This is a genomic window from Alteribacillus sp. YIM 98480 (genome assembly GCF_009765375.1).
Lineage (GTDB): Bacteria > Bacillota > Bacilli > Bacillales > Marinococcaceae > Alteribacillus.
Genome location: NZ_VTOK01000013.1, coordinates 57672 through 113815, shown reverse-complemented (window position 1 = coordinate 113815; position 56144 = coordinate 57672). Strand labels below are relative to the sequence as shown.

The 56144-nt window shown below is 39.9% G+C and carries 67 protein-coding genes (2 of these 67 cut by a window edge); all 67 read right to left on the bottom strand.

Annotated elements, in window-relative coordinates; genetic code table 11:
- Nucleotides 1–234, bottom strand: partial view of a proline--tRNA ligase gene (locus FZF09_RS16665; RefSeq protein ID WP_158737725.1) — the beginning only. The gene continues 1479 nt to the left of window position 1, outside the view; only the first 234 of its 1713 coding nucleotides appear in the window; the start codon lies at nt 232–234; the stop codon falls past the left edge of the window.
- 53 nt (nt 235–287) lie between these two features.
- Nucleotides 288–1550 (bottom strand): RIP metalloprotease RseP, encoded by a 1263-nt coding sequence (gene rseP / locus FZF09_RS16660; RefSeq protein WP_158737724.1) that lies wholly within the window; start codon nt 1548–1550, stop codon nt 288–290.
- A gap of 13 nt (nt 1551–1563) precedes the next feature.
- On the bottom strand, nt 1564–2712 hold the full coding sequence (locus FZF09_RS16655; protein WP_158737723.1) for a 1-deoxy-D-xylulose-5-phosphate reductoisomerase: 1149 nt from the start codon (nt 2710–2712) through the stop codon (nt 1564–1566).
- A 39-nt stretch (nt 2713–2751) separates the two neighbouring features.
- Complete coding sequence (locus tag FZF09_RS16650) at nt 2752–3552, bottom strand: phosphatidate cytidylyltransferase (protein WP_158737722.1); 801 nt, start codon at nt 3550–3552, stop codon at nt 2752–2754.
- Between the two features lie 14 nt (nt 3553–3566).
- The gene (locus FZF09_RS16645; protein ID WP_158737756.1) at nt 3567–4331 is read right to left on the bottom strand and encodes an undecaprenyl pyrophosphate synthase; all 765 of its coding nucleotides are present in this window, start codon (nt 4329–4331) and stop codon (nt 3567–3569) included.
- 152 nt (nt 4332–4483) lie between these two features.
- On the bottom strand, nt 4484–5041 hold the full coding sequence (gene frr / locus FZF09_RS16640) for a ribosome recycling factor (RefSeq protein WP_158737721.1): 558 nt from the start codon (nt 5039–5041) through the stop codon (nt 4484–4486).
- Entirely contained in the window at nt 5041–5760 is a 720-nt protein-coding gene (pyrH, locus tag FZF09_RS16635; RefSeq protein WP_158737720.1) for a UMP kinase, read from the bottom strand. The genes frr and pyrH overlap by 1 nt, the downstream gene beginning before the upstream one ends.
- A gap of 258 nt (nt 5761–6018) precedes the next feature.
- A complete protein-coding gene (tsf, locus tag FZF09_RS16630) occupies nt 6019–6900 on the bottom strand; it encodes a translation elongation factor Ts (protein WP_158737719.1) in 882 nt (293 codons plus the stop codon).
- A gap of 163 nt (nt 6901–7063) precedes the next feature.
- On the bottom strand, nt 7064–7819 hold the full coding sequence (gene rpsB, locus FZF09_RS16625; RefSeq protein ID WP_158737718.1) for a 30S ribosomal protein S2: 756 nt from the start codon (nt 7817–7819) through the stop codon (nt 7064–7066).
- A 149-nt stretch (nt 7820–7968) separates the two neighbouring features.
- A complete protein-coding gene (locus FZF09_RS16620) occupies nt 7969–8487 on the bottom strand; it encodes a DUF6115 domain-containing protein (RefSeq protein WP_158737717.1) in 519 nt (172 codons plus the stop codon).
- A 9-nt stretch (nt 8488–8496) separates the two neighbouring features.
- Nucleotides 8497–8811, bottom strand: a complete 315-nt coding sequence (locus FZF09_RS16615; RefSeq protein WP_158737716.1) for a hypothetical protein — start codon at nt 8809–8811, stop codon at nt 8497–8499.
- A 43-nt stretch (nt 8812–8854) separates the two neighbouring features.
- Nucleotides 8855–10234: a flagellar assembly protein A gene (locus FZF09_RS16610; RefSeq protein ID WP_158737715.1), complete on the bottom strand. Its 1380-nt coding sequence runs from the start codon at nt 10232–10234 to the stop codon at nt 8855–8857.
- A 61-nt stretch (nt 10235–10295) separates the two neighbouring features.
- Nucleotides 10296–11066 carry a FliA/WhiG family RNA polymerase sigma factor gene (locus FZF09_RS16605; RefSeq protein ID WP_158737714.1) on the bottom strand — a complete coding sequence of 257 codons (771 nt, stop codon included), beginning with the start codon at nt 11064–11066 and terminating at the stop codon, nt 10296–10298.
- A gap of 13 nt (nt 11067–11079) precedes the next feature.
- Entirely contained in the window at nt 11080–11409 is a 330-nt protein-coding gene (locus tag FZF09_RS16600) for a hypothetical protein (RefSeq protein ID WP_158737713.1), read from the bottom strand.
- Nucleotides 11409–11909 carry a chemotaxis protein CheD gene (locus FZF09_RS16595; RefSeq protein WP_158737712.1) on the bottom strand — a complete coding sequence of 167 codons (501 nt, stop codon included), beginning with the start codon at nt 11907–11909 and terminating at the stop codon, nt 11409–11411. Before FZF09_RS16595 ends, FZF09_RS16600 begins: the two co-directional genes overlap by 1 nt.
- Complete coding sequence (locus FZF09_RS16590) at nt 11906–12541, bottom strand: chemotaxis protein CheC (protein WP_158737711.1); 636 nt, start codon at nt 12539–12541, stop codon at nt 11906–11908. The genes FZF09_RS16595 and FZF09_RS16590 overlap by 4 nt, the downstream gene beginning before the upstream one ends.
- A gap of 27 nt (nt 12542–12568) precedes the next feature.
- The gene (locus tag FZF09_RS16585; protein WP_158737710.1) at nt 12569–13618 is read right to left on the bottom strand and encodes a protein-glutamate methylesterase/protein-glutamine glutaminase; all 1050 of its coding nucleotides are present in this window, start codon (nt 13616–13618) and stop codon (nt 12569–12571) included.
- Nucleotides 13611–14495, bottom strand: a complete 885-nt coding sequence (locus FZF09_RS16580) for a MinD/ParA family protein (protein WP_158737709.1) — start codon at nt 14493–14495, stop codon at nt 13611–13613. Before FZF09_RS16580 ends, FZF09_RS16585 begins: the two co-directional genes overlap by 8 nt.
- Entirely contained in the window at nt 14488–15624 is a 1137-nt protein-coding gene (flhF, locus tag FZF09_RS16575) for a flagellar biosynthesis GTPase FlhF (protein WP_158737708.1), read from the bottom strand. Before flhF ends, FZF09_RS16580 begins: the two co-directional genes overlap by 8 nt.
- Nucleotides 15621–17657 (bottom strand): flagellar biosynthesis protein FlhA, encoded by a 2037-nt coding sequence (gene flhA / locus FZF09_RS16570; protein ID WP_158737707.1) that lies wholly within the window; start codon nt 17655–17657, stop codon nt 15621–15623. Before flhA ends, flhF begins: the two co-directional genes overlap by 4 nt.
- A gap of 30 nt (nt 17658–17687) precedes the next feature.
- Complete coding sequence (gene flhB, locus FZF09_RS16565; RefSeq protein ID WP_158737706.1) at nt 17688–18770, bottom strand: flagellar biosynthesis protein FlhB; 1083 nt, start codon at nt 18768–18770, stop codon at nt 17688–17690.
- Nucleotide 18771: 1 nt separating this feature from the next.
- Complete coding sequence (gene fliR / locus FZF09_RS16560; RefSeq protein WP_370514480.1) at nt 18772–19554, bottom strand: flagellar biosynthetic protein FliR; 783 nt, start codon at nt 19552–19554, stop codon at nt 18772–18774.
- A gap of 3 nt (nt 19555–19557) precedes the next feature.
- On the bottom strand, nt 19558–19827 hold the full coding sequence (gene fliQ, locus FZF09_RS16555) for a flagellar biosynthesis protein FliQ (protein WP_158737705.1): 270 nt from the start codon (nt 19825–19827) through the stop codon (nt 19558–19560).
- A 26-nt stretch (nt 19828–19853) separates the two neighbouring features.
- Nucleotides 19854–20534 carry a flagellar type III secretion system pore protein FliP gene (gene fliP, locus FZF09_RS16550; protein ID WP_158737704.1) on the bottom strand — a complete coding sequence of 227 codons (681 nt, stop codon included), beginning with the start codon at nt 20532–20534 and terminating at the stop codon, nt 19854–19856.
- On the bottom strand, nt 20531–21208 hold the full coding sequence (fliO, locus tag FZF09_RS16545; protein ID WP_158737703.1) for a flagellar biosynthetic protein FliO: 678 nt from the start codon (nt 21206–21208) through the stop codon (nt 20531–20533). Before fliO ends, fliP begins: the two co-directional genes overlap by 4 nt.
- An 18-nt stretch (nt 21209–21226) precedes the next feature.
- Nucleotides 21227–21589 carry a response regulator gene (locus tag FZF09_RS16540; protein WP_158737702.1) on the bottom strand — a complete coding sequence of 121 codons (363 nt, stop codon included), beginning with the start codon at nt 21587–21589 and terminating at the stop codon, nt 21227–21229.
- 27 nt (nt 21590–21616) lie between these two features.
- Entirely contained in the window at nt 21617–22873 is a 1257-nt protein-coding gene (gene fliY / locus FZF09_RS16535) for a flagellar motor switch phosphatase FliY (protein ID WP_158737701.1), read from the bottom strand.
- Between the two features lies 1 nt (nt 22874).
- The gene (gene fliM / locus FZF09_RS16530; RefSeq protein WP_158737700.1) at nt 22875–23858 is read right to left on the bottom strand and encodes a flagellar motor switch protein FliM; all 984 of its coding nucleotides are present in this window, start codon (nt 23856–23858) and stop codon (nt 22875–22877) included.
- 31 nt (nt 23859–23889) lie between these two features.
- Nucleotides 23890–24318, bottom strand: a complete 429-nt coding sequence (gene fliL / locus FZF09_RS16525; RefSeq protein ID WP_158737699.1) for a flagellar basal body-associated protein FliL — start codon at nt 24316–24318, stop codon at nt 23890–23892.
- A 2-nt stretch (nt 24319–24320) separates the two neighbouring features.
- Nucleotides 24321–24569 (bottom strand): flagellar FlbD family protein, encoded by a 249-nt coding sequence (locus tag FZF09_RS16520; RefSeq protein ID WP_370514479.1) that lies wholly within the window; start codon nt 24567–24569, stop codon nt 24321–24323.
- 27 nt (nt 24570–24596) lie between these two features.
- Nucleotides 24597–25382, bottom strand: a complete 786-nt coding sequence (gene flgG, locus FZF09_RS16515; protein ID WP_158737698.1) for a flagellar basal body rod protein FlgG — start codon at nt 25380–25382, stop codon at nt 24597–24599.
- A gap of 90 nt (nt 25383–25472) precedes the next feature.
- A complete protein-coding gene (locus FZF09_RS16510; protein ID WP_158737697.1) occupies nt 25473–25862 on the bottom strand; it encodes a TIGR02530 family flagellar biosynthesis protein in 390 nt (129 codons plus the stop codon).
- A gap of 36 nt (nt 25863–25898) precedes the next feature.
- The gene (gene flgD / locus FZF09_RS16505) at nt 25899–26498 is read right to left on the bottom strand and encodes a flagellar hook assembly protein FlgD (protein WP_158737696.1); all 600 of its coding nucleotides are present in this window, start codon (nt 26496–26498) and stop codon (nt 25899–25901) included.
- Between the two features lie 9 nt (nt 26499–26507).
- Nucleotides 26508–28007: a flagellar hook-length control protein FliK gene (locus FZF09_RS16500; RefSeq protein WP_158737695.1), complete on the bottom strand. Its 1500-nt coding sequence runs from the start codon at nt 28005–28007 to the stop codon at nt 26508–26510.
- 33 nt (nt 28008–28040) lie between these two features.
- Entirely contained in the window at nt 28041–28610 is a 570-nt protein-coding gene (locus FZF09_RS16495) for a magnesium transporter MgtE N-terminal domain-containing protein (protein ID WP_158737694.1), read from the bottom strand.
- Nucleotides 28611–28647: 37 nt separating this feature from the next.
- The gene (gene fliJ, locus FZF09_RS16490) at nt 28648–29085 is read right to left on the bottom strand and encodes a flagellar export protein FliJ (RefSeq protein WP_158737693.1); all 438 of its coding nucleotides are present in this window, start codon (nt 29083–29085) and stop codon (nt 28648–28650) included.
- A gap of 2 nt (nt 29086–29087) precedes the next feature.
- The gene (fliI, locus tag FZF09_RS16485; RefSeq protein WP_158737692.1) at nt 29088–30401 is read right to left on the bottom strand and encodes a flagellar protein export ATPase FliI; all 1314 of its coding nucleotides are present in this window, start codon (nt 30399–30401) and stop codon (nt 29088–29090) included.
- Entirely contained in the window at nt 30388–31197 is an 810-nt protein-coding gene (gene fliH / locus FZF09_RS16480) for a flagellar assembly protein FliH (protein WP_158737691.1), read from the bottom strand. The genes fliI and fliH overlap by 14 nt, the downstream gene beginning before the upstream one ends.
- On the bottom strand, nt 31190–32203 hold the full coding sequence (gene fliG, locus FZF09_RS16475; protein WP_158737690.1) for a flagellar motor switch protein FliG: 1014 nt from the start codon (nt 32201–32203) through the stop codon (nt 31190–31192). Before fliG ends, fliH begins: the two co-directional genes overlap by 8 nt.
- An 11-nt stretch (nt 32204–32214) precedes the next feature.
- Nucleotides 32215–33807: a flagellar basal-body MS-ring/collar protein FliF gene (gene fliF, locus FZF09_RS16470; protein ID WP_158737689.1), complete on the bottom strand. Its 1593-nt coding sequence runs from the start codon at nt 33805–33807 to the stop codon at nt 32215–32217.
- Between the two features lie 42 nt (nt 33808–33849).
- Nucleotides 33850–34164, bottom strand: a complete 315-nt coding sequence (gene fliE, locus FZF09_RS16465) for a flagellar hook-basal body complex protein FliE (RefSeq protein ID WP_158737688.1) — start codon at nt 34162–34164, stop codon at nt 33850–33852.
- A 16-nt stretch (nt 34165–34180) separates the two neighbouring features.
- Entirely contained in the window at nt 34181–34645 is a 465-nt protein-coding gene (gene flgC, locus FZF09_RS16460) for a flagellar basal body rod protein FlgC (protein WP_158737687.1), read from the bottom strand.
- Nucleotides 34646–34651: 6 nt separating this feature from the next.
- Nucleotides 34652–35044 (bottom strand): flagellar basal body rod protein FlgB, encoded by a 393-nt coding sequence (flgB, locus tag FZF09_RS16455; protein ID WP_158737686.1) that lies wholly within the window; start codon nt 35042–35044, stop codon nt 34652–34654.
- A 537-nt stretch (nt 35045–35581) separates the two neighbouring features.
- Complete coding sequence (locus FZF09_RS16450) at nt 35582–35737, bottom strand: hypothetical protein (protein ID WP_158737685.1); 156 nt, start codon at nt 35735–35737, stop codon at nt 35582–35584.
- A gap of 88 nt (nt 35738–35825) precedes the next feature.
- Nucleotides 35826–36602, bottom strand: a complete 777-nt coding sequence (codY, locus tag FZF09_RS16445) for a GTP-sensing pleiotropic transcriptional regulator CodY (RefSeq protein ID WP_158737684.1) — start codon at nt 36600–36602, stop codon at nt 35826–35828.
- A 23-nt stretch (nt 36603–36625) separates the two neighbouring features.
- Nucleotides 36626–38017 (bottom strand): ATP-dependent protease ATPase subunit HslU, encoded by a 1392-nt coding sequence (gene hslU / locus FZF09_RS16440; protein WP_158737683.1) that lies wholly within the window; start codon nt 38015–38017, stop codon nt 36626–36628.
- A 40-nt stretch (nt 38018–38057) separates the two neighbouring features.
- Complete coding sequence (gene hslV, locus FZF09_RS16435; protein WP_158737753.1) at nt 38058–38600, bottom strand: ATP-dependent protease subunit HslV; 543 nt, start codon at nt 38598–38600, stop codon at nt 38058–38060.
- A gap of 12 nt (nt 38601–38612) precedes the next feature.
- Nucleotides 38613–39536, bottom strand: a complete 924-nt coding sequence (xerC, locus tag FZF09_RS16430) for a tyrosine recombinase XerC (protein WP_233269529.1) — start codon at nt 39534–39536, stop codon at nt 38613–38615.
- A 67-nt stretch (nt 39537–39603) separates the two neighbouring features.
- The gene (trmFO, locus tag FZF09_RS16425) at nt 39604–40914 is read right to left on the bottom strand and encodes an FADH(2)-oxidizing methylenetetrahydrofolate--tRNA-(uracil(54)-C(5))-methyltransferase TrmFO (protein ID WP_370514477.1); all 1311 of its coding nucleotides are present in this window, start codon (nt 40912–40914) and stop codon (nt 39604–39606) included.
- A 164-nt stretch (nt 40915–41078) separates the two neighbouring features.
- Nucleotides 41079–43151, bottom strand: a complete 2073-nt coding sequence (topA, locus tag FZF09_RS16420; protein WP_158737682.1) for a type I DNA topoisomerase — start codon at nt 43149–43151, stop codon at nt 41079–41081.
- 271 nt (nt 43152–43422) lie between these two features.
- Nucleotides 43423–44085 (bottom strand): DNA-processing protein DprA, encoded by a 663-nt coding sequence (gene dprA / locus FZF09_RS16415; protein ID WP_158737681.1) that lies wholly within the window; start codon nt 44083–44085, stop codon nt 43423–43425.
- Between the two features lie 293 nt (nt 44086–44378).
- Entirely contained in the window at nt 44379–45290 is a 912-nt protein-coding gene (sucD, locus tag FZF09_RS16410; protein ID WP_158737680.1) for a succinate--CoA ligase subunit alpha, read from the bottom strand.
- A 19-nt stretch (nt 45291–45309) separates the two neighbouring features.
- Nucleotides 45310–46470: an ADP-forming succinate--CoA ligase subunit beta gene (gene sucC / locus FZF09_RS16405; protein WP_158737679.1), complete on the bottom strand. Its 1161-nt coding sequence runs from the start codon at nt 46468–46470 to the stop codon at nt 45310–45312.
- Between the two features lie 248 nt (nt 46471–46718).
- Nucleotides 46719–46892 (bottom strand): hypothetical protein, encoded by a 174-nt coding sequence (locus FZF09_RS16400; protein WP_158737678.1) that lies wholly within the window; start codon nt 46890–46892, stop codon nt 46719–46721.
- Nucleotides 46893–46993: 101 nt separating this feature from the next.
- The gene (locus tag FZF09_RS16395) at nt 46994–47278 is read right to left on the bottom strand and encodes an EscU/YscU/HrcU family type III secretion system export apparatus switch protein (RefSeq protein WP_158737677.1); all 285 of its coding nucleotides are present in this window, start codon (nt 47276–47278) and stop codon (nt 46994–46996) included.
- Entirely contained in the window at nt 47275–49092 is a 1818-nt protein-coding gene (locus FZF09_RS16390) for a hypothetical protein (protein WP_158737676.1), read from the bottom strand. The genes FZF09_RS16395 and FZF09_RS16390 overlap by 4 nt, the downstream gene beginning before the upstream one ends.
- Nucleotides 49093–49199: 107 nt before the next feature.
- Nucleotides 49200–49973, bottom strand: coding sequence for a ribonuclease HII (locus FZF09_RS16385; RefSeq protein WP_158737675.1), 774 nt, complete (start codon nt 49971–49973; stop codon nt 49200–49202).
- A 57-nt stretch (nt 49974–50030) separates the two neighbouring features.
- On the bottom strand, nt 50031–50903 hold the full coding sequence (gene ylqF, locus FZF09_RS16380) for a ribosome biogenesis GTPase YlqF (RefSeq protein WP_158737674.1): 873 nt from the start codon (nt 50901–50903) through the stop codon (nt 50031–50033).
- Nucleotides 50904–50918: 15 nt separating this feature from the next.
- Nucleotides 50919–51470 carry a signal peptidase I gene (gene lepB / locus FZF09_RS16375; RefSeq protein WP_158737673.1) on the bottom strand — a complete coding sequence of 184 codons (552 nt, stop codon included), beginning with the start codon at nt 51468–51470 and terminating at the stop codon, nt 50919–50921.
- A gap of 230 nt (nt 51471–51700) precedes the next feature.
- Nucleotides 51701–52045, bottom strand: a complete 345-nt coding sequence (rplS, locus tag FZF09_RS16370) for a 50S ribosomal protein L19 (protein ID WP_091583015.1) — start codon at nt 52043–52045, stop codon at nt 51701–51703.
- 119 nt (nt 52046–52164) lie between these two features.
- Nucleotides 52165–52899, bottom strand: coding sequence for a tRNA (guanosine(37)-N1)-methyltransferase TrmD (gene trmD, locus FZF09_RS16365; protein WP_158737750.1), 735 nt, complete (start codon nt 52897–52899; stop codon nt 52165–52167).
- Nucleotides 52899–53420 carry a ribosome maturation factor RimM gene (gene rimM, locus FZF09_RS16360; protein WP_158737749.1) on the bottom strand — a complete coding sequence of 174 codons (522 nt, stop codon included), beginning with the start codon at nt 53418–53420 and terminating at the stop codon, nt 52899–52901. The genes trmD and rimM overlap by 1 nt, the downstream gene beginning before the upstream one ends.
- Nucleotides 53404–53823, bottom strand: coding sequence for a YlqD family protein (locus FZF09_RS16355; protein ID WP_158737672.1), 420 nt, complete (start codon nt 53821–53823; stop codon nt 53404–53406). The genes rimM and FZF09_RS16355 overlap by 17 nt, the downstream gene beginning before the upstream one ends.
- A 171-nt stretch (nt 53824–53994) precedes the next feature.
- A complete protein-coding gene (locus FZF09_RS16350; protein WP_158737671.1) occupies nt 53995–54225 on the bottom strand; it encodes a KH domain-containing protein in 231 nt (76 codons plus the stop codon).
- 63 nt (nt 54226–54288) lie between these two features.
- Nucleotides 54289–54561: a 30S ribosomal protein S16 gene (rpsP, locus tag FZF09_RS16345; protein WP_091583008.1), complete on the bottom strand. Its 273-nt coding sequence runs from the start codon at nt 54559–54561 to the stop codon at nt 54289–54291.
- 96 nt (nt 54562–54657) lie between these two features.
- On the bottom strand, nt 54658–56004 hold the full coding sequence (gene ffh / locus FZF09_RS16340; RefSeq protein ID WP_158737670.1) for a signal recognition particle protein: 1347 nt from the start codon (nt 56002–56004) through the stop codon (nt 54658–54660).
- Nucleotides 56004–56144: the final stretch of a putative DNA-binding protein gene (locus FZF09_RS16335; RefSeq protein WP_158737669.1), read on the bottom strand. The gene runs 204 nt beyond the window's last position; 141 of the gene's 345 nt are visible here — the last part of the coding sequence; its start codon lies off the right edge, out of view — the gene reads right to left on this strand; its stop codon occupies nt 56004–56006. The genes ffh and FZF09_RS16335 overlap by 1 nt, the downstream gene beginning before the upstream one ends.

Sequence of the window (56144 nt, the reverse complement as noted above, 5' to 3'; positions counted from 1 at the left end):
CTCAGCAGGTTGAATAGCAGGCATTAATAACTCCTGACCGCCGGCAGCGTCCATTTCCTCCCGAATAATCTGTTCGACCTTGCGAAGGACTTTGCGTCCGAGCGGCAAATAAGAATAAATCCCAGAGGCTGTCTGGCGAATAAGACCAGCTCTAAGCATTAGCTGATGACTCGGTATATCTGCTCCCTGGGGAACCTCTCTCATCGTAGGACTGAAAAATAATTGCTGTCTCATAAACGAAGAACCCTCTTTCTTATGTTATTACGTCCACTAATTGTTAGCATTGTCTACATAAAAAATTTATTAATATCATTCCAGGTGACTACTAGCATCAACAAAAAGAGCAAGGCAAATCCAATAAAATGAATCATCCCTTCTTTTTGAGGATCTATTGGCTTTCCGCGCACGGCTTCTGCAAAGATAAACAGCAGTCTTCCTCCATCCAAAGCCGGAAGTGGAAGTAAATTAACGATCCCAAGGTTGACACTTAACATAGCGGCCCATTGAATAAGCACAGCCATTCCTAATGAAGCAGCTTCTCCCGTATAATTATAGATACCTACTGGCCCAGATAAATAATCAAGTGAAAATTGACCAGTAACAATCATTCCTAATACATCAAAAATAAGCATGCTCACTTGATAGACTTGACTCGCCCCATATTGGACAGCTTCGAGAGGAGAGTGTGCCATTACACTTGCTACCCCAATTATACCAACTTCTTCCTCTGCCATTTCATCATACCTCGAATTTGTCTCCACAGGGATAGTAAGGTTTTCCCCGTTTCTAACTACTTCGAAAGTAATTTCTTCATTTGGATGCTCGCGAATAGCCGTAGTCATTTCATCCCAGCTGCTTACTTCTTGGCCTTCAATCGCTAAAACCTCGTCACCTTCTGCAAGTCCTGCTTCCCTAGCTGGACTCTCCTCTGTGAATTCTCCTAACTTGGCATCGTCCTGAGGCACTCCGCTAATCAATCCAAAAGTCACAAGAATGACGAATGCCAGTGCAAAATTCATAAATGGGCCGGCAAAAATAGCAACTGCTTTCTGCCATGGCTTTTTTGAACCATATTGACGATCGAGCGGGGCGATCTGTTCAGCTTTTTCATCTACAATGACATCACATTTATCATCTACCTTAAATGTTTGCAGCCCTGCTTCCTCGTCTGTATATGCTTCAATTTGCAAACGTCTTTCAAGATCTATCCGCTCTACAGAAACAACTTTTGCTTCAGGATGCTTTGATTTGTTGTTTACAATAATTTGGCGAACTTTATTTTCATGATTGAATACAAGACCAACTTCGTACCCAGGTCTGATTTGTACAGCTTCCGGATCTTCTCCTGCCATGCGGACAAACCCGCCTAACGGTAATAAACGAATAGTATAGACGGTTTCATTTTTCTTAGTCGAGAAAATTTTCGGCCCAAAACCGATAGCAAATTCACGGCAAAGGATGCCAGCTTTTTTTGCAAAATAAAGATGCCCCCACTCATGAACAGCTACCAGTACACCAAATATAATAATTATCGCTATTAAAGTATCCACGTTTCTCCCACCTTCATCCTATTCGAGAGCTAACATATGTCCTTGTTTCCTTATCTACTTCCAAAATAGTATCAAGGGACGGACCAGCAATGACCTGATGACGCTCTAGAGCTTTTTCTATGTGTTCTTCAATCGAAAGAAATGTTATTTTTCCTTGCAGAAATTGTTTCACTGCTTCCTCGTTAGCTGCATTTAACACCGCAGGTAAAGTTCCGCCCGTTCTTCCTGCTTCATAAGCATAGCGTAAACAACGGTATCGGTCAAAATCAGGCTTATCAAAATGCAGTTTTCCTATTTCCCATAAGTTTAACCTGTTCGTATCTCTTAATTCAAGCCTTTCTGGATAAGACATTGCATATTGAATAGGAACTCTCATATCAGGGGTACCAAGCTGAGCAAGAACGCTTTTATCACGATATTCAACGAGTGAATGAATAATGCTTTCTTTATGAAGAAGGACTTCAATGTCATCATAAGGGATATTAAAAAGCCAGTGCGCTTCTATTACTTCGAATCCTTTATTCATCATTGTTGCTGAATCAATTGTTATTTTAGCACCCATGTTCCAATTAGGGTGATTTAGAGCATCTTCTACCGAAACCTCTTCCAATTGATCACGTGTATACTCTCTAAAACTCCCCCCAGAAGCTGTCAGGATAAGCCTTTCCACTTCATCGATGCGGTTTCCCTCGAGGCTTTGAAAGATTGCCGAATGTTCGCTGTCTACCGGCAAAAGGTTTACATTATGCGCTTTTGCTTTTTCTGTAACTAAGTGCCCGGCTGTTACTAACGTTTCTTTATTGGCAATTCCGATGTCCACTCCAGCTTCCATTGCCTGCAAAGTCGGTTCAAGACCAAGACTTCCAACTAAAGCATTCATTAAAAAATCAGCATCATGTAACACAGATGCTTCAATAAGTCCCTCTTTTCCATAGAATACTTTCACAACATCTCCGAATTGCTGTTGGATTTTTTCTGCATCTTGTTTTTGTTCTACAGCCACGACACGCGGCTTAAACTCCTGGACCTGTTCAATAACACGTTCTACATTTCTGCCGGCTGCAAGGGATATAAGATTAAAACGGTCAGGGTGCTTTCGAATAACATCAAGTGTTTGGGTGCCAATGGAGCCAGTGGAACCTATTAAAGCTATGTTTTTCATTGATATGCTCCTTTATGATATGTGAAATGTATATAGTCTTTATCCAAAAAAGTGTAAAAAGTGCAATATCGGCATCACAAAAATTAAACTGTCAAACCGGTCAAGAACGCCTCCGTGCCCAGGTAATACGCTGCCAGAGTCTTTCACGGCATAATGGCGCTTTAATGCCGATTCAACAAGGTCGCCAAGTTGACCAAAAACGGAAGTCACAATGATAAAAGCGGCTAAAGTAAAGGTTGAAGAAAACACAGGGAAAAACGAATGAAACAATACACCGATCACTGCAGCAACAACAATTCCCCCGATAAATCCTTCAACCGTTTTTTTAGGGCTTATATGTGGAGATAATTTATGTTTCCCCCATTTTTTCCCTACAAAATAGGCACCAGAATCTGTAGCCCAAATAATGAACAAGATTAAAAAAACCATCACAAGACCAATATCTTCAAGATTTCTAGCTAAAATAAGGTGATGAAACCCATATCCAATATAAACAGAGGATAATATAACAAAACCCGCTTCATCAAATGTAAACGTATTTTTCGTGACCACCGTTAAAGCCAAAAGCAATAAAATCATCATTAAAAATAATTCTACTTTCGACACGTGCAAAAGAAGCGGAATATCAAGCCATGCCGCAGGAACTAATAAAATCCACATAATAATTAAACTAATAATTCCCATTAACGATAAAGGTTTGATTTGTTTCATCTTTAACAGCTCATACATTGCAATGGAAGCGACGACGGCAATTGCAAGAGTGAATACATTATCTCCTATTATTACGACGCTTAGTAATGCGATTGCACCAATAATTCCGGTAATAAGTCGCTGTTTCATGTTTCGTCCTCCATTTATACACCGCCGTACCGCCTTTTGCGCTGTTGATACGTCTGAATGGCTTGCATTAGATCATTTTCCTTGAAATCAGGCCAAAGCACTTCTGTAAACCAAAATTCGCTGTATGCAAGCTGCCAAAGCATAAAGTTACTAAGGCGCTTTTCACCGCTTGTCCGTATGAGCAAATCAGGATCAGGAAGCCCGCTGCTTAAAAGACGATCGGAAATCATTTTTTCATCAATATCCTGAGGAGATAATTCTCCTTTTGAAATGCTTTCTCCCATCTTTTTCATCATATGCACTAATTCGTGTCTGCTTCCATAATTCAAAGCAAAATTTAATAACATACCCGTGTTTTCAGATGTTTCTTCAACGGCTTTTCTTACAGCTTGAATTGTATGAGGCGGAAGAAGTGTTTCATCCCCCATAATCCTTACTTTTACATTGTTTTTTTGAAGTTTCGGTAATTCCTTTGATAAAAATCTTTCTGGCAACTTCATCAAAAAATCCACTTCTGACTTGGGCCTTTTCCAATTCTCTGTAGAAAAAGCGTACAATGTCAAATATTTCACGCCGAGTTCATCTGCTTTTTCAACAACTTTATTAATTACTTTCATGCCTTCTCTATGTCCGGCTATCCTCGGCAGCCCTTTTTGTTTAGCCCAACGTCCATTACCGTCCATAATAATTGCTATATGTGTGGGAATATTGTTTGGGTCTAAGGGTGTGTTACTTTGTTCACTATTCATTTCTGCGGGATGAAAAAATCGATTAATCATATAGAGGGCACCAGCCTTTGTTAAGGTATAACGAATATGTAAGTTAAGCATACATCATCTATACTCATTTTTCATTCTTTAACGGTGCAAAAAAACCCTCCTAACTAAGAAGAGGGTTTTATTAGCACGTTCTCATTGTAACGTGATTTGCCTTAAACTTCCATAATTTCTTGCTCTTTATTTTCAGCAGCTTTGTCGATTGTATTAATATGTTTATCCGTTACCTTTTGTACTTCATCTTGGTGTCTGCGCAGCTCATCTTCCGTAATTTCGCCCTCTTTTTGCTGCTTTTTCAATTCATCATTTGCATCGCGGCGTATATTTCGCACAGCAACCCTGGCATCTTCCGCGTATTTTTTTACTAATTTACTTAATTCTTTTCTTCGTTCCTCTGTTAACGAAGGGATGTTAATGCGGATAACTTCCCCATCATTATTTGGCGACAGGCCAAGATCAGCTTTTTGTATTCCTTTTTCAACATCTCCAATAGAAGATTTATCGAACGGAGTAACAATAAGAAGTCTTGCTTCCGGTACAGAAATCGTGGCAAGTTGATTCAAAGGTGTTTCTGCTCCATAGTAATTAACCATTACTTTATCAAGCATTGACGGATTTGCCCGTCCAGCTCGCAGCGTCGCCAATTCTCGGTTAAGAGACTCGACGGATTTACCCATTTTTTCAGTTGCTTCTTGAATTTTTTCTTTCGCCATTATTCGTTCCCCCTGACCACGGTTCCTATATCTTCACCAAGAACCGCTTTTTTAATATTTCCTTCTTCCATAATAGAGAAAACAAGCAGCGGGATATTGTTATCCATGCATAGAGTAGAGGCGGTTGAATCCATAACCCCTAACCCGCCGTTTAAGAGATCTAAATATGTTAATTCCCTGTATTTTTTTGCATTTTCATTTACAAATGGATCTGCGTCATATACTCCGTCTACTTTGTTTTTAGCCATTAATATAACTTCTGCTTCAATTTCCGCTGCTCTAAGCGCTGCAGTCGTATCGGTCGAAAAGTACGGATTTCCTGTACCAGCAGCAAAAATAACGACGCGTTTTTTTTCGAGATGACGTATAGCTTTACGGCGTATGTATGGTTCTGCTACCTGTCTCATTTCAATAGACGTCTGCACTCTTGTTTCCACCTCATTATCCTCTAAACTGTCTTGCAGAGCTAATGAATTCATCACCGTTGCCAGCATGCCCATGTAATCAGCGGTAGCCCGGTCCATCCCTTTTGAACTGCCTGCCATACCGCGCCAAATATTGCCGCCGCCGACAACTACAGCTACTTCTACATCTAATTTTACAATTTCTTTTATCTGCGAAGCAATGGATTGAATAACATCCGGATCAATTCCATATCCTTGCTGCCCTGCCAAGGCTTCTCCGCTCAATTTCAATACTACCCTATTGTATTTTCCCATGTTTAACCCCCGTTTTCCTTAAATGCAGTGTGAGCGTGGTTAAAGCGTTAAAACTGTTGGACCGTTCTAAATATTTGAGTTATCACTTATGAAAAAGAGGGGCTGCCCTTATCTACGAAGCAGTCCCTGTTTCTCAAACAAAAAGAAGGGGCCGGGGTAGACCTTCTCAATAGAAGAGGGTACCTGGTGTAATCCACCAGATTGCCGCTGTAAATCATTTGAGACAGCTACGCCTTTCAGCCCCTGCCAAGTGTTTTATTATTTTTTCACTTGTGACATTACTTCTTCAGCGAAGTTATCCTCACGTTTTTCCATGCCTTCTCCCACTTCATAACGAACAAACGTTTTGACAGAAGCACCCTTACTTTTCACATATTTACCAACTTTTTGATCGGAATCTTTAACAAATTCTTGATCAAGCAGACAAATTTGTTCAAAATATTTATTGATACGGCCTTCTACCATTTTTTCTACAATATTTTCTGGTTTGCCTTCATTTAAAGCTTGCTGTTTTAACACTTCACGTTCTTTTTCCGTTTCTTCTGCAGGTACTTCATCGCGGGAAACATAGCTTGGGTTGATAGCAGCGACATGCATTGCAATATCTTTTGCCAAATCTTCGTCTGTTGTACCTTCTAAGAGAGTCAGCACGCCAATACGGCCGCCCATGTGCAAGTAAGCACCAAATGCTGCATTATCGTCTTTTTGAACAACTTCAAAACGGCGGAGAGAAATTTTTTCACCAATTTTTGCAATTTGATCATTAATGTACGCTTCTAGTGTAGCACCGTTTTCCATTTCTCCGGAAAGAGCAGCTTCTACATCAGCTGGCTCCTTTTCAAGCAAGTAGCCTGCGATGTTTTGAACGAGATTTTGAAAGTTTTCATTTTTTGCAACGAAGTCCGTTTCTGCGTTCACTTCTACAATAACTGCTTTGTTCCCTTCATTTGTTACGTACGTAAGACCTTCTGCCGCTACACGGTCTGCTTTTTTAGCTGCTTTAGAAATTCCTTTTTCGCGAAGGTAATTTACTGCTTCTTCCATATTACCGTCCGTTTCTGACAATGCTTTTTTGCAGTCCATCATACCTGCACCTGTTTTTTCACGAAGTTCTTTTACCATGCTAGCCGAAATTGCCATGGATTATTCCTCCTCCAAGTAGTATAAAAGTGTGTTAAGTACATTTTCACTGATTGAAAAGCAAATTATGCAAGGAAAAAGGGTGACAAAGGGCATGCCCCTTTTATCACCCTTTATAGTTAAGCATATATCTACCTGCTAAAGAGCAGGGATGTTGTGAAGATTAGGAAAGGGTTTCTTCTTCTTCCTTCTCTTCTGCTTCGTTTTCTTTTGGCTGTTCAACTACAGCTTCTTCTGCTCCTTGAGTAGCTTCGATAACAGCGTCTGCCATTTTAGAAGTTAAAAGACGTACAGCACGAATCGCGTCATCATTACCAGGAATCACTTTATTAATTTCATCAGGGTCACAGTTCGTGTCCACGATAGAAATAATCGGAATGTTTAATTTATGAGCTTCCGCAACAGCGATACGCTCTTTGCGCGGGTCAATGATGAAAATAGCGTCTGGAAGTTCGTTCATTTCTTTAATACCGCCAAGAAATTTCTCAAGACGATCCATTTCTTTTTTCAAAAGCATAACTTCTTTTTTTGGAAGAACATCAAATGTTCCATCTTCCTGCATTTTTTCAATGTCTTTCAGGCGTGCGATACGCTTACGGATTGTTGCAAAGTTTGTAAGCGTTCCGCCGAGCCAGCGCTGGTTGATGTAATACATCCCAGAGCGCTGCGCTTCTTCACGGACAGAATCTTGTGCTTGCTTTTTCGTTCCAACAAACAAGATTTTACCACCGTCTGCTGCAAGATCACGCACATACTTGTACGCTTCTTCTACTTTCTTCACCGTTTTTTGTAAATCAATGATGTAGATGCCGTTTCGCTCTGTAAAGATATAACGGCTCATTTTCGGGTTCCAGCGGCGTGTTTGATGCCCGAAGTGAACCCCTGCTTCTAACAGTTGTTTCATGGATATAACAGCCATGTTTATTCCTCCTTAGGTTTTTTCCTCCGTCTGCTTCATATTTAAGCAAGACCCTGTCAAGGGCACCGTTGCTTAAATCAGTCAGACGTGTGTAATAACACCGTGGATTAATATACCATACGTTTTGTAGCAACGCAAGATTGTCAGCGCTATTTATGATAAAATTTTAAAAGTAAACCGACTTCTCCTTTTCCCATATTAAGTTTTTTTGCAATCTCATCTTGCTTATATCCTTGTGAAGCAAGAGACAGAACTTGCGCTTGGGAAGATTGTTCTACCGTATCCTCTGCTTTTTGATCTGTTAGAGGAGAATAATTTTCAAATGAAGGTTCAGCAGGTTGGGGAGCTGGTTCATGGAAAGATTGATGTTTATTTTTATATTTTTGAACCTCGAGCCCATTCTTCTTTTCCTCCGTATTTATCGGAAAATAATCCTGATCTTGTTTAAGATTGGACGTGCTCTTTTCATGGAGTAAATGTTTTAATTCTTCGTTTTCTTTTTTTATATCTGCTGTATAGCTTTCCAATACTTCTTCCATATCTTCACGCATACCATATAGCTCGCGCCGTTCTTCTTTTAACTTTTGCTGTTGTTGATAAAAAAGAATGAAAATAAAAAATGTAAGCAAATGGAAAGCCATGCTGATAACAAGTAAAACAATGGTCATTTTTTATTCCTACCCTGTATAATCAATCTTTTTTCCTTTATAAGGATGATCTATCGTCTCGTTTTCTTCTTTTTTTGCTTTTCTGTTTTCACCAGTAAAGCAGCTCTCTCGGCTCGTCTCGCCGTCTTTTTGTTTTTCAAAATGATTTTTATTCGTTTCTTGTTTATTAGTAACTTGTGTCCGTTCTTTTTTATGTTCTTTTTCTTGTACAGCTGCCATCCTGTCCTGAGCCGCTTGAGATCGCTGCTGAAGCTGCTCTTGAATTTTACCTGCATCCTGTGTTCTTGGAATAGCTACTTGTAACTCAACCGCTTTCCAACTCATTATTCCGCCTCCTAATCAGGACTATTACGAACGTATAATGAACTTATACTATTTTCAGTGCAATTTCTCCTTCTTCATATAGCATTTTTACCTTTTTGTAAGTCGAATTTATCTTACGGCGGTATTTTCCAAAATGAAAATCAACATTCGGATGCAGTGTTCCTTCAATAATTACTATACCATTTTCTTCATTATTAAACATACCGTGCATTTCTTCTAGTTCTTCAGCTGCATCTTTTGCCCGCTCTTTCCAAGACTTAAGGGTATTGCGAGCTCTTAGTTTCATCACTCTTTCTTTAGAGGACAGAGGTATCCCTTCTTTCTCCTTTGCCTCCAATGCTTTTAACAGCTGCATGATTTTTTGGCTTTCTTCTTTCGCTTCTATTAGTGTATGTTCGTGTTGACGCTGCACGTTTAAAAAATAATGTGGAACACCAATGAAAAAAGAAGTGGCCGTATTCATAGGATTGCCAGCTTCTTTTACGTGAATGGAACGAACAGCAGATAAATTCCCCCCTACCACGAGCCCTCTGTTTTGCAGACAATTAATGCTTTCTCCTGCCTCACAATTACTATGCATGATGGCTTGTTTGACAGTGATTGTGCCTCCTGCTTGTACTTTCGCTTCATTTAAATAAGTTGTTTCAATGTCCTTTCCTGCTTGAATGAAACCTTTATTTTGAGCAGTAACACCTGAAGAAATATAAATCGAGCCTTCCGCTTCTAGATAGGCACCTTCTACTGTTCCTTGTACTCTTATATCTCCCTTGGCTTTTACTTCAAAACCTGCTGGAATATTACCACGGATTTGAACGTTCCCAGTAAAATCAATATTTCCGGTCTTTAAATCTAGATCGCCATTAATTTCATACAATGGATAAACATGGATGGTCTTTTTTTGGATACTGACTTGTCCAGATGTTACCGCGTAAAGACAGCTGCCTTCCACTTTCGTGTTTTTTCCAGGACGAAGCACAAAATCACGCCCATCTTTTGCTTCTAACACTTCATTATCTACTGCTCTTCCATCCCTGCCTTTTTCAGCTGCTACTTTTTCACCGACAAGCTCACCTTGCTCTACCATTGGAATGTCCACGACATTTTTTAAATTGACTGCCCCTTTTGTTTCTTCCATTTCTTGCTGTTTCTCGTCTTGTAATGCTGGCTTTATATATGCATGTCCTCCATCTTTAGGAGCGATTCCTACCGCCACTTCTATTGGAAAAGCAACAGAAGACGGATCATTTACTAAAGCATCAATGTTTTCATCAAGGACCCCAAAAACGACACTCTCTTCCTTTAAAAAAACATCCCACTCTTCTTTCGTCCAAACAGAAGTGGACTCTAAAGAAGCAGCAGCCAAAACATGGGCTGAAAGCTTATCTTCCGAAATCCTCACTTCGAAAAAATCTTGTAAACTCATAGTATCAAGCCTTCTTTTTTACGAAATGAAATACAACATAGAACGAAAACCGATTTTTGACTTAGCTCTCCAAGCGTTTCATCAAAGCCTGTTTTAATCGAAAAAGGGCTTTAGAATGGATTTGAGATATACGGGAAGTGGAGAGATTCATAATTACTCCTATTTCTGTTAATGTCATTTCTTCTTGATAAAATAACCCAATTACTGTCTTTTCTTTTTCCGGTAAATTCTGAATGACCTCAGCTAGTTCCTGTAATGCTGCCGTCTTTATTAATGTTTCTTCTGGTGACAATACGTCCCTATCTTCTATGGAAGCACTAAACGTTTCTTCTCGTTCTCCTTCTGGTGTTTCTTCATCAATCGATAAGGTATTAGCAAAAAAACTTTCTGCTGCAATTTTTCTTACCTCTTCTCCACTCATACTCAGGGCTTTTCCTACTTCTTCTTCCGAAACATAACGACCATATTTTTGTTCGAGATTTTCCATGGTTTCTTCTATTTTTTTGGCTTTTTCCCTTAAAGATCTTGGCATCCAATCTTCTTGACGCAGTCCGTCAATAATGGCGCCTCGAATGCGAAAAGAAGCATACGTATCAAATTTTAACTCCCTTGAGAAATCAAATTTTTTCATAGCGTCATATAATCCTGTTAATCCATGGCTGATTAATTCTTCTTTTGCTACATTTTTGGGAAGGTTTGATCCAATTCGCTGAACATGGTAATGAACGAGCGGCATATATGCTTCTACCAATTGATCGGCAGCATTCTCGTCGCCGTTTCTTATCCATTTATCCCATATCTCTTGATGAGCATGCGTAGTAGAACGTGCCATAAAGAGCCTCCTTTCACTCGTTCAGCTTTTCTTTAATAAATCGAGACGCCGATTCTATTTCTTCTTCTGACAAAGAATCCTCATTTTCTTCTTTTTCTTCAGACTCTCTGTCCTTTTGTTCAACAGACTCCTCTTGTGTTTTGTCATCATCTTCTTCTGGGGCCGCCTGTATTTTTCGAAGCATCCAGCGGAACAAAAAAGCAGTGACGAAGACAATGAGACTAAAAAGTCCTGCTCTGATCAACGAAGTCGTTAATAGATTTACTCTCCATGACAAGAAAAAGAAAACAATAAACCCTATAAGTGCAGCAAAAACATTTGTTTTCCACGAATCAAATTTCATTAAATCACGGCCTCTCCTTGATTGACCGTACGAATGTGAAGCGTGCTAAGCTCTGGGTCAAATTCAATGGTTCTTCCTTTGTTCCCGCCAATATCTTCTGCTGCTACAGGTATACGATATTTTCGTAATATTTTTTTTACAGCCTCTGCGTTTCTTGGACCGATTCTCATGATGTCATTTGTTGAAGAAATAGAGAACATTTGGGCACCTCCTGCTATTTTTGCTTTCATATTTTGGATGGAACACCCCTTTGTTTGCAGCACGGCTACGACATCCTCTATAGCTGTATCTGCAAATTTAGCTCGGTTTATTTGTTTATATTTTGCCATGGTAGAATCTGGGAGCATGATATGCGCTAAAGCAGCTTTCTTTTTCCATTGATCATACACAACTACACCTACACAAGAGCCAAGTCCGGAAGTGCGTATTGTGTTTGGGAATTCTATTTGCTTCCATTCAGCCATTCCTACTTTTATTACCTTTTTATGGTCAAGTTTCATGGCAGCTCTACCCCTAAGGCTTCAAAAATTTTTATAAACGCATCAGGATCAGGAAACAGAAAAAATTGACCAGTGGCTGCAGAAGGCGTGTTCCCTTCGGTTTCTTTCATCTCCGTATCGATAACAATTGCATAATCACCTGCTTGAGAGATTTCTATCAACCCTGAACTCATCACAGCTCCCGCCATGTCTACAGCCAATGAGGGGACGGAAGGCTGCATATTGATCGATGTAAAATCAGATAATGCAGACAAGTACGAACCAGCTAATATGTTTCCTAATTCTTGCAGGGCAGAGCCCGCCAACTCATCGAATGTTCCTTCTGCTATATCTACTTTCTTACCCGTTAAATAATAGGATAACTCTTCTGCCTCTTTTTTTTGCAGAATAAGAAACATGCTGCCAGGCGCTTCTCCTGTAATACGAAGAAAAGTGGCTGCAACAATCGTTTCTTCCCCGCCTGCTAACGCTTGCAGTTCCTGAAAACCAGCAATTCGAACAGAAGGCACTTTCATATCTATTTTTTTATTTAATAGTTGTGATAAAGACGTTGCTGCATTACCAGCTCCAATGTTTCCTGCCTCTTTTAGTACATCTAAATGAAAAGGTTTAATTTGTTGAATAACTTCCATTTTCTTATTCCCGCCTTTACACAAAATTCAAGTTCTGCAAAATTGTTGATTTAGAAAAGGGGCTATTTCGTCAAGATCTAAATTGTAGTCAGTCTTAGCTGTATTGGCAGCTGCTTTAGGCATTCCGTAGACAATGGCAGTTTTTTTCGATTCCGCCACTGCAATACAGCTTTTGTTCTTTTTCATTTCCAGTAAGCCTTTTGCACCATCACTTCCCATACCTGTCATAATTAACGCAGCTGCATGATAATCTTTTAATTCAGCCAATGAAGAAAAGAGAACATCTACCGAAGGACGATGACCATTTAACGGAGGAGCGTTTGTCACTTCATTAATAAGAGACATCCCCATTTTTCTCACTTTTAAATGGTTTCCTCCTGGGGCTATGTATGCTGTTCCTTTTTTAGCTACTTCTCCATCTACTGCTTCTTTAATAGTAATACTGCTTAACTGATCCAGGCGTTTAGCTAAAGAATTCGTAAATGCTGGCGGCATATGCTGTACGATAAATATCGGTGCTGGGAAATTTCTTTCTAAACGCGGCAATACGTTCTGAAGAGCTTTTGGCCCCCCGGTTGATGTACCAATAGCCAAAATTTTTTTCCCCTCTATCGTGTGAGAAAATGTCTTTTTTGCTGGCAGCCTCCCTGGAATGGTCTTCTTATTTAAATGAGCGCTCATATTCACCTTCGCAGCAGCTTCAATCTTAAAAATTAAATCTTCTTTGATGAGGTGTAAATCTAAAGAAATAGCTCCAGAAGGTTTCCCAACAAAATCGACAGCTCCTGCTTCCATTGCCTGCATGGTCTGTTCGGCCCCCTCTTGGGTTAATGAACTGACCATAACTACCGGACAAGGGTGTTCGCTCATTATATGGGTTAATGCTTCTAAGCCTCCCATTTCAGGCATCTCTATATCCAAGGTTACAACGCTGTACTTGTGTTTTTTTATTTTTTTAAGGGCATCTTTCCCGTTTCTTGCTGTGTCGTTTACTTTCATGCCAGGATGTTCATTAATAAAATCAGATATGAGTTTCCGCATAAAAGCTGAATCATCTACCACTAATACATTAATCATTTTTAGGCCCCCTTTTGAGAAAACCTTTCATCTGCGTCAAAAATTGACGAAAAGCGGGCTTTTTTTCTGGAAGATTTTCTTTTCCAATAAAAGAATTCGCGCAAGCCTTTATTGCTTTTGCAGCAGGGGATGCAGGATATTTCAAACGAAACGGCGATTGCTGTTTCACTGCTTTTAACACATGTTTATCATAAGGTACACTTCCTAGAATAGATAATTCTTTTTCTAAAAATCGCCTAGCCACCCTTTGCAGATTCTCTGCCGTCTGCTTGCCCTCTATGTTTGATTCCGTCCGGTTTACAAGTATTGAACTCGTCAAAAACGGGTCTTTGGAGTGAATATATTTCAACATGGCATAGGCATCTGTAATGGATGTTGGTTCTGGGGTGGTAATAATAATAGTTTCATTGGATGCTAGAATAAAATTCAAACCATCCTCACTTGCCCCGGCCCCCATATCAAAAACGATAAAATCAAAGCATCCATCCAGTAATGCCATCTGCTGAGAAAAACGGTCTTGTTTCGCTGCTGTCATTTCAAATACCTTCGTTAACCCAGAACCTCCGGCTATTAATTGTATACCACACGGACCCTCTTCCATAATGTCCCAAATGGACCGATCATGTTCAATTACATCGACTACATGAGAAGACGGCATCAAGCCCATTAAAATATCGAGATTTGCCATTCCAATATCAAGATCAAATAACAGGACTTTTTTTCCTTGTTCTGCTAATGACAGAGAAAAATTTAATGATATATTTGATTTACCTACACCGCCTTTGCCGCTGATCACTGAAATAACCTTTGTATGCCGCTTTATATCTTCTTTATTATGTTCCATTACTTTTCGTAAATTTTGAGCTTGATCACGCATGGCCATCCTCCTCAAATATCCATTCTGTTACTTTCTTTGGATCGGCCGCTTCTATATCATCCGGCACGCTTTGGCCATTTGTAACATAGGCTGTGCCCGTATTTGTTTCCGCTATCATATTGATCATAGGCCCAACATAAGAAGTTTCATCCTTTTTTGTAAATATAAATTTATCGATTGGAATAAGCGAAAATTGTTCGTGTATTTTTTTCATATCTTTGTATTTAGAAGTAAGAGCCAATACAAGATAGGTGGACATATCTTCTTTAAAATCAATCAATTTTTGAAGCTCTTCCACATATATAGGATTTCTGAAATTTCGTCCTGCCGAATCAACAAGAATGATATCTTTATCTTGAAACATTTCTTTTGCTTTTTGAAAATCGTCTATAGAATAGGCGACTTCAATGGGAAGGTCTAATATTTTGGCATATGTTTTCAACTGTTCTACTGCTCCTATACGGTAGGTATCAGTTGTAATAAAAGCTACAGATTGTTTTTGTTCTAAATGATAATATGCCGCCATTTTTGCTATCGTTGTGGTTTTCCCGACACCGGTAGGTCCTATTAAATTAATGATTTTTTTCGATGGAAGAGCCGGCCCAAATTCCATCTGCTGTAACATTTTCATAAGATATGTTTTCGTCCATTTGAGGACTAATTCATCATCTGGGTTTTCGGTACGATACCATTCTGAAAGCAATTCTTTAATCAATTGGTATCTGATATGTTCGTTAATTTCCTGTTCTTTGAGCTTAGCATCGATACGTTGAATTGGAACAGGATAGCCATTCACTGATACTTTTTCTTGCCGGTGCAATGAAGAAATCATTTTCTTCAGTTCCTGTACCTCTTTTTGCAAATCTTCCGTTGGTTTTACCGGCGCAGAACGCGGCAGTTCTTCTATATTCGTTTTCACCGGTTGAGCAGGCTGAGGTTTTGGCGGTGTCGAAGCTTTAGTATCATCGAGTGCAGCAATTACCTCAATGCTTTTCTTTTTGAAAAAGCCAAGAATACCGCCTGCATACACAGGCTTTGAGTTTAAAATAACTGCTTCTTCACCAAGTTCCGTTCTAATTTTTTTCATTGCTTCTGGCATATCTTTCGCTGTAAATTTTTTTACTTTCATTCGGCGCTCACCACTCCCACGCTTTGGACTTCGACATTAGGCTCAAGTTCGTTATAAGACAAAACAGGGACTTGTGGAAAAAATCGTTCTATCATTTGATATATATACATTCTCACTGCTGGTGAACAAAGCAGTATAGGTGTTTGCCCCATTTCTGATAGTCTTTCTGCTTCTTTACCGATTTTTTCTATAAGAGATTGAGAATCTTCAGGATTCATGGCCAAGTAATTTCCATGTTCCGTTTGCTGTACGGAATCAGCTATTTTCTTCTCCGCATTGCCGCTCATCGTTACAACATATAAAGGTTCTCCAGATACAGAATATTGTTTTGTAATTTGCCTTGAGAGAGATTGTCTCACATACTCTGTAATAAGCGTCATATCTTTTGATAATGGACCATATTCAGCGAGAGTTTCGAAAATCGTCGGCAAGTTTCGAATCGATACTTTTTCTTTTAATAAATTTGACAAAACTTTTTGTATCTCTCCCAATCCAAGCGGGTTCGGTGTCACTTCTTCTACAAGCGTTGGATAGCTTTCTTTTAAATGATCAACAAGCTGTTTAGTTTCTTCACGTCCGAGCAGTTCGTGTGCATGTGCTTTTATCACTTCCGTTAAGTGAGTGGAAACTACGGATGGCGGGTCAACGACTGTGTAACCGGCTAATTCAGCTTGTTCTTTCATTTCTTCCCCAATCCACAACGCCGGCAATCCAAAAGCTGGTTCAGTGGTTTCAATCCCAGAAATATTTTCATCTTCCACGCCTGGACTCATAGCCATATAATGATCGAGCAGCAATTCACCGTTTGCCACTTCATTGCCTCTCATTTTGATGACATACTCATTTGGCTGAAGCTGGATATTATCCCGTATACGGATGACCGGGACGACCATTCCCATCTCAAGAGCAAGCTGACGTCTGATCATCACAACACGGTCAAGCAAATCACCGCCTTGGTTTGCATCAGCTAAAGGAATCAGGCCGTAGCCAAACTCAAACTCGATTGGATCTATCGTTAACAAGCTCACAACATTTTCAGGTGATTTCATCTCATCTTCTTCTTGCTCATCTTCAGGTTCTTCTTCATCGCGGGTGATTTTTTGTTCGGTCTGCTTTAAGAAATAACCTAATGATGCGAGAATTCCAGCAATGACGGTCGTTAATAAAATTTGAATAGGAGTAAAGATTCCCAGCAGAAAAATGGCTCCTGCTGCAACAAATAGCATTGTCGGATAGGCAAAAAGCTGTTTGGTTACATCATGTCCAAGATTACCTTCAGATGCCGCCCGGGTGACTACTATTCCTGTCGCTGTTGATACGAGTAAAGCCGGTATTTGACTGACAAGACCATCCCCGACCGTAAGAAGCGTGTATGTATTGGCTGCCTCACCAACTCCCATGCCGTGTTCTACCATGCCAATAACAAGCCCAAAAATCATATTAATAATAACAATAACAATCCCTGCTATGGCATCTCCTTTTACAAACTTACTAGCGCCGTCCATAGACCCGTAAAAATCCGCTTCTTGTTCAATTTTTTCACGCCGTCCTTTTGCTTCTTGCTCCGATATCATACCTGCATTTAAATCGGCATCAATACTCATTTGTTTACCTGGCATCGCGTCCAGCGTAAAGCGAGCTCCAACTTCTGACACACGTTCGGCCCCTTTTACGATAACGACAAATTGAATAATAATTAATATTAAAAACACCACAAAACCAACAAGTGCACTACCGCCAATAACAAAATTTCCGAAAGTGTCAATTACATTGCCCGCTTCAGCGTTACCTAAGATGGAACGGGTCGTAGATACATTAAGACCTAAACGAAACAAGGTGACAAGCAGAAGCAATGTCGGGAAAATGGAAAATTCCAACGGCTCTTTTGTATTCATCGAAACTAAAATAATAACAAGGGCAAGAGAAATATTAATAATAATTAATATATCCAGCATGACCGTTGGCAGCGGGATAATAAGCATAATAACAATTAAGATAACACCTAATAATACAGAAAATTCTCTTGCTCCCATAGATAATACTCCTTTTATTCTTTCCTATTTTCATATAAGCTGATTTTTCAATCGGTACACATAAGCAAGTACTTCCGCTACTGCTTTAAACAATTCTTCTGGTACTTCATCCCCAATATCTGTCTGGTTGTATAAAGCTCTAGCCAGTGGTTTGTTTTCAACTAGAATGACATCATTGTTTTTAGCGATTGTTTTTATTCGAAGAGCAACAAAATCGGCTCCTTTTGCTGTGATTTTTGGTGCGGCCATTTTATCCTCTTCATAAGTAAGAGCAATTGCAAAATGGGTTGGATTGGTGATAACTACATCTGCTTTAGGAACCTCCTGCATCATACGCTGCATCGCCATATCCATTTGTTTTTTGCGGCGTTTAGATTTAATGAGAGGGTCTCCCTCCATTTTTTTCTGTTCATCCTTTACATCCTGTTTAGACATCCGGATTTGTTTTTCATGATCGTATTTTTGGTAGATATAATCTGGAATCGACAAAAACAATAGGAGAAGTGCTGCCGAAACTCCTATAATGCCAGTCAGCCTGGCAATTTCGCCAAATCCATCTGACACACTTTTTTGCGATAAAAACATTAATGAATCCAGGCTCAGCCAAATAATCGTGAAAACGAGCATGCCGACAAGCAATATTTTCAGCATCGATTTTAGAAATTCAACCAAAGCTCTTAAAGAAAATATTCGTTTAAACCCACTCAAAGGATTAATTTTTTCCAATTTGAATTTGATCGCTTCAGGGGTGAACATAAAACCGACTTGAAGCATGGACGCTCCCATTCCTACAAAAAGGGCAACAAGCATTATCGGCATCATGACTAAGGCTGAGTTTATACTTAATTCTTTAAAAATGGCTGGAATAGTGTTAGTGGTAATATCCCACTGAATATACTCTTGATAGACGTGCTGCATCATCGTAAACAAATGAGTTCCGAGTACACCGCCATAAAGAAACATAAACAAAAAAACAGCCAGCAGTATAAATGCCGTATTAACATCTGTGCTTTTTGGCACCTGACCTTTATTTCTCGTTTCTTGCTTTTTTTTCGGCGTTGCTTTTTCGGTTTTTTCCTGAGCAAAAAACTGGAGGTTTAATCTAAGTCTCATATTACGCTCCCCCAAACATTTCCATTAGTGTTCGCATCGCCGTAAACATTTCATCAAAAAGATTGTCAGCTGCCATGAAGAAAGCTGGCATCGTTACAGCAAGCAGCGGAAGACCGGCAAATATTTTTAACGGAAGACCAACAACAAACACATTCATTTGCGGAACAGCCCGTGACATCATTCCAAGTGCGACATCTACGAGAAACAAGGAGCCGATAACCGGAAAGCTCATTTGAAAAGCTATCATAAACATAGTGCTAAAAGACGTAAGGATATGATCAGCTACAGCCTCATTTCCGAAAGGAAGAGAAAGTTGATCTACCGGGATAAATTCATAACTATAATAAATCCCATCCATAATGAGATGATGCCCATCCACCGCTAACAAAAACAATAATGTGAATGTGTACAAATACCCCCCCATAAGAGGGCTTTGAGCTCCTGTTTGCGGGTCAATAACATTTGCAACTAAAAACCCAAAAGCAATATCCAAAAACATACCGGCCACTTGCACCGCATAAATAAGAATTCCTGCTAATAAACCGATGCTAAGCCCTACCAGCATTTCTTTAAAAATTAATAAAATATAAGTGCTGTTAATCCCCATTTCTGGCGTGTCAATGGTAAAAACAATAATAAATGCAAAAAAAACACCTAGTCCTACTTTAAAATGTGCCGGAATTGTCCGATACGTAAAGAGAGGCATGCTAGTAAAAAAAGCAAGCACCCTGATAAGAACGAGCAAAAAAACCGGCAGCTGGTTTATCCATTCTAATGTCATCATGTTTTACCCTATAAATTCATGAAGATTATTCAAAATCTGATATGTAAAGTTAACGAGCTGTGATAACATCCATGGACCAAAAATAACTAATGATAACAGCACTCCTAATATTTTTGGTATAAATGCAAGCGTCTGTTCCTGGATTTGTGTCGTTGCTTGAAAAATTGCAACCCCAAACCCCAGCACGAGGGCAACAACTAAAAGAGGGCCCGCTACAAAAAATACGGTCCATACACCATTTTCCGCAAGATTAATGACCGTTTCTGCTGTCATGTTTAAATCACCTTCTATTTACATCTCTAAAAACTAATTAAGAGCGATTCCACAATTAAATACCATCCATCCACAAGAACAAAAAGCAATATTTTAAAAGGAAGTGAAATCATAACGGGCGGAAGCATCATCATGCCCATAGACATAAGCACACTAGCAACAATCATATCGATCACTAGAAACGGAACAAAGATTAAAAAGCCTATTTGAAATGCTGTTTTCAATTCACTAATAGCAAACGCTGGTATGAGTGTTGTTAATGGAATATCTTCTAATGTTTCGGGTCTGTCCATCCCGGCATATCCCATAAATAATGATAAATCCTTTTCACGTGTGTGCTCGGACATGAATTCTTTCATCGGCACAGCAGCCTCACTAAAAGCTTCTTCTTGATTCAGTTCTCCTTCAAGCATGGGGGTTAATGCTTCATCATTCACTTCCGAAAACACCGGCGCCATGATAAAGAAGGTCATAAAAAGGGCTAAGCTGATCAAGACCTGGTTTGGAGGTGTTTGCTGGGTAGCCAGTCCCATTCTAACAAAAGAAAGGACAATAACAATTCGTGTAAAGCTCGTCATTAAAATAAGAATCGCAGGAGCGAGAGATAGTACAGTAATAAGCAATATTAATTGCAGCGTTGTGGCAAGATCAGATGGATCATCACTAATGAAATTGCCAAAATCAACACCTGGAATCATAAAAATCATTTGTCATACTCCTTTAAACGGTGACGAGCTTTCTTTCTCGTTTTCTTCATTTCTCCTAGCTGCTCTTCAAACATCTGCTGAAAGGAAGAAGCATTGGCTTTCTCTTTAGAAGAGGAGGAATTGTTTAGAATTCTAGTTAGGTATGAAGCGCCTTTTTCGCCCCACGACGTATTGTTTCCGCCATAAGATGTAAGCAGCTCATCGATTTCTTCTTCTCGTTCTATTTCTTTTAATAGTTGAATAGAATCGCCTACACCAACTACTAAGAGACGGTCTCCTACTTTAACAAGCTGGACAGATTTGTTTTGCCCAAGCGGAACACCGCCAAGATTCTGCATCGTTTGATTAGATTGGAATCTCTGTGTTTTTTTATTAATGAACTTTAAGAGAAAATACATGACAGCAATGACTGCTCCGAGTGCGAGAACTAACTGAAGAAGTATAGCAAACGCGCTTCTGTCCTCTACTAGCTGTGTTTCTTCATCTGAAACAATATCTTCATTATTTGAGGTTTCGTTTCCATTGACTGCATCGGTATTTTCTTCATTACTCTGCTGCAATGCTTCGCTTATTGTTCGATCCTCCTCTTCGGCTGCTAACGTTTGCGTCATAGTAATCCATATCACCAGCGCAATAATAGTCATGATCTTCCACCGTGTTGTTTTACTGTTCACCTTCATACCTCCGCTAAATCAGCCCAGTGTTTTATTGATAGCTTCAAGCACCCGGTCTGCCTGAAAAGGCTTCACAATAAAATCTTTTGCTCCTGCTTGAATCGCATCAATGACCATTGCCTGCTGTCCCATAGCAGAACACATAATGACTTTAGCGTTTGGGTCAAATGCTTTTATTTCTTTTAAAGCAGCAATACCATCCATTTCCGGCATTGTTATATCCATTGTCACCAGATCAGGAGACTTTTCTTTATACAACTCCACAGCTTCTTGTCCGTCTTTTGCTTCACCTGTTACTTCAAAATCGTTTTTTTCTAAAATATCTTTAATCATCATTCGCATAAATGATGCATCATCAACAATTAAAACAGAATGTGCCATGTTCTTCTGCATCCTCCTTATAGAAAGTTATTTTAATTTTTTTAATCGATCGGCCTGGCTGACAATGTCAGTAACACGAACTCCAAAATTTTCGTCAATCACCACCACTTCGCCTTTGGCTACTAATTTCTGATTCACGAGAATATCAACGGGTTCACCTGCCAGCTTATCTAGTTCTATGATCGATCCTTGAGAGAATTCTAAAATATCTTTTATGGACCGCTTCGTTCTGCCTAACTCCACCGTCACATCAAGTGGAATATCAAGAAGCATATTTAAATTCTTCGATTCTGCTTCATTTAAAGCAGGTGATTCAAATGACGAAAATTCGGCTGATTGTACACTCTTTGCACGTTGCAGCTCTGAACCTCCTCCTAAAATCTGCTGTTCCTGCTCTTTTCTTTGAGGCTGTTGAGTGTGGGAATTATCATGTTTTTCTCTATGTTGAGAAGGTGGTGCATCACTAGGTACTTTGGAAGCTTGTTCCGCTTTCGAAGCAAGACTAGAAGCTTTTTCCGCCGGTTTTTCTCCCTTTTCAACAGGAGGCTTCATTAGATCTTCCACCATCTGTTTGGCAAACGGAATAGTGACAAGCTGCATAATAGATGAATCGATAAGTTCTCCAATTTTTAGATGAAACGAAATTTTAGCAAGCATGTCATCATTAGGAATATTGTTTGTTCCTCTGGATTCTTTCACATCCATAAGGTCAATTCCTGGCGGAGTAATATCAACTCGCTTATTAAAGATGGTGGACATTGATGTAGAAGCAGAACCCATCATTTGATTCATAGCTTCTTGTACAGCGCTTATATGCATGTCAGTAAGATCTTCGGAAGGATTTGTTCCATCTCCGCCAAGCATTAAATCTGCAATAATTGCAGCATCTAATGTATTAATAACTAACAAGTTTGTTCCTTCAAATCCATCCGTATATTGGACGTGAACTGCTACATGCGGCTGGGGAAATTCCTTGTCTAGTTCCTCTTGATGTACAAGAGACACAACCGGAGTCGTAATATCTACTTTTTGATTTAGTAATTGAGACAGTGCGGTAGCCGCGCTTCCAAAAGAGATATTACCAATTTCTCCAAGTGCATCTTGTTCAATAGTATTTAAATAATCTTCTATATCAATTTGACTGCTGTTTTTGCGAGGTGTTTTCGTTTCCGTGTGCTGGGTTTCCTCTTGGTTTTCATTTTGATTTACATCTTCGTCATCATCTCCGCCAACACTTTTCAATAATTCATTAATTTCTTCTTGAGAGAGCATATCATCGTTCATGCTAATCCCCCTCCTTAATTTCTTCTGTGATCTGAATGGCCATATTGCTTTTCAATTGACCTGGTTGTCCATAATATTTCGGCTCCCCGCCGGTAACAAGAAGCAGCGGTTCATGAATATTTTGATCAAGCTCGATTACGTCTCCCTCATGTAAATTTAAAAACTCTTCGATCGTGATTTCTGAATAGCCAAGGATTGCCTGCATTAATAAAGGAGCAGATTTGACAGTCTGTTCAAGAGCATCTATTTCGGTTTCGTCTCTTTGTTTTTTCTTTGTCTGCATCCAATAATGAACCGATAATTTCGGCAATATTTCCTCTAGTACAACATGCGGAAGACAAATATTGACCATTCCGGTTGTCTCGCCTATCGTCGTAGATAAAGAAATAACGACCACTGTTTCATTTGGTGAAACCATCTGTATAAACTGAGGGTTTACTTCAAGATCCTGCATTTCCGGGTCTATATCTAACACGGATTCCCATGCACTTTGAAATGTATCAAGCATACGCTGAAACATTTGGGTCATTATTTTTGTCTCTATTTCAGTTAAATTATCAACTTTATTAATGCTTGTACCCTTGCCGCCAAGCAGACGATCAAGCATGGCATAACCTATGTTAGGATTAACTTCCATAAGCAGACGTCCATCCAGGGGATAAGCTTCAAAGATATTGAGTAAGGTCATCTTTGGTATAGAGCGAATGAATTCATCATATGGAAGCTGATCAACGGATGCCACGGAAATTTGCACAAACGTCCTCAATTGCGCTGAAAAGGTTGTTGTTAACAGCCTTGCGAAATTCTCATGTATACGGGATAAACTGCGAACTTGATCTTTTGAAAAACGGAGCGCTCTTTTAAAATCATATGATTTTATTTTTTTCTCGGTCTCTTCTTTTTTTAACTCATCCACATCCATTTCCCCGGTCGACAGGGCTGATAATAAAGAATCTATTTCACCTTGTGAAAGAACATCTGCCACTTTTTTCACCTCACTTCGCTTCACGTACGCGTTATTGTATCAATCTCTCTGTTGTATAAATACGAATGACTTTGCCTTCGTTCATAATGTCATTGATTTTTAAGCGAAGGGTAGACTCTAATTCTTCTATTCCCTCCTGGGTTTTTATATCAGAAGAAGACATCCCTGCGAGTTGATGGATAATTAAGTTGTTCACTTGAAAATCCCTTTTTTCCAATTCATCTTTTGCCTTTCCTGAATCGACATGGATGCGGAACTGTGTTTTTAAAAAGTGATTGTCTTCCAGATTGGTGGTAATTTCTTCTGTTTCCCAAGAATTATTTATAATTTCATCTATAGTAGGTTCAGCTCCGGCTTCCGGTGCGGAAAAATAGTTAACTAAAACTAATGTAACGACCCCAATCAAGGTAATTGAGATGATCATAATGAGCATGATGTTGACTAATTTATTTTGAAACAAGATTAAAGCTCCTCCTCCCTGACTGTTATCCCCATTAATCCGATTCTCCGGTAAAAGGCGTTTGCTGCGTCATGAACATCTTTTATATTTTCTCTCACTACTAGTTTTTTGCCGTTTATGAGTGTGATCGTTGTATCAGGTAAAGCTTCTACTTGTTCGATCAACGGAATATTAAGTAAAAAGGTTTGGCCGTTTAATTTTGTTAATTGGATCATATGTAATGGATGAGCCGGGAGCACGCCCCGGCTCAAACCTCCTTCTTTAAATGGATGTATACCTTATCGTTTTAAATTCATTAATTCTTGCAGGACTTCATCAGCGGTCGTAATACCACGAGTGTTTGCCTGGAATCCACGTTGTGCCGTAATCATTTCGGTAAACTCTTCTGAAAGGTCCACATTAGACATTTCGAGTGTGCCAGCTACTAATGTTCCAGCCCCATCCTCTCCAGGATTAGAGATTTCCGGCTCTCCCGAATTCTCTGTTTCTTGATATAAATTATCCCCTGACTTTTGTAAACCTTCTGGGTTAGCAAATTGGGCTACTTCTATTTCACCAGCATCTTGAAGGTCTCCATTTTCATCAACGTAAGTTATTGTGCCTTCTTCGCCAATACTAAAGCTTTCTGCCGTTGCAGGAATGTTCATATCCCCTGCTCCATCTAAATAAAGGCCATCACCATTTACGATATCTCCTTCTTCATCTAAATAGAAATTGCCAGCTCTCGTATAAAAGGTTTGATCTCCATCCACAACTTGAAAAAAGCCATCTCCGGATATTCCAAGATCAAGTTCCCTATTTGTATTTTGAAGACTGCCTTGGGTATGAACCGTATCGATTGTTCCAAGCTGCGTCCCTAATCCTACCTGCCTTGGGTTTACACCCCCGCGGTTCTCCCCTGGGCCAGTTGCACCTGCTATTTGCTGGCTTACCATGTCTTTGAAAGTTGCTCTTCCTTTTTTAAAACCAAACGTGTTAACGTTTGATATATTATTACCTGTGACATCTAGTTTTTGTTGAAAGTTTTTCATTCCGGATATGCCGGAGTACATCGAACGAAGCATGCGCCTCATCCTCCTTTTTCTTTTTCATATTCAGTCATACGGCTTCTTTCATTCCACCGTACAGCGGCTTCCTTTTACAGGTCGAGCCGGTCATTCTTTTACTACAATGGTGCCGTTTATGTTCGTAAAAATATGGTCAGACGCTTCTTCACGGGTCATAGCTGTGATCACTGTTTGATTTTCCGCACTTACTACCAGTGCAGCGCTATCTGTTAAGACAATCGAATCTTTAACACCTTTATATTTGGCTTCCTCTACTTTTTCCGAGATTTTTTTCCACTCTGTATCCGTCACATCCACGTCTCTCTTATGAAGCCTTTTTTCTGCATGTTTACTTATCTTTAACTCTTTAGTTGTTTGCAGTTCTTTTTCAAAAACATCTTTAAAAGAGAGCTGATCGTTTGCAGCTTTTGGCATTTGTTTCGTTGGGCGAGGATGGGGTAATTGATGAAGGCCGCTCGTATGAATGCCTGAACTCATAAGTTTCGCCTCCTGTTTATCAGGCAATTTTCACTTTTATTCTGTTTCATTCATCATCGGATCCTGTTCTATTTCGTTTTCTAAAGGAGCAGTTTGTCCTACCATTTGCTGCTGGGGATCTTGCATGGTTGCTTCATCGGTTTCCTCTATAAAATCTTCTTCACTTCCTCCATCAGTTGAGACATTTCCTACTTGAATTAGTTGCTCACTGTTAATCCAGCGGTTATCTTCTAAAAGTAAACGAATATTTCCGTCGCTGTCTCTTTTTACAGATTTAACGGTGCTTTCTACTTCTTCTGTACCCGTCGGTTGCCCATCTGTTTCTGTTTGCCGTTCCCATATTACATTTTTACCGATCAGTTCACTATGTTGAACAAGTGAGCCGCTTTTTTGTGCATTTACGAAATCTTCCATCGCAGTAGACATATTGGTCATTTGTTCGAGAGAAGAAAACTGTGCCATTTGGGATACAAATTCTTTATCTTCCATTGGATTTAAAGGGTCCTGATTTTGAAGCTGAGCCATTAAGATTTTTAGAAAATCGTCTTTTCCCATGATATTGGCGTCTTCTTTATCTTTAATCAATGAATCTTGTTTAGAAGGCAGGGCATATGTTTCTTGTATTGAACTTGACATGTTTATCACCTACACTTGTTCATTAAAAGTCAGCTCGTCTAGCATCTCTCTAAAGGAATTATCGCTGTCCTCTGAGGATTCTTCTTGCTGCTCTGATTGATTACTTTCGGAAAAGGGCTGCTGTTCTTGTTCTTTATTTTGACTTTCCTGCTGTAAATAAGAAGGCTGCTGCTGGCCGATTTCGATTCGGTCCACTTGAATATTTTGCTGTGCAAAAGTATGACGCAGCTGCTGAATATGACTTTCTATCATTTCTCTTGCTGTTTTTGTCGTAGTTAACAGCTGAGCATTAATCTGGCCATTTTGCTGCACTAATTTTATGTCAACGCGTCCAAGATGTTCAGGATGCAATTTTAAGGAAAGCTCTTGCGTGCCGTTTTTAAACGACTGCAAACTGCTTCTTCCAAGCAAATCTTGAAATTGTTTCACAAATTCCTGACTTCTTGCATGTTCGGTTTTGTTTTCTCCTAAGTGCATGACTAGCTGCGCGACATTTGTCATCGCTGTGCCCGTTCCTTGAGCTCCTAGTGCTGTTTGATTGCTGTTCGATCTAGATTCTGATGCGAAAAATCCTCGATTTAATAACTCCTGCAAGTAGTGACTTTTACTTTGAGATCCTTCTGTATTCCTATCAACACCTTGATTTCCACGGTAAAAAGCTGTATTACTCATCGTACTTGCTGCTTCTTGATCTTTTACCGCACCCGCTACCTGCTGTACTCCTTCATTTCCACGGTGAACAGCTAATTGCTGGGCCTTACTCATCATACCCGCTGTTTGCTGCTGCCTTTCATTTCTTGTAATTTCTTCAGGAGACACCGTCTTTTGCATTTGTGGAACTAATTGTTCAATCGATTGGCTGCTGTTCACTTGTTTTTTCGCCCACTGTGTCAAATGATCGACAATTTTTTTTGTATCGATTGATTCACCTGCATGTCCTTTGGAAATAGTATTTGCAAGCGAGGCCAGTGATTGGTTTAATTCAGGCAACGCTTTATCAGAATGTTCATTATCATACGTTTGATTGAAAATAGCTAGCAGTCCAATCATAGATTCTGTGAATTTTTGCTCTTGATTTTTAAGGTCTTCAAATTTTTCTCCAGACATTCCGCTAAGCCATTGTTCAATCATTGCAAGTGCTTTTTCCGATTCCATTCCTTGCAGGTTATCTCCCAACTCCCTTACGTTTCCAGGTAATTGGTCTATTAAAGCCTCTAACTCACCAGTCCAATCAAATGTTTCATCATTTTCAAATAAACTTTGTAATTCTTCGTCAAACTCTTTAAACAGTCTTTCTCCATCTTGCAAAATTGCAGCCAGCAGGTCTTTCATAGAAACGTCTTCGGCCATTTCAAGAAGCTCTTCGCGATCGTTTTCGGGAAGCTGAGCTTCTTCTAATGCTTCAAGAAACGCTTTACTGTCTTTACTTTTTGATGATCCTTGTTGCGGTAAAGCAGCTTGTGTTCCTGATAATTTTTGTGTCATCGAACCGGGTATTATCATTTGCATTACTTTTCACCTCCTTTCAAGGCATGTATATATTTACTCATCTAACGCATTCATTACTTCTGCAGCTTGCTCTGCTTCCATTTTTCCAATAATAGCTGCTCTGGCTTCTGTATTCATTTCAGCTATATGCCTTAGTATTTGATCTGTCTCCATTTCAGCCAAAATATCAGCCGCTTTGCCAGCAGACATATTTTCATAGACTTGCGCGAGTTCTTTTAATTCGGTATTCATCTGTTCTCTGTTTTCTGCTTCGGTTTCCAATTCTATTTGCAGGTCTTCTAATTCTTCTTCTAACCTTCTCAGCTCTTCGTCCTTTTCTTCTATTTCTTGTTCAAGCCTTGTTATTTCTTGATCTTTTTCGTTCAGTTCTTCTTCTGATGGTCTGCTGGCAAGCTCATCATCTGTTTCATTCTCTTTTTCTTCAAAAAAAGACGATACAACGGGGAGGTCCGATGCTGCGCTCTTTCCTAAATCAAGCACGTTAATTCCTAAAATAGATAAAAGAACACCCGCGATGATGGCAGCAAACAATATAGGAATGAAAATGATCAAAACAAACCATTGCAGTTTTCCAGTTTTTTTTTCTGATGTCTTTTTTGGCATACCTTCACCTATTTTCATGCTCTACTCAACAATTTATTTACTGAAACACATAACGTCGGGTTGATATTTCATCCATTTGTTTTTCTTCTTCCCTTTTTACGTGCTGCTCGTACGCTTCTTTCTTCCAAGCTTTTACTTTTTCGTATTTTTTACATTCAATCGACGCATTTTGCATTTCTTTTTCTTTTTGGTACATGTCATTTCTCGCCTGATCTGTTTTAAGCTTTATTTGGTGAATTTGCTGTTGCAGCTGAATGACCAGCTTTTCATTCAATTGGAGATCTTGAATTAATATGCCTGTACTCATTCTGTCTTGATATACAGATTCCATCTGTTCTTTTTGTTTCAGCAGTTCGTATAGAGAGGAAGCCATGCTTTCAAACTGCTCGAATGATTGTTGATATTCTTGTTCTTTTTTTTCTTTTTCTTGTTCTTTAAGCTCCAAAATCTTTTGAAAGGGATATTCAAACGACATAGCTATTCTCCTTTTTGAAATTGCTCTTTTAATAATTTGATCGTTTCGGTAAAGGGATGACTGTAGTCATTATTCTGCTGTAAAAAACGAGTCATTGCCGGATACATCTTTACAGCCTTGTCGATGTCTTTTGAAGACCCTTTTTTATAAGCACCTATGTTAATTAAATCCTGAGATTCATCATATGTGGATAAATACCTGCGGAAATTTTCTGCCGCCTGGCTGTGATCTGCACTTACTATTTCCCCCATCACCCTGCTAACACTTTTTAATATGTTAATCGCTGGATAGTGACCTTTATCAGCAAGTTTCCGGTCTAATACAAGATGGCCGTCTAGGATCCCTCTTACTGCATCTGCTATTGGTTCATTCATGTCATCACCATCAACTAGAACAGTGTAAAACGCGGTGATTGAACCTGTCTCACTTGTACCGGAACGTTCTAGCAGCCTGGGAAGGAGAGCAAAAACAGATGGCGTATATCCTTTTGTCGTAGGGGGTTCGCCTATTGCTAATCCAATTTCTCGTTGTGCCATAGCAAATCTAGTAACAGAATCCATCATCAAATTTACGTGCTTTCCTTGGTTTCTGAAATATTCGGCTACAGCTGTAGCAGTCATGGCCCCTTTAATTCGCATCAAAGCCGGCTGATCTGATGTTGCAACCACTAGTACAGATTTTTTCATCCCTTCTTGACCAAGATCGCGTTCAATAAAATCTTTCACTTCCCGGCCTCGTTCTCCAATAAGAGCAATAACATTAACATCGGCTTCGGAGTGCCTTGTAATCATGGAAAGAAGGGTGCTTTTTCCAACGCCGCTTCCGGCAAAAATACCTACACGCTGTCCTTTGCCAACAGTAAGCAGTCCATCAATCGCTTTTATTCCTAGTGACAGCGGTGTATCAATTCTCGGTCTTAATAACGGATTGGGAGGATCAGATTCTGTCCCCACGGAGGTAAGCCCTTCTGGAAGAGCAGAGCCATCCAAAGGCTGTCCAGTTCCATCAATTACTTTTCCAATAATTCCGTAACCAGCCTTTATTTGAAGCGGATTTCTAGTTGCTTCTACTAAGCATCCGGGACCAATATCTATCGTTTGGCTTAGTGGCATCAGCAAAACATTTTTTTCTTTAAATCCGACCACTTCTGCCATAACCGGCCTATTTTGATCGTGGGGGTGGATAAGACAAACATCCCCCACAGATGTCTTAGGGCCTTTCGATTCTATCGTGAGCCCGACCACTCTAGTTACTTTTCCGTATTGTTTATAAGGATTTATAGCAGGTACGATGTCCAGTAAATCAGCTGCTTTCATCAGGTCTTCCTTCTTTCAACATGTCTTGCAGTTTGTTTTTCAATTCATCGAGCTGACTATCAAGAGATGCATCGACTCTTCCATAAGAAGTCTCAATAATACATTGATCTTCACTTAAATGTCCGTCCGGAAGCAGGAGGAGCTCTTTGGAATAAGTTAATACATTTTCAATCTCTTGACGCTGCTGTTTGGTTTCTTCATAACGGGAAATAGGAACGTATATTGCTATATCTTCGTGGTCTTTTACTTCTTGTACAGCGTTTTTAACAATTTCAAGCCACGTTCCGTCTTCATCTTCTAAAGATTTATAGATTACTCGATTCGCAACTGCAAGAGCAAGATCTAAAATGACAGGTTCGGCTTTTTCAAGGTAGCTTGTATACTCTTGTTTAGCAGAATGTATAATAGCTTTCACTTCTTCAATAGCTTCATCGTAAGAAGCCTTCCCGTCATTGACACCTTGCTCAAACCCTTCTGCATAACCATTTTCTTTTGCCTTTGAAAATGCTTGTTCTATGCGTTGTTTAGACTCTTGTTCTTCTTCGCTTATTTGTTTTCTTGTCTGTTCTAGTTCTCGCTTGGCTTGCTCTTTCAGCTGGACTGCAGCTTCTTGCTGCTCGTTTACTTTTCCGAGCTTCTCTTGTAATTCGTATTCCATCATGGCAGCAGTATCATCTTCCGTATGTGCCGCGCTATTTTCATCTTTTGTTTGATGAGAAGAAATTGGCTTTAATTGAATAGCTTTCTTGTTAGAGCTCTCTGTCAAAGCATGAGGGGCCTTGATAAGTCTAGACAATAATATCATCCCCTCCTCCGCGGGCAATGACAATTTCACCAGATTCTTCAAGTTTTCGAATCACAGAAACAATTCTTGTCTGTGATTCTTCAACATCGCGAAGGCGGACAGGTCCCATAAATTCCATTTCTTCTCTAAACGTTTCAGCCATGCGCTGGGACATATTATTAAACACTAATTCCTTAACTTCTTCACTGGCGACTTTCATAGAGAGCTGCAGATCTTCGTTTTCAACATCACGAATAACTCTTTGGATCGAGCGATTATCAAGCGTAACGATATCTTCAAATACAAACATTCTCTTTTTAATCTCTTCTGCTAATTCAGGGTCTTGAATTTCAAGTGAATCTAAAATAGTACGTTCTGTACTCCGGTCCACACTATTTAACACTTCTACTACCGACTCAATACCACCGGCTTCTGTATAGTCTTGTGTAACAGTAGCCGACAACTTTTGTTCTAATATATTTTCTACTTCGTTTACCACTTCAGGCGATGTACTGTCCATTACTGCAATGCGTTTTGCAACATCTGCTTGCACTTCTTGCGGGAGCTCAGATAAAATTTGTCCGGCCTGTACTGATTCTAAATAAGACAAAATAAGAGCTATCGTCTGGGGGTGTTCGTTTTGTATGAAATTTAATATTTGAGATGGATCTGCTTTTCTTGCAAAATCAAATGGTTTTACTTGCAAAGTAGACGTTAATCTGTTTATTACTTGCATTGCTTCATTTTCACCCAGAGCTTTTTCTAGTACACTCTTCGCGTATCCAATTCCTCCCTGAGCAATATAATCTTGAGCCACAGCAATTTGGTAAAATTCCTCTAGTACGTTTTCTTTCATACCGCTGTCTACTTTTCTGACATTGGCGATTTCAAGAGTAAGCTTTTCAATCTCTTCTTCACTCAAGTATTTATAAACTTGAGCTGAAACATCTGGACCAAGGGAAATCAGGAGCATCGCTGCCTTCTGTTTCCCGCTTAACGTTTCTTTAGCTTGTGGCATACGACAACCTCCTAATCATCGGACAACCAGGTCCGTAATAGTTTTGAAAATTCTTCAGGATTTTCCTTTGCAAGTTTTTCAAGCTGTTTTCGTCTTGTTGCCTGTTCTGAATCTTCATCTTCCGGTAAATCCGGGACTTCATCTTGTGCTGTCATTTGATCTAAGTACACATGATCTTCTTCCTCTTCTTCTTTCTTTCGTCTTAAAAGCAGAACGAGTAAAACGATAACAGCAGCACCTAACACTCCTGCCAAAATATACATCCATAAAGGAATCGAAGATCCAGCCTCTGTTTCAAAGTCAATTTTCCCTTCAAATTCTTGGGCTGAAACAAAAATCTTGTTATTTATTTCATCTTCTGTAACATCTTGTAAATAGGTATCATCAATGCTAGTGCTCACTACTGTACTTAAGATTTGTTCTATGTCATTTAAGCTTTCCGGTGCTAAAGATTCCGGATCTTCAGGGTCTGGCGGTTCTACCATCACTTGAATGCCTAAATCACGAATTTTATAAGGGCTCTCTACAATTTCTCTATGAATTCGATTCACTTCATTATTTATTCTGTCTTCTGTACGTTCGTAATCACCGTCTCCAAATGCAGCTCCTGCCGGGTAATTAACAACGTCTTCTTCACCTGCACCAGGAACTCCGCCCTCTTCATCAAATTCGCCTTCATACGTCTCAGTGATTCGCTCTGCACTAATTTCAATACCTTCCATATTCTCTTCGTCTACTGGTTCCACCAGTGCTTCTTCGCGGTTTTCCTGGGTGAAATCGACATCGGTTGTCACCGAAACAACCACTTTATCTGGTCCCATTATTGTCCCAAGCATTTGCTGAATTTGAGATTGTATGTCTTTTTCAATATCGTCTTGAATGCTGCGTTGTTCTTCGTACGCATTTAAAGTAGAATTTGAGGAATCTTGGTTTTCATAATCAAAATGCTCAAATCTTTCGTTCATGATAACGATATTATCTACAGACAGGTTGGGCACACTTTTGGAAACAAGATGATACAGAGCTTTCACCTGAGTTTGATCCATGTTGTTTCTTCCGCCTGTATCAATTACGACAGACGCAGAAGCCCCTTCATCCTCTTCTGCCACCCAAGTCGATTCCTGCGGCAGCGTGATCATAACGTTGGCCGCATCCACTCCTTCAATATTTTGAATAAGGCCTTCTAACTCTGTTTGCATTGCGGCGCGTTCCATGACATCAAATTCATTGTCTGTCATCCCAAAGCCCATTTGATCTTCAATAAAGGTATAATCGATCGAACCGCTTTCCGGAACCCCTTCAGATGCTAGTTCAACTTTTAACGAATCTACTCGCGTTTCTGGAACGTTAATAGTTGATCCATTATTCGTTAATTGAGAAGGCACCCCTCTGTTGTCCAGGGTCTCTTTAATTTGTCCGCTTTCTTCAGGGGAAAGGTCGGAATACAAAGGAGCGTAATTTGTGCGTGTGCCAAAGTATATAGTGAAGACTATTACAAGAATAATAAGTATAATAAATCCAATGAGGAGGCTTTTTTGCCCCTTTGTTCGTTTTCGCCAATATTCCGTTGTCTGATTTTTAAATTGTAAAAACTTCTCTTTCATGGGTCCTCCCGACTGTAAAAACTTCCCGGCCAGGTTTATTCATCATACTTGCATCCGCATGATCTCCTGGTATGCTTCTAATGCTTTATTTCTAATTTCTACTGTGCTTTGCAAAGTAACACTTGCTTTTTCTGCTGTAACCATAACTTCATGAAGATCTTCCACTTCTCCGCTTGCTAATTTCGAAGTCATTTCATCAGATTTAAGCTGCGCCTCGTTGACATTAGAAACTGCCTCGTTTAATGCTGTTTTAAAAGACTCTTGTGCCTCAGCTGGTGTTTTATTATTTTCGTTAAGCCGTAAAGATTCCTGATTTAATGTGTTGGGATATGTACCATTTATTAAATGATTACTCATAGGCTAACCTCCTATTTTACTGACTTCTACCAATTTCGAGTGCCTTTAGCATCATATTTTTTGTGGCATTCATACTGGTGATATTTGCTTCATAAGAACGAGTTGAACTCATCATGTTCACCATCTCTTTTAAAGGATCGACATTTGGCATCTCTACAAAACCATCTTCATCTGCTTCTGGATGATCCGGCTGGTAAACCTGCCTAAATGGTGTTTGATCCTCTATCAATCTGTCTACTTGCACTCCTTGACCAACAGGCGACGTTTCTCCTTGTGCTTTCGCTTGATTTAAAAAAGAAGAAAAACCAGACTGTTTTGGAGACATAGTGACCATTTTCCTACGGTAAGGTTCCCATTCACCATCTACCAAACGCCCCCTTGTCGAATCAGCGTTGGCTATATTAGAAGACGTTACATCCATACGCAGTCTTTGAGCAGTTAGCGCAGAAGAAGATGTATTAATACCGTCAAATATTCCCATATTGTTTTACCCCCCTCTTACTGCTGTTTTCAGGCTGCCAAACTTTCCGCTTAACCGATCTGTAAGTGCGTTATAATAGATTTGATTTTTAGCAAGATTAGACATTTCTTTATCAATATCGACATTATTTCCGTTATGATTGTACATTGTCGAATTTTCTTCTCGCACATGTGCTCCGGCAGGCGAACCGCCAAACTCTATATGTTTTTGGTTTGTTCTATTTGCCTGAATCTGAGTTTGAATGGCTTCATTTAATGTGTGCTTGAAGGCAGCACGTTTAGCTTTGTAGTTTGGTGTATCAACATTGGCAATGTTTTGCGAAATGGCTTTCTGCTCTAATGCAGCTCCATTCAAACCATTCTCAAGGTTTTGAAAAGTAGAAGAATTAAACAGCCCCATTCTTGTTCTCCCTTCCTATTACTTAAGACCTTAAATCTTAGGTGATTATTCCCGTATTTTATGCCTTTTAGGCAAATGTTTCCTTTATATTCAAATATTTAGCCATTACTACCCAAATTGTATAAAAATAAATGACTTTTGTCTAACCCTGTCTAATCCGTTTCACAAGCATCGGCATTATTAAGAAACCAAATTTTACCTTTTTTATAATTCTTTTGTACCGTTAACCGTTTAATCATTCATTAGATTTTACGTATCTAATGAAAGCCTCACTTAATATATTCACTATATACAACAACTGCCGCTCTAGTCGTTCACTAAATATAACTTATCGACCATAAGATTTCTTTTAATGTTCACAAAAAATTTAATAGGTCTTTTTTCCCGTCATTTCCTATTTTTTAAAATGGTTGCGTATGATCTCTGACCTGCCTTTAATACAAAACATATATTTATCATTACCGACATTATTTTTAATTTTTAATTAGCTTACCGACTATTCTAAATGGCGAATTTCGTAAGCTTTTACTTTAAACCTTATACAAAGTTAAACCTTGCTAAAAAGTATAAGAAAAGCGCAAGCGCCTTGCTCACGAGCGACAAGTCCTGGAGGGTCGGCATATGGAAAGCTGTCTTTGCTTTCCATTGACGAACCGAAGGAATCTCGAGCGAGTAGGCGCTTGCGCTAGACATGTAAAACGCAACTATTTATCATTTCTTACCTTACAAAAAAAAAAACAGGGAAAGATTTGATCTTTCCCTGTTCTTCACTGCTTTGTATTTACGTTTTTACTTTTTCAAGTTCATATAGGAATTTATCATTAAGTACTTTAATGTACGTTCCTTTCATACCTAGTGAACGAGATTCTATTACTCCAGCACTTTCTAACTTTCTTAGGGCGTTTACAATAACGGATCTCGTAATGCCGACACGGTCAGCGATTTTACTAGCTACGAGCAGGCCTTCTTTTCCTTCTAGCTCTTCAAATATATGTTCTACCGCTTCTAGTTCACTGTAAGACAGCGAGCTAATAGCCATTTGAACAACTGCTTTGCTTCTTGCTTCCTCTTCAATTTCTTGTGTTTTTTCATGAAGAATTTCCATGCCGACCACCGTCGCACCATATTCGGCTAGAATGAGATCATCGTTGTCAAATGAATCATTTAACCTGGCAAGGACGAGTGTCCCAAGACGCTGTCCGCCTCCAATGATCGGTACAACGGTTGTAAGCCCAGAACTGAACAGTTCTTTGCTTTCGACAGGGAATGCAGTGTATTCACTTTCAATTCCAAGGTTTGGAGAAGTTTCTTCAATCTTAAATAAACCAGATGTGTATTCTTCAGGAAATTGTCTTTCTTCAAGCATTTTTTTCATTCGATCATTTTCAATTTCTTGTTTGATGGCATATCCTAACAACTTACCACGACGACTGACGACAAATACATTTGCCGTGATTATATCCCGTAATGTTTCTGCCATATCTTTGAAATTCACATGATCTCCAGCAGTTTTTTGAAGCATGTCATTGATTTTACGGCTTTTTGATAATAAATCCATTTTAATGTCTCCTCCTGTTTTCCTTATAAAATATATCGGCTCATATCACGATTTTTTGCAATGGTTGCTAATTTTTCTTCCACATATTCTGGAGTAATCGTTATTTTTTCCATCGTAATATCGGGTGCTTCAAATGAAAGGTCTTCAAGCAGTCGTTCTAACAAAGTGTGAAGCCTTCTAGCCCCTATATTTTCAGTATGCTGATTGACATCTTCAGCAATTTCTGCGATTTTATGCACAGCATCGTCAGAAAATTCCACATTTATACCTTCAGTTTGTAATAAAGCTTGATATTGTTTCAGTAAAGCCTGGTCTGGTTCTCTTAAAATCTTCTTAAAGTCTGCAGGACCTAGACTATTCAGCTCCACTCTTATTGGAAATCTGCCTTGTAATTCTGGAATTAAATCAGAAGGTTTAGACATGTGAAACGCTCCAGCGGCGATAAATAAAATGTGATCTGTTTTTACAGGACCGTGTTTTGTAGTAATGGTAGAGCCTTCGACAATCGGAAGAATATCACGCTGTACCCCTTCCCTAGAAACATCTGCACTGCTTTGCTGCTGTTTGCCGGTTACTTTGTCAATCTCATCTATAAAAATAATACCCAGCTGCTCGGCTTTTGAAACAGCCAGTTGTCCCACTTCGTCCATGTCTATTAACTTTTGGGCTTCTTGTTCTATGAGAATTTTTCTTGCATCTTTCACTGGGAGTCTTCGCTTTTTTTTCTTTTTCGGCATCATACTGCCCAGCATTTCCTGCATATTCATCCCCATTTGTTCCATTCCAGAACCTTGAAACATATCCATCATATTAGCGGCCTGTTCTTCCACTTCAATGGTCACCATATGGTCCTCGAGCTCTCCTAGGGCGAGCTGATGTTCCATCTGCCTGCGTTTTTGAGCAAGATTCTGGTCTTCTTGAGGCTGATCTTCTTCCTCGTTATTTTGCTGCTGGAAAATCATTTCAAATGGGTTTTTATAATTTTGCTGTTTCTTTCTTTCCGGAACAAGCAGCTTAACCAGTTTTTTGTTGGCCTCTATTTCAGCTTCTTTTTGAACTTCCTGCATTTTTTCCTCTTTTACAAGGCGAACCGATGTATCAACTAAATCGCGAACCATAGACTCCACATCGCGGCCGACATACCCGACTTCCGTAAATTTTGTTGCTTCCACCTTTGTAAACGGAGCTCCAGTTAATTTGGCGAGACGTCTTGCAATCTCTGTTTTTCCGACACCAGTAGGCCCTATCATTAAAATATTTTTAGGAGTAATTTCCTCTCTTAGGTTTTCGCTTAATTTGCTCCGGCGGTACCGATTACGAAGTGCGACAGCGACAGACCTTTTTGCTTCCTTTTGTCCAATAATATATTGATCAAGTTTCTCTACTATTTGTTTCGGCGTAAGCGGGGTTTCCATTTAGTTGTAATCCCCTTTCTTTTCAAAAAAATTTTTAACGTTATTCCGAAAGCTCTTCCACAACGAGTTGATCATTTGTGTATACACAAATATCCCCCGCCGTTCTTAATGAAGCTTCTGCTATTTCTTTTGCTTCTAAGTGAGCGGCATGCTGTTTAAGCGCTCTGCCGGCAGCAAGTGCATAATTTCCTCCTGAGCCAATCGCAATAATCCCGTCATCTGGTTCAATTACTTCCCCTGTACCAGCCACTAATAGTAAGCTGTCTTTATTCATAACGACCAGCATTGCTTCTAGTCTGCGCAGCATTTTATCGCTTCGCCATTCTTTTGCAAGTTCAACAGCCGCTCTTTGTAAATTTCCATTCCATTGTTCGAGTTTCCCTTCAAACATATCAAACAATGTAAAGGCATCTGCTACTGAACCAGCAAATCCAGCCAGCACTTGATTGTTATAAATTTTTCTGACCTTTTTTGCTGTGTGCTTCATAACAACCGCTTGCCCAAATGTTACTTGACCATCGCCTGCCATTGCTCCTTTGCCATTATGGCGCACCGCAAATATTGTCGTTGCGTGAAAGGACATATCCAATCGTCATCAACCTTTCTTACGTGCCCGAGGGTGGGCATTTTCATACACACTTTTTAAACGGTCTTTTGTTACATGAGTATATATTTGGGTGGTTGATAAATGTTCATGACCTAGTAAGTCCTGTACCGTCCGCATATCTGCCCCGTTGTTTAACAGATGGGTGGCAAACGTATGCCGCAGATCATGCGGAGAAATATTCAGCGTATGTGATACAGCTTTCACCCTCTTATTTACTACATAACAAACTCCTCTTTCTGTTAGAGGAGCGCCGTTATTATTCAGAAATAACGCTTTTGCCGGCTCTCCTTTATTCTTTTGTGAAAGTCTTTTTCTAGCATGATTTTTATAATAAGAAATTGCTTCTAGAGCAAAGCTGCCGACTATCACGTAGCGTTCCTTTCTGCCTTTTCCTTTTACAAGTAATGTGGCTAAATCTTCATCTACATCATCTACTTGAACGCGGCAGCATTCACTAACACGCATCCCAGTAGCATAAAGGAGCTCAAAAATAGCTAGATCTCGTTGATCGAGATCTTTCGTTATATCAAAGGAATGAAACAATTTGGTCAATTCGTCTTCATACAAAAAACGCGGCAGTTTTCTCTCTTTTTTCGGCAAACTAGAAGACAAAAAAGCATTGTTTTCCACATAGCCTTCTCTTTTTAAAAACTTGTAAAACGTGCGAAGAGCAGATATTTTTCTTGCTACGGTGGCCCGATCGTATTTTTTGTTATATAAATGGCTGAAATAAACCCGGGCTGTGCGTGTATCTGCCTCAACCGGACTTGTTAATCCCTCTTCATGTAAAAACTCATGGAAATCTGTTAAATCTCTCTCGTATGCCACCAAGGTTAAATCAGAGACACTCTTCTCCACTTGAAGGTACTTTTTAAAACCGTTTAAATAAAACGAAAACATTTTTTCAGCCATTTACTCACCCTTTACACAAAAGCTATTAAATTTTATCATAGTCGCCCATAGCAGGCAAGGGAATTGATTATTTTTTCATAAAATTCTGAATGGACCCCAGTGCTCGTTCTGCTAATTGTTCATTTCGTTCTTTTTTGTTCTTAATTTTTTTTGAAAGAGGCGGCAGCAAGCCAAAATTAGCGTTCATCGGCTGAAAGTTATTTGGATTTGCTGTCGTGATATATTGGGCAAGTGCTCCAATCACAGCATCCTCAGGAAGCACTTCAGGGCTTTTATCTTCATTTAAGAGAGCAGCATTTCTTCCAGCAATCAGCCCTGCCGCTGCAGACTCAACATACCCCTCAACGCCTGTAATCTGTCCAGCAAAAAACAAATTTTCTCTTTTTTTGAACTGATATGTCGGATGAAGAAGATTGGGCGAATTGATAAACGTATTTCGATGCATCACTCCATATCTTACAATCTCTGCGTTTTCCAACCCGGGTATCATGCGAACCACTTCTTTTTGAGGGCCCCATTTTAAATGTGTTTGAAAGCCGACTATATTATAAAGAGTGCCGGCCTGATTGTCCTGCCGAAGCTGAACAACAGCATAAGGCCGTTCCCCTGTTTCAGGATGCTCAAGCCCAACTGGTTTCATCGGGCCAAACAACAACGTTTTTTTTCCTCTTGCCGCCATGACTTCAACAGGCATACATCCTTCAAAAAAGATTTCTTTCTCAAATTCCTTTAACGGCACGGTTTCTGCTGTTGTTAACGCCTCATAAAACCTGTTAAATTCTTCTTCGGTCATCGGACAGTTAATATAAGCTGCCTCTCCTTTATCATAACGGGATTTTACATAGGCTCTGTTCATATCGATGCTGTCGGTTTCTATTATCGGTGCTGCGGCATCATAAAAATAAAGATAATCTTCGCCGCTCAATGCTTTTATGTTTTTGGAAAGTCCTTCTGTTGTAAGCGGACCAGTCGCAATGATCGTCGGTCCTTCTGGAATTTCGTTGATTTCTTCTTGGTATACATTAACATTTTCATGACCTTTTACACGTTCGGTTACTTTGGCTGCAAATTCGTGACGGTCTACTGCAAGTGCGCCTCCAGCAGGTACAGAACACTCATCAGCTGCTCGGATAATGACGGAATCAAGTATACGCATTTCTTCTTTTAAAACCCCAACTGCATTGGTTAAACTGTTCCCTCTTAATGAATTGCTGCATACTAGCTCAGCAAATTTATCTGTATGATGTGCTGGTGTCTGTTTGTTTGGCCTCATTTCATAAAGGTTTACTTGCACTCCTCGTATTGCAAGCTGCCAGGCAGCTTCACTACCAGCTAGTCCTGCTCCTATAACATTTACTTTCTGTTTCTCTATTGCCATACGTACATTCTCTCCTTTTTGGTTCATACGTAAGCAAAACATAGCTTACTGCCAAATATCATTATAATATTGTGATTACACTGTGACCGGCTGCCTTAAAACCTTAACAGCGAGACATAGGAAAACCCCCTTTTTTTAAAGGGGATCTTTCCGGTTTTATATTGTTAATTTGGTTCTTCTTTATAATCACATTCACTGCATTGAACGGTTACGCCTTTTTTCGTTTTCTTTTCAACTAACAAAGATTCGCATTTTGGGCAAGGTCTTGCTATTGGTTTGTCCCAGGAAACAAAGTCGCATTCCGGATAGCGGTCGCAGCCAAAAAACTTTCGCTGCTTTTTGCTTTTTCTCTCGACAATATTTCCTTCTTTACATTTTGGACATTTTACCCCGATCTCTTTAACAATAGCCTTTGTATTGCGGCAGTCTGGAAAATTGGAACAGGCCATAAATTTACCATACCGGCCCATTTTATACACCATAGGATGTCCGCATTTTTCACAATCCTCACCAGCGGGTTCATCACGAATCTCAACTTCTTTCATTTCTTCTTCGGCAACTTTCAGCCGTTTTTCAAATCCATGATAAAACTCATCAATGATCTGAATCCAATTCTGACGTCCTTCTTCAATATAGTCAAGGTCATTTTCCATTTTTGCCGTAAATTCTACGTCTAATATTTCCGGGAAAAATTCAACAATGAGCTCAAGCACTATTTCACCGAGTTCAGTAGGAACAAACCGTTTATCTTCTAACGCTACATAATTTCTGCGCTGAATTGTATCGAGTGTCGGCGCATAAGTAGAAGGCCGGCCAATCCCCATTTCTTCCATTGTTTTTACTAGACGTGCTTCTGTATAGCGTGGAGGCGGCTGAGTAAAATGCTGGTTTTCATTTAACTCTTCTTTGTTTACCGTTTCCTCTTCCTTCAAATCAGGAAGAAATTTATCCTGTTCTTGTTTGCCATCATCTCTGCCTTCAATATATACCTTCATAAAACCTGGAAACTTTAGTTTGGATCCGTTTGCACGAAAGATGACTCCGCCGTTTTCCAAATCTACAGACATCGTATCCATGATGGCAGGGGCCATTTCACTTGCAACGAGACGTTCCCATATAAGTTTATAAAGCCTGTATTGATCACGGCTTAAATATTGTTTAATGGTCTTTGGGTCTTTTTCTACTGTAGTTGGTCGAATGGCTTCATGAGCGTCCTGTGCATTATTGCTGTTTTTTGTTTCTCTTTTGCCTTTTCTCGTATATTCACTGCCATATTTTTCTTCAATGTAAGCCTTTGCGCCTTCTTTTGCAGTATTAGAAATACGAGTGGAATCCGTTCTCATATAGGTTATTAAACCGACAGTTCCTTCCTTGCCAATATCAATCCCTTCATATAGCTGCTGGGCAATCATCATCGTTTTTTTCGCTCGAAAGTTTAATTTTCGGGCAGCTTCCTGCTGCATGGAGGACGTGGTGAACGGCTGGACAGGGTTTCGTTTCCGTTCTTTTTTAGTAACTTTTTGTATCGTAAAATCGCTGCCTTTTAAACGAGATAGGACCTCATCTACTTCTTCTTTAGAACGAAGATCTTTCTTTTTACCGTCAATTCCATAAAATTTGGCTTCAAATTGATCTTTTCCTCGTTTAAAAGTGCCCTCAATACTCCAGTATTCTTCTGGCACAAAGTTTTTAATTTCTTTTTCACGGTCTATAATCATCTTTACCGCAATCGATTGAACACGCCCGGCACTGAGACCTTTTTTGACTTTTTTCCATAATAACGGGCTGATATTATACCCTACAAGCCGGTCTAAAACGCGTCGTGCCTGCTGCGCATCAACTAAATCCATATTAATAGGTCTAGGGTCTTTAAAAGCGTCTTTAATGGCACTTTTCGTAATTTCGTTAAAAACGACCCTGCATTTTGAATGCTCATCAATTCCAAGGCTGTATGCTAAATGCCAGGCAATGGCTTCTCCTTCTCTATCAGGGTCGGCTGCAAGGTAAATTTTCTTTACTTTTTTCGCAGCTGCTTTTAACTCTTTTAAGACAGGACCTTTACCTCGAATCGTTATATATTTAAGGTCATAATTATGCTCTGTATCTACTCCCATTTGACTTTTCGGCAAATCCCGAACGTGACCCATGGAAGCTTTGACAGTATACTTCTTCCCAAGATACTTACCGATCGTTTTTGCTTTAGCGGGAGATTCAACGATTACTAAATAATCTGCCATATCTCTTGTTTCCTCCCCCTTTTATATTTTTAGAATTCTACATATTATCATCCAGTTTAAGGTACTTTGTCAAATTGTATACATCATACTATTAAAATAACAAAACGCCAGGTTTTTTATACTTTATTTCTTTTTCTCCGCTAAAAGTCCAAATCGCATCGTTTTTGGGAAACAAATCACAATCATTTTTTCACAGTTTATGTGCCCTGTCTACCCAAAATGTCTATGTTTCTCTTTTATACGCATATTTTTGGAAAAATGAGGCCTATCTTCACATCCAGCGCTCATACCATAAATCCCTGCTGCTCAAGACCGGAGCAGCTCCTTCAGCTAGTAATTGATTGGTCCCTTTGGACATTGGAGAAAATATGGATCCAGGCAGCACTCTCACATCTTTTCCTTGTTCTAAGGCTTGATATGCAGTGATCAGAGAACCGCTTCTCTCCCCCGCTTCTGAAATAAATGTTATATCTGATAATGCGCTGATAAGACGGTTTCGCATAGGGAATTGCCATTTTCTTGGAGGGATTGATGGAGGATATTCACTCAGCAATAAATGCTTTTCTGCAATGACGGATGCAAGACGAAAATGATGTCGGGGATAAATATGCTCAAATCCAGAACCGAGTACAGCAATGGTTTTTCCACCTTTATTTATTGCGATATTGTGGGAAAATGCATCTGTTCCATTCGCAAGACCGCTGACAATTGTTACTCCGCTTTTTATCAGTTCCGGCAGAAGATGATGCAGGGCGTTTTTACCATATTCTGTAGGTGTTCTCGTTCCAACTACAGCTAAACTTAAAGGGGAATGGAGTAAACGAAGATCTCCTTTTGCATAAAGGATCCACGGGGGATCATACATATAATTCAATCTTTCCGGAAAGCATTTGTCAAAAGAAGTGAGAATATGAATGCCCTTATCTTGATACATTGCAAGTTTTTCATTTGGAGAATAGGAGTGTAAGGAGTGGTAGAGAAGAGATGCTTGTGTCGGAGAAATACGTAAAAAAGAGGAAAGCTCGGAAGAATTCATTTGGTAGGGAAGATCAAAAGCAGGATCGGCTTCATAAAAAGCAAGTATTCTCTTCCAATGAATACAGGGGGCCTCGTGGAGATGCAGCAATTTTTCAGTGAAAGTAAACGTATACCATCCCTCCATTTTTAAGGATGACAGGAAGGACAGGCTTTTGACACCTGTCCTTCCTGTCTTATTCCTCTAAATATTTATTGTGGATCGTGGGTTTTGCATTTTTCATAGATGCCATTGTCTTTTAAAGAAGAAATAAGGGTTTCCCCAATTTCTGCAGGTGTGTCTGCCACACTTACTCCGCATTTTTCAAGCGTTGAGATTTTTTCGTCCGCTGTTCCTTTACCTCCGGAAATAATCGCGCCAGCGTGGCCCATACGCTTTCCTGGAGGTGCAGTACGTCCGCCAATAAAGCCGACTACTGGTTTTTTCATGTTGGCCTTAATCCATTCAGCAGCTTCTTCTTCTGCTGTACCGCCGATTTCACCAATCATAATAACAGCTTCTGTATCATCATCATCGTTAAATGCTTGCAGCACGTCAATGAAGTCTGTTCCATTCACCGGGTCACCGCCAATGCCTACAGCAGTAGACTGGCCAATCCCAGCTGTGGAAAGCTGATGTACTGCTTCATATGTGAGTGTACCAGAACGTGAAACCACTCCTACGTGGCCTTTTTTATGAATGTAACCAGGCATAATACCGATTTTGCATTCTTCTGGTGTGATAACGCCTGGGCAGTTTGGCCCAACTAGACGAGTTTTCTTACCTTCCATAAAGCGTTTCACTTTTAACATATCAATAACAGGAATACCTTCTGTGATGCAAATAGCAAGATCCATTTCTGCGTCTACCGCTTCCATAATGGCATCAGCAGCAAATGCAGGCGGCACATAGATAACAGAAGCATTCGCACCTGTTTCTTTTACTGCGTCTGTTACTGTATCAAATACAGGAATGCCTTCTACTTCTGTTCCGCCTTTACCAGGCGTTACACCGCCGACAATCTGCGTGCCGTACTCGACGGCCTGCTGGGTATGGAATAAACCAGTAGAACCGGTGATCCCCTGTACAATCACCTTTGTATCTTTATTAATAAAGATGCTCATTAGTCTTCGTCCCGCCTTTCTATTTCACTAGAGATACAATTTTTTGTGCCCCGTCTGCCATAGAATCAGCAGCTGTAATGTTAAGTCCGGACTGTTCCAAAATTTCTTTTCCTCGTCCTACGTTCGTACCTTCGAGGCGCACAACAAGCGGAATTTCAAGGCCGATTTGCTTTGTCGCTTCTACGACACCTTCCGCGATGACATCACACTTCATAATTCCTCCGAAGATATTAACATAAATGCCTTTTACATGCTCATCGGAAAGAATAATTTTAAACGCTTCTGTAACTTTTTCTGCTGTAGCGCCGCCGCCTACATCTAAAAAGTTGGCTGGGTCGCCCTTGTAGTGTTTAATAATATCCATCGTTGCCATCGCCAAACCGGCTCCATTAACCATACAGCCGATGTTGCCGTCAAGAGCGATATAGCTCAAATCAAACTTCGAAGCTTCAATTTCTTTTGGATCTTCTTCGTCAAGATCTCTAAATTCTAAAACATCTTTTTGACGGTACAATGCGTTTGAATCAAAATTCAACTTAGCATCAAGTGCCATTACATTGCCGTCCCCTGTTGTAACGAGTGGATTAATTTCTGCAATCGAGCAGTCTTTTTCTGTGAATACTTTGTAAAGCCCAAGCATAAATTTAACTGCTTGTCCGACAAGTTCTTTTGGAATATTGATGTTAAATGCAAGACGGCGTGCTTGATAGCCTTGCATGCCAACAGCCGGATCAATAAATTCCTTGAAGATTTTTTCCGGCGTTTTTTCAGCTACTTCTTCAATTTCAGTTCCGCCTTCTTCTGAAGCCATCATTACGACTTTAGAAGTAGCACGGTCGAGAACAAGGCCGACATAGTACTCTTTTTTAATATCGCAGCCTTCCTCAATAAGTAAACGCTTTACTTCTTTGCCTTCGGGTCCTGTTTGATGCGTGACAAGCGTTTTACCAAGAATCTCATCAGCATATGTACGTACTTCATCAAGGTTCTTGGCAACCTTTACACCGCCGGCTTTTCCGCGGCCTCCAGCGTGGATCTGAGCTTTTACAACATTTACGTCAGATCCTAGTTCTTTTGCAGCTTCGACAGCTTCCTCAACAGAAAAGGCTACTTTTCCATTTGGTACGGAGACACCGTACTTTCTGAGGAGCTCTTTTCCTTGATACTCATGAATATTCATGTTCTCTCCATCCTCCTAACGATTCGATACGAATACCATGCAGTAAACCTGCGTGCAAGGATCGGGTGGAATCATTGGCTTGTGTTGCGGCCATTGTTTCGCACACATCAATTATCGTATAAAAAAAAACCGATAAATTCAACAATTCGTCAAAAAGTTTATGAAAATCTTTTTATTATTTACTTACAAAAATGCAAAATCCCCCGGTAAATTAGTACCAGGGAAGTTTTTCATTTTATAATTGTTATTTAACAGTTTTCTTCATTTTCATTATTATCGTCTTCTTTTTTCCACCATTTTCCTATAGATGCAAGGGCTTTTATTTCTGCCATATTTCGAAAAAATCCTAACTCGTGGCCTGCTTCTTCCATGTATTGACCGTTTCGAGCCCGCTTTACCACTGGTTTTCTTTGTTCTTTCATAGGCTACTCCTTTTTTTATGCTTTAGGAAAGTTTTATTTTTTCTAAAGGATCAAAGTATATTGCCATAAGACTTAGTTTTTCTAATGTTAGGTTATCCTATTTATTCCTTTTTATGCGTATTTTGATCAATCCTATATATAAACGCGAATACTTCTGCGACCACTTCATAAAGATCAGGCGGAATCGTTTGATTCATTTCTAGTTGAGACAACAGTTCGACGAGCGAAGGATCTTCTTGAACAGCTATATTATTTTCTTTTGCTTTTTTTATTATTTCACTGGCAATATATCCTTTCCCTTTTGCTTTCACCATAGGTGTAGCGTCAGATTGAGGTTGATAACCTAAAGCAACTGCCGATTTTTGTGGATCTTTTTTGTTTTTCATATCCGCACATCCACTCCTCTAGATTGTGTGTATGGCTGATAAGCGTTTCTTTGTTTAGTCGAGGCGCTGTCTTGCAGCCTTTTCCAATTAACGGAGCTCAGCATATATTGGTGTTCGTTTAATCTTTCTTTTAAAAAAGGCTGCAGCAGTTCCATTAACAATATTGGTTTTTCATTATCGTTAAAGATGTTAACCGTTACAAAACGATTCTGAATTTGGACATCAGCTATCGTTTCCCCAAGCCGTTCCATTTCTAAATAAAACAAAATTCGGCAGTGATCGGGATGAAGCTGTCCGTCTTCTTGTTTTCTGCCTTCCCATTGCACGGTTAAATCAGTGTGATAGTCTCCTAGCACTAAAGGAAACTGTAATGCAGCTTGTTGTATCGGCCCTTGCTGGTCTTGTGCCAACAGCTGTTGACCCGTTAGTCTGTACAGCAATGCTTCAGCGCTTTCTCTCGCTGATGCTGGAAGTTGAGGAATATGCTGCAGCAAAGATTGTTTTAATTGGTCTTTTGCTGCCTCATTAGTTTCAGACTGTGCATTCGTAAGACTAAGGTCTGATTCATGCTGAAAACCAAGCTGTACCAGCAATTTTGTTAGCTGTCCTGCTACAGACGACATCCCTTGAGCACCGGCTGATTGATTGGAAAATGAACCTTGTACTATGACCGTTAAAGCTTGTTTTTCTTGCGATGACAGAGGCATTTCCTGCATGCCTTGGATGGTTCTTGATAGCTGTCCTGCTGTTAGATCTACCCGTCTTGACCGCCCTTCTGCCTGCTGAAACAATGAAAGAAGCTGATTCATTTGCTGACGTCCGCTCTCTCCCTCTTGAAAGGACAGCCGATTCATTAATGTTTGAAAAAGCTCTTTGGATTCCAGGCTGCTTAGAGGGATCTTCTCTCCTTCTGTTATACTCGGCCACAGCTGTTGGATAACAGTGCGGTTAGAGGGGTGAAGAATCGTATTTTTAAAGGAGTCGAGCCAAGATATTGAACCGGTTGATTCGGGCACAAGGCCTGTTTTCTGCAATAATGCAGCTGCTCCATCTTTTACTGTAACAGGTGTTTGTGAAGAAACAGTTAACTGCAAAAGCTGCTGTACAAGTTTGTGTCCACTTTCTCCATTTACCGGACCGTTCATAGATGCTATTTCCATCGTTTTAGTAAGTTGTTTTTGAAGCGTCGCCGCCGCTTGCACTGCTGAAGGAGAAGTCGTTTTTTCAGTCATTCCATCAATGCGAGAAGAAAGTTCTTGCATCTGAGAAGACAAAGGTGCACCGTTTTCTACTTGATAAAGAGCTTGAAACGTTTGCGGTGTCATGGGAAATTGCTTTTGACTCATTGCAGCCAATATTCGAATGCCATCTTGGTCCAGTGCGTTTGCATTCTTAAGGATTTTGCCCCCTTCTTCAATTATTTCTTTTGAAAAAGGAATTTGTTCTGCAAGCAGCATACGAAGCATTGTTTGGTTTTGTTTATTTTCTGAAAGTCCTAATGCTTGCAGCACGTTTGCTGTTTCTATAGAACCAGACGAGTTTCTAACAGAGGAATGTTTTGTATCCAACACTTGCAAACGAGGAATCCCTTCGTTTTGTTTCACTTGAAATAAATAATGTTTTCCTGCGCTTAAAGCTGCTTCTAAACGTGCAGTAACATTTATGGACCCTAAGCGGAGAGCTGCTGTTTGGTTCGGAAACAATTTCAATACTTTCCCTTCAAACACTTGGCCTTTTTTTAATGGGAGCGTTTTTGCGCGAATATTTTGTGTATGAGACATTGAAGCAGATGACAATAATTCTGGTCTTCCCATAAGGGAGCACACCTCCCGCTTTTGTTGTATGTAAAAAATCGTTTTGGAATCTAAAAACAAAGCTGAAAAGAGACTGCTTTAAGCTGAGAAACGAATAAAAGCCTATGTTAGGATAAACATGCTTTTACCGGCGAGAAACTTTTACGGTGTTCTGGAGTGGGTCCATAAGTGCGAAGAGCTTCAAGATGATGTTTTGTTCCGTAGCCCATATGTTTCTCAAATCCATACTCTGGATAGAAGTTGGCCTTTTCTTTCATATAACGGTCTCTTTCAACTTTAGCAAGCACTGATGCAGCTGCTATAGATGCACTTTTTGCGTCCCCTTTAGTCAATGATAATTGTTTCAAAGGAAGGGGCAGCGACATCGCATCAATAAACAATGCGTCTGCTTTTATGCTTAAGCCGGCAACAGCTTGCTTCATTGCTTCTTTGGAAGCCTGGTAAATATTGATGGAATCAATTTTTTCAGCAGGAATATGAACAACATGGTAAGCAATTACCTGTTCCTTTAGAAGGTTATAATAATATTCTCTTTTTTCTTCACTAAGTTTTTTTGAGTCGGTCAGCCCTGGAAATAAAGCGTTATCTGGTAAGATTGCAGCTCCTGCTGTGACCGGTCCGGCAAGCGGCCCTCTTCCTACTTCGTCTACTCCAGCAATATAACGATACCCGAGCGCCTGCCATTCTTTTTCATTACGAAGAAGGGTTACATACTCTTCTTCTAATTTTTTATTATTAGCCAGCTTTTTTTCATACTGAGCTATCAGCTGCTGCACACCTTTTCTTTCGTCTTTGCGCAGCTTTTCCAGCCATTTGTCTCCTACATTGCCGTCTGCTAATATCTGTTTTATCTCTGAAATAGTTTTCTTATTTTGTTCCATGTCATCTTCCCCATTAATAAATATCGGTATGTTTTGCCTTCGTAACAGTATAATTATTTATTCGTCTTGTATTTGCTCTCTGTCTGCTGGAGTTTCAAGCGTAATTTTTCCGAACTTTTCATTGCGCAGATCTCTTAAAATAATTTCTGCTGCTTTCTCATAGTCTACGTAACCGCCTGCTTGCAAGCAGCCCCTTTTCTTTCCTATGACATCAAACAACTCCACTCCGTCTTCTGGAAGAGGTTCCTCTAATTTATATCGGTCTTTTAATTCCGCAGGATATCTTTCCTTTAAAATGTTAAGCACAAACAATGCGATGTCTTCAAAATCAAGAAGTTCATCTTTAATTGCTCCAGTAGCTGCGAGACGGTATCCGATCAGCTGATCTTCAAATTTAGGCCAAAGAATCCCAGGAGTATCTAACAGTTCCATATCACGTCCGACTTTCAGCCATTGCTGTGCTTTTGTAACGCCTGGTTTGTCTCCGGTTTTTGCGCTCTTTTTTCCTATAAGACGGTTAATAACAGTAGATTTTCCTACATTAGGTATACCTACAATCATGGCTCGGATCGGGCGCGGCCGAATGCCTTTTCTCGCCATTTTCTCAAAGATAGGAGCGGTCAGCTTTTTTGATTTTTCAATAATCGGTTTTGCTCCTTGGTTTTTCAATGCATTGATAGAAAGGGCATCGATTTCTTCTCGTTGAAATGTCTGAAGCCATTCTTTTGTCATAGCAGGATCAGCCATATCGCTTTTTGTCAGAACTAATAGACGCGGCTTTCCTTGCAGAATAGAATCAAGCATAGGATTCCTTGAAGAATGGGGTATTCTTGCATCAGCCAGTTCTATCACCATATCTACTTTCTTTAATTGTTCGGTTACTTCTCGTTTAGCTTTTGCCATATGTCCGGGAAACCATTGTATACTCATCTGTTCACTTCCTTTCTAATTACGAAGCCAGTTAAGATGAGAGACAGGCCAAAAGGTTAACTCTGCTTCTCCCACGATATCTTCCGTTTCTATAAGGCCGATACTTCTTGAATCAAAGCTGTGCCTGCGGTTATCTCCAAGTACAAATACATGCCCTTCCGGAATAGTGCTCATACCTGTAGCATCTACTAAAGTGAAATCGAAAGTAACTGGTTTTTCATCGTTTGTTTCTTTTGACTGTAAATAGGGTTCTGGTATCTTTTTATCGTTTATATATAACGAATCATTATCGTAATATAGAGTGTCTCCAGGCACACCGATGACTCGTTTAATATAGTCTTTCTCTTCTGAGGCATGAAATACTATTACATCAAATCTTTCTGGGTCTGAAAACCAGTAGCTTGTTTTATTAATGATCATGCGGTCATCGTCAGCCAAAGTTGGAGCCATCGATTCTCCATCTACAATAATAGGGGCAATCAAAAAAGTGCGTGCGACAATGGCAATTGTTACTGCAAAAAACAACAGTCTGATCCACTCTTTCCAGCTATCGCTCATTTGGTACATATGTATCTCCTCTTAAGCTCGTTGATCGAATATCTATTATTATAGCACGTTCCTGCCGGACATAAGAGTATTCTGAGTGTCTTAAATAATTGGATTTTTATCCTGGCAAAAGCCTTATTTTTTCTTATACTTTAATCCTTTAATAATGTTAAACTTTCATAAAGTATAAAAATAAAATGAAAAAAAGACTGTAACGGTTCGGGCCGCCACAGTCTTTTTTATCTTTTTTCTTATCGAATTTCTTTGATGCGGGCTGCTTTTCCGCGCAGGTTGCGAAGATAGTAAAGCTTCGCTTGACGGACTTTTCCGCGACGCTTCAATTCGATCTTGTCAATACGCGGGGAATGTACAGGGAATGTACGCTCTACACCAATGCCGTAAGATACTTTACGAACAGTGAATGTTTCGCTGATTCCGCCTCCGCGACGCTTAATAACGACACCTTCGAACACCTGAATACGTTCACGGGAACCTTCTACAACTTTTACGTGAACACGTACAGTGTCTCCGGCACGGAATGCTGGAAGATCCGTTTTAAGCTGTTCTTTTGTAATTTCGCGAATAAGGTCTTGCATCGTATTCGCCTCCCTTTCTCCAAATGCTCATGCCTTGCATTGAACGGCAGCGGAACATCGTAGTAAACGGCTTTCGCCACAACGTAAATCATATCACAAGCAACTTTTGTAATCAATGTTTAGTTATCATTTTTCAATGTTTCCAGAACCTTTTTTTCTTCTTCTGTCCATTGTCTGCCTTCTAGAAGGTCGGGACGTCTTTCCATAGTACGTTTTAGAGAGTGCTGTTTTCTCCATTTATCAATATTTTCATGGTGACCTGACAATAATACTTCAGGTACTTTCCAGCCTTTAAAATCTGCAGGTCGTGTATAATGCGGGTGTTCAAGCAGCCCATTGGAAAACGAGTCTTTTTTTGCAGACTCCGTGTTGCCTAAAACGTCAGGAAGCAATCTTGTAATACTGTCCGCCATGACCAACGCTCCCAGCTCGCCTCCGGTTAATACAAAATCTCCAATAGAATATTCATCTGTTACTAAATTCTCTCGTATTCGTTCATCATATCCTTCATAATGCCCGCAAATGAAAATTAAATGTTCTTCAGACGCCAATTTTTCAGCTTCTGCTTGATTAAAAGGCTTACCTTGCGGACAAAGTAAAATGACGCGGTGTTTCCTGCGTCCTTCATTAGCTGCAAAAGCAGCAGCGTCAAAAACCGGCTGTGGAGTAAGAACCATTCCTGCTCCGCCTCCATAAGGATAATCATCTACTTTACCGTGCTTATTTTCAGAGAAATCCCGAATGTTTAGCACATTGTAGGAAACTGCCTTTTTCTCAGCAGCTTGCTTTAATATCGACGATTCAAGTACTCCGGGAAACATTTCCGGAAACAGTGTTAAAAAATCCATTCTCATCATGGAAGCAGCCCCTCCATTACATGCACGGTAATTTTTTTATGGACGGTGTCTACTTCTTTTACCACATCATCAATATACGGGATCATAATCTCTTTTTTTCCTTCCAAAGGCTTTACGACCCAGACATCATTTGCTCCCGGAGATAGAATTTCACGAACTTCACCGAGCAGTTCTTCGTCTTCCGAGTAAACCTGGCAGCCGATGATTTCATGATAATAATACTCTCCTTCATCAAGTTCTTGAAGGTCATCTTCAGGAACGTATATCATCCCGCCTTTCCATTTTTCTGCTTCATCTAAAGAAGTAATTTTTTCAAGCGTTAGTAAAATAAATTGCTTATGAGAGCGGACATTTTTCACGGTTACTTTTTCTTTGTCACTGCCTGTTTCATGACCAATGTACAACTCTTTTCCCTTTGCGAAGCGTTCTTGTTCAAAATCAGTTATCGGAAGGACTTTTATTTCTCCACGTACACCATGGGTATTTACGATTTTACCGACATTAAACCATTCCATTATTATCATCCGCCCTATTGTTACGAATGGAAATTATTTTTCCGTCTTCGACTATTATTTCTTGTTCGGCTAGAGGCCAGTCGTCTCCTGTCTCTATTTCCTCTATCGCATCGACTTGTCCAGCAGTAATCTCCGAAAAAAGCGGCAGCTGTTCGAGCTGAGAACGTTGAAACACTACTCTGTTTATTTTTTCTTTTCGTTTCTCGACTTCCTTTTCAAACCGTTCTTTAATTTCTGTTTTTCGTCTCGACGTTTCCTCTGCTCTCCACTGTTTCTGCATTTGAAACCTGAGCTGTTCGATTTCTTTTTCTAGCCGATGCTGTTCTTCGTGGAAATCATCTGTCATTTTTTCTTTTAATGACTCCGTAAGTACATGCTTTACCGTTACTTTTTTAATTATTCGCATGATCCACTCCATACAGATTCAATTTGAGAGGCTTTGAAGGTAAACATACTATTATCATGTTCAAAAATGTATCGTTCCGTCAAGTGTTCTTCGTTAAAAGCGATATGCCTATTTTTATTATTCTATCCGTGCAAAAAAGGCAAGGATCAAATCCTCACCTTTTTGTCTGTATTATTCTACGATATCAAGGCGAACACGCTTTTTTTGATGAGAAGCGGATGCGTACAAAACAGAACGAATCGCATTAGCAATCCTGCCTTGTTTTCCAATCACTTTTCCCATATCACTCTCATGGACAGACAACGTTAAGACGAGGGTGTTGTCCTGTTGACGTTCTTCTACGTCAACATTGTCTGGATAATCCACGAGGGCGCGGGCTATCGTTTCAACAAGCTCTTTCATTGCTCTCCCCCGCCTCCTTAAAGTAATGATCCTTCCCGCCCTTCTTTTCGAGCGCTGAGTCGATTACTTTTCGTTTTTAGCGTTGTGAAGCTTTTCCATAAGACCTTCTCTAGAGAAAAGGTTACGAACGGTATCGGATGGTTTTGCACCGTCAAGCATCCACTTGAGCGCTTTATCATCATTGATATTCACTTCTGCTGGTTCTCTCAACGGATTGTATGTTCCAATTTCTTCGATAAAACGTCCGTCACGCGGTGCGCGGGAATCTGCTACCACCACACGATAAAAAGGCTTTTTCTTTGAACCCATACGTTTTAGTCTAATTTTTACTGCCATTTATAGACACCTCCATAATTATTCACAAAAAATTATTTCACACAATAGCACATTATAATAGGAATTGGATTCCCTGTAAAGGTTTTTTCCTTTTCACTACATAAAAGGCAATTGGAAACCGCCTTTTCCTTTTTTCTTACCCTTTTGCATAGACGTCATCTGCTTCATCATTTTTTTCATATCTTCAAACTGTTTTAACAAACGATTGACATCTTGAATGGTTGTACCGCTCCCTTTAGCAATACGGCGTTTACGACTGGCATTCATTACAGAAGGGTTCTGCTTTTCATGTGCTGTCATAGAGCGGACGATCGCTTCAACACGGCCAATTTGGCTCTCATCAATCTGAATGTTTTTCATCGCCTTTTTGTTGGCGCCAGGCATCATCGCTAACAGCTCATCGAGCGGCCCCATGCTGCGAACTTGTTCTAACTGTTCGAGAAAATCATCAAAAGTAAGGTCCGCTGAGCGAATTTTTTTCTCAAGTTCCTTAGCGCGCTCTTCATCTACATTGGTTTGAGCCTTTTCGATGAGAGAAAGTACGTCTCCCATACCTAAAATACGGGATGCCATCCGTTCAGGATGGAAAGGTTCAAGCTGATCTACTTTCTCCCCCATCCCCGCAAACTTAATCGGAGTTTCCGTTACTGCTTTAACAGATAGAGCAGCACCGCCTCTTGTGTCACCGTCAAGTTTTGTCAGGACAACGCCAGTAAGACCAAGCTGTTCATTAAAACTTTCAGCGACGTTGACAGCATCCTGCCCTGTCATTGCATCGACAACTAAAAGGATTTCATCAGGCTGAACTGTATCTTTTATCTCCTGAAGTTCTCCCATCAGTTGTTCATCGACATGCAAACGGCCGGCGGTATCGATGAGAACATAATCTTGATGCTCTTCTTTCGCCTGACTTACGGCACCGCTAGCTATATCTACAGGGTTTACTTGATCACCTAGAGAAAACACAGGCATATCAAGCTGTTTTCCTAATGTATTCAGCTGATCAATAGCGGCAGGACGATATATATCAGCAGCAGCCATTAACGGTTTTCGATTATTATTTTTGCGGAGGTAGTTAGCAATCTTAGCTGTCGTCGTTGTTTTCCCGGCACCTTGCAGACCAACCATCATCACAACGGTAGGCGGCTTTTGAGCGTGGGCAATTTTGCTTTGTTCACCGCCCATCAGCTTGGTGAGCTCTTCATTAACCACCTTAATTACTTGCTGGCCTGGGGTGAGGCTTTTCATCACTTCTTGGCCGACTGCACGTTCTTTCACGTCATTGACAAACTTTTTCACGACCTTAAAGTTAACGTCTGCTTCAAGAAGGGCGAGACGCACTTCACGCATCATTTCTTTAACGTCTGCCTCCGAAACTTTTCCTCTGCCCTTCATTTTGTCAAAGGTTGCCTGCAGTCGTTCCGCCAAACCTTCAAAAGCCATTATTTTGTCCCCTCCTCCTCTAATTTTTCGAGCGCATCAATGGTTTTCATCAGACCGGGGGAAGGAGAGCTTTCTTCAGCGTACTTTCTTAACTGACGATATCGCTTTGTCCGCTCTTTATATTTTTGATAAAGACCAAG

What these genes read in the sequence shown, in the direction of transcription:
- FZF09_RS16390 (WP_158737676.1), bottom strand. Translation starts at nt 49,092, where the DNA reads ATGGGAAGACCAGAATTATTGTCATCTGCTTCAATGTCTCATACACAA.
- FZF09_RS16590 (WP_158737711.1), bottom strand. Translation starts at nt 12,541, where the DNA reads ATGGAAGTTATTCAACAAATTAAACCTTTTCATTTAGATGTACTAAAA.
- fliE (WP_158737688.1), bottom strand. Translation starts at nt 34,164, where the DNA reads ATGAGTAATCATTTAATAAATGGTACATATCCCAACACATTAAATCAG.
- flhA (WP_158737707.1), bottom strand. Translation starts at nt 17,657, where the DNA reads ATGGGAGCAAGAGAATTTTCTGTATTATTAGGTGTTATCTTAATTGTT.
- FZF09_RS16510 (WP_158737697.1), bottom strand. Translation starts at nt 25,862, where the DNA reads ATGAGTTCAGGCATTCATACGAGCGGCCTTCATCAATTACCCCATCCT.
- FZF09_RS16350 (WP_158737671.1), bottom strand. Translation starts at nt 54,225, where the DNA reads ATGAAAGAGCTTGTTGAAACGATAGCCCGCGCCCTCGTGGATTATCCA.
- flgG (WP_158737698.1), bottom strand. Translation starts at nt 25,382, where the DNA reads ATGCTTCGTTCGATGTACTCCGGCATATCCGGAATGAAAAACTTTCAA.
- ylqF (WP_158737674.1), bottom strand. Translation starts at nt 50,903, where the DNA reads ATGAGTATACAATGGTTTCCCGGACATATGGCAAAAGCTAAACGAGAA.
- FZF09_RS16400 (WP_158737678.1), bottom strand. Translation starts at nt 46,892, where the DNA reads ATGAAAGAACAAAGAAAACCAGTGGTAAAGCGGGCTCGAAACGGTCAA.
- FZF09_RS16645 (WP_158737756.1), bottom strand. Translation starts at nt 4,331, where the DNA reads ATGATTAATCGATTTTTTCATCCCGCAGAAATGAATAGTGAACAAAGT.
- dprA (WP_158737681.1), bottom strand. Translation starts at nt 44,085, where the DNA reads ATGTATCAAGATAAGGGCATTCATATTCTCACTTCTTTTGACAAATGC.
- lepB (WP_158737673.1), bottom strand. Translation starts at nt 51,470, where the DNA reads ATGTACCAAATGAGCGATAGCTGGAAAGAGTGGATCAGACTGTTGTTT.
- flgD (WP_158737696.1), bottom strand. Translation starts at nt 26,498, where the DNA reads ATGTCAAGTTCAATACAAGAAACATATGCCCTGCCTTCTAAACAAGAT.
- rplS (WP_091583015.1), bottom strand. Translation starts at nt 52,045, where the DNA reads ATGCAAGACCTTATTCGCGAAATTACAAAAGAACAGCTTAAAACGGAT.
- flhB (WP_158737706.1), bottom strand. Translation starts at nt 18,770, where the DNA reads ATGAGACTTAGATTAAACCTCCAGTTTTTTGCTCAGGAAAAAACCGAA.
- FZF09_RS16495 (WP_158737694.1), bottom strand. Translation starts at nt 28,610, where the DNA reads ATGCCAAAAAAGACATCAGAAAAAAAAACTGGAAAACTGCAATGGTTT.
- FZF09_RS16655 (WP_158737723.1), bottom strand. Translation starts at nt 2,712, where the DNA reads ATGAAAAACATAGCTTTAATAGGTTCCACTGGCTCCATTGGCACCCAA.
- rpsB (WP_158737718.1), bottom strand. Translation starts at nt 7,819, where the DNA reads ATGGCTGTTATATCCATGAAACAACTGTTAGAAGCAGGGGTTCACTTC.
- fliI (WP_158737692.1), bottom strand. Translation starts at nt 30,401, where the DNA reads ATGAAAGCAGCTGATTTACTGGACATCGTACCTGCTATAAATCCTTAT.
- fliF (WP_158737689.1), bottom strand. Translation starts at nt 33,807, where the DNA reads ATGAAAGAGAAGTTTTTACAATTTAAAAATCAGACAACGGAATATTGG.
- fliY (WP_158737701.1), bottom strand. Translation starts at nt 22,873, where the DNA reads ATGAACGATGATATGCTCTCTCAAGAAGAAATTAATGAATTATTGAAA.
- tsf (WP_158737719.1), bottom strand. Translation starts at nt 6,900, where the DNA reads ATGGCAATTTCGGCTAGCATGGTAAAAGAACTTCGTGAAAAAACAGGT.
- trmFO (WP_370514477.1), bottom strand. Translation starts at nt 40,914, where the DNA reads ATGGCAATAGAGAAACAGAAAGTAAATGTTATAGGAGCAGGACTAGCT.
- fliP (WP_158737704.1), bottom strand. Translation starts at nt 20,534, where the DNA reads ATGATTTTTATGATTCCAGGTGTTGATTTTGGCAATTTCATTAGTGAT.
- sucD (WP_158737680.1), bottom strand. Translation starts at nt 45,290, where the DNA reads ATGAGCATCTTTATTAATAAAGATACAAAGGTGATTGTACAGGGGATC.
- FZF09_RS16620 (WP_158737717.1), bottom strand. Translation starts at nt 8,487, where the DNA reads ATGACCATTGTTTTACTTGTTATCAGCATGGCTTTCCATTTGCTTACA.
- ffh (WP_158737670.1), bottom strand. Translation starts at nt 56,004, where the DNA reads ATGGCTTTTGAAGGTTTGGCGGAACGACTGCAGGCAACCTTTGACAAA.
- hslV (WP_158737753.1), bottom strand. Translation starts at nt 38,600, where the DNA reads ATGTCCTTTCACGCAACGACAATATTTGCGGTGCGCCATAATGGCAAA.
- topA (WP_158737682.1), bottom strand. Translation starts at nt 43,151, where the DNA reads ATGGCAGATTATTTAGTAATCGTTGAATCTCCCGCTAAAGCAAAAACG.
- pyrH (WP_158737720.1), bottom strand. Translation starts at nt 5,760, where the DNA reads ATGGGAAAATACAATAGGGTAGTATTGAAATTGAGCGGAGAAGCCTTG.
- FZF09_RS16615 (WP_158737716.1), bottom strand. Translation starts at nt 8,811, where the DNA reads ATGAGTTGGAAAGCGGTTGAGTTACAAGTAGCTATTCCAAGAACACAG.
- FZF09_RS16595 (WP_158737712.1), bottom strand. Translation starts at nt 11,909, where the DNA reads ATGAAACTTGACCATAAAAAGGTAATAAAAGTAGGAATGGCTGAATGG.
- fliQ (WP_158737705.1), bottom strand. Translation starts at nt 19,827, where the DNA reads ATGACAGCAGAAACGGTCATTAATCTTGCGGAAAATGGTGTATGGACC.
- FZF09_RS16650 (WP_158737722.1), bottom strand. Translation starts at nt 3,552, where the DNA reads ATGAAACAGCGACTTATTACCGGAATTATTGGTGCAATCGCATTACTA.
- FZF09_RS16540 (WP_158737702.1), bottom strand. Translation starts at nt 21,589, where the DNA reads ATGGCACATTCTGTTTTAATTGTTGATGATGCATCATTTATGCGAATG.
- FZF09_RS16600 (WP_158737713.1), bottom strand. Translation starts at nt 11,409, where the DNA reads ATGAAATTTGATTCGTGGAAAACAAATGTTTTTGCTGCACTTATAGGG.
- codY (WP_158737684.1), bottom strand. Translation starts at nt 36,602, where the DNA reads ATGGATTTATTATCAAAAAGCCGTAAAATCAATGACATGCTTCAAAAA.
- FZF09_RS16395 (WP_158737677.1), bottom strand. Translation starts at nt 47,278, where the DNA reads ATGAAAAACAAAAAAGATCCACAAAAATCGGCAGTTGCTTTAGGTTAT.
- sucC (WP_158737679.1), bottom strand. Translation starts at nt 46,470, where the DNA reads ATGAATATTCATGAGTATCAAGGAAAAGAGCTCCTCAGAAAGTACGGT.
- FZF09_RS16585 (WP_158737710.1), bottom strand. Translation starts at nt 13,618, where the DNA reads ATGATTAATGTATTAGTGGTAGATGATTCAGCTTTTATGCGGAAACTC.
- flgC (WP_158737687.1), bottom strand. Translation starts at nt 34,645, where the DNA reads ATGGGAATATTTGACGGTATTAATACATCTTCTTCTGCGCTAACTGCT.
- FZF09_RS16500 (WP_158737695.1), bottom strand. Translation starts at nt 28,007, where the DNA reads ATGCAAATGATAATACCCGGTTCGATGACACAAAAATTATCAGGAACA.
- flgB (WP_158737686.1), bottom strand. Translation starts at nt 35,044, where the DNA reads ATGGGGCTGTTTAATTCTTCTACTTTTCAAAACCTTGAGAATGGTTTG.
- rpsP (WP_091583008.1), bottom strand. Translation starts at nt 54,561, where the DNA reads ATGGCAGTAAAAATTAGACTAAAACGTATGGGTTCAAAGAAAAAGCCT.
- flhF (WP_158737708.1), bottom strand. Translation starts at nt 15,624, where the DNA reads ATGAAAGTAAAAAAATTTACAGCGAAAGATATGCCAGAAGCAATGAAA.
- FZF09_RS16355 (WP_158737672.1), bottom strand. Translation starts at nt 53,823, where the DNA reads ATGCGAATAATTAAAAAAGTAACGGTAAAGCATGTACTTACGGAGTCA.
- fliR (WP_370514480.1), bottom strand. Translation starts at nt 19,554, where the DNA reads ATGATGACATTAGAATGGATAAACCAGCTGCCGGTTTTTTTGCTCGTT.
- frr (WP_158737721.1), bottom strand. Translation starts at nt 5,041, where the DNA reads ATGGCGAAAGAAAAAATTCAAGAAGCAACTGAAAAAATGGGTAAATCC.
- fliJ (WP_158737693.1), bottom strand. Translation starts at nt 29,085, where the DNA reads ATGTCGTTTGAATATCCCTTTCAAAAGATTTTGGAGCTTAAAGAACAA.
- FZF09_RS16605 (WP_158737714.1), bottom strand. Translation starts at nt 11,066, where the DNA reads ATGGCACGTTCTACTACGCATGCTCATCAAGAGATATGGGATAAATGG.
- FZF09_RS16385 (WP_158737675.1), bottom strand. Translation starts at nt 49,973, where the DNA reads ATGGAACAAAATAAGAAAACTATTTCAGAGATAAAACAGATATTAGCA.
- FZF09_RS16450 (WP_158737685.1), bottom strand. Translation starts at nt 35,737, where the DNA reads ATGTCTAGCGCAAGCGCCTACTCGCTCGAGATTCCTTCGGTTCGTCAA.
- FZF09_RS16580 (WP_158737709.1), bottom strand. Translation starts at nt 14,495, where the DNA reads ATGCGTGATCAAGCTCAAAATTTACGAAAAGTAATGGAACATAATAAA.
- fliG (WP_158737690.1), bottom strand. Translation starts at nt 32,203, where the DNA reads ATGCCACAAGCTAAAGAAACGTTAAGCGGGAAACAGAAGGCAGCGATG.
- trmD (WP_158737750.1), bottom strand. Translation starts at nt 52,899, where the DNA reads ATGAGAATGGATTTTTTAACACTGTTTCCGGAAATGTTTCCCGGAGTA.
- FZF09_RS16610 (WP_158737715.1), bottom strand. Translation starts at nt 10,234, where the DNA reads ATGAGTTTACAAGATTTTTTCGAAGTGAGGATTTCGGAAGATAAGCTT.
- xerC (WP_233269529.1), bottom strand. Translation starts at nt 39,536, where the DNA reads ATGGCTGAAAAAATGTTTTCGTTTTATTTAAACGGTTTTAAAAAGTAC.
- hslU (WP_158737683.1), bottom strand. Translation starts at nt 38,017, where the DNA reads ATGGAAACCCCGCTTACGCCGAAACAAATAGTAGAGAAACTTGATCAA.